The organism is Azobacteroides sp. (SeqCode) (assembly GCF_055395615.1).
In genome coordinates this window covers 1-57,671 of record NZ_AP014701.1, presented here as the reverse complement: position 1 = coordinate 57,671, position 57,671 = coordinate 1, and the positions used below count along the sequence as shown (strand labels likewise).

The 57,671-nt window shown below is 30.9% G+C and carries 62 protein-coding genes and 4 tRNA genes (1 of these 66 running past the window's edge); 56 read left to right on the top strand and 10 right to left on the bottom strand.

Annotated features, from left to right (window positions below; translation table 11 throughout):
- The 32 genes from fusA to ACZ5QM_RS00175 form a co-directional block, all read left to right on the top strand.
- Positions 1-904: the 3' end of an elongation factor G gene (gene fusA, locus ACZ5QM_RS00330; protein ID WP_464182860.1), read on the top strand. Its footprint begins 1,226 nt before the window's first position; 904 of the gene's 2,130 nt are visible here — the last part of the coding sequence; its start codon lies beyond the left edge, outside the window; it ends in the stop codon at positions 902-904.
- Positions 905-1,044: 140 nt separating this feature from the next.
- The gene (gene rpsJ, locus ACZ5QM_RS00325; RefSeq protein WP_464183338.1) at positions 1,045-1,356 is read left to right on the top strand and encodes a 30S ribosomal protein S10; all 312 of its coding nucleotides are present in this window, start codon (positions 1,045-1,047) and stop codon (positions 1,354-1,356) included.
- A gap of 108 nt (positions 1,357-1,464) precedes the next feature.
- The gene (gene rplC, locus ACZ5QM_RS00320) at positions 1,465-2,079 is read left to right on the top strand and encodes a 50S ribosomal protein L3 (protein ID WP_464182858.1); all 615 of its coding nucleotides are present in this window, start codon (positions 1,465-1,467) and stop codon (positions 2,077-2,079) included.
- The gene (rplD, locus tag ACZ5QM_RS00315) at positions 2,079-2,705 is read left to right on the top strand and encodes a 50S ribosomal protein L4 (RefSeq protein ID WP_464182857.1); all 627 of its coding nucleotides are present in this window, start codon (positions 2,079-2,081) and stop codon (positions 2,703-2,705) included. Before rplC ends, rplD begins: the two co-directional genes overlap by 1 nt.
- Before the next feature lie 10 nt (positions 2,706-2,715).
- Positions 2,716-3,015 (top strand): 50S ribosomal protein L23, encoded by a 300-nt coding sequence (rplW, locus tag ACZ5QM_RS00310; protein WP_464182854.1) that lies wholly within the window; start codon positions 2,716-2,718, stop codon positions 3,013-3,015.
- Entirely contained in the window at positions 3,016-3,840 is an 825-nt protein-coding gene (rplB, locus tag ACZ5QM_RS00305) for a 50S ribosomal protein L2 (protein ID WP_464182853.1), read from the top strand.
- A 24-nt stretch (positions 3,841-3,864) separates the two neighbouring features.
- Positions 3,865-4,137: a 30S ribosomal protein S19 gene (gene rpsS / locus ACZ5QM_RS00300; protein WP_464182852.1), complete on the top strand. Its 273-nt coding sequence runs from the start codon at positions 3,865-3,867 to the stop codon at positions 4,135-4,137.
- 9 nt (positions 4,138-4,146) lie between these two features.
- Complete coding sequence (rplV, locus tag ACZ5QM_RS00295) at positions 4,147-4,548, top strand: 50S ribosomal protein L22 (RefSeq protein WP_464182850.1); 402 nt, start codon at positions 4,147-4,149, stop codon at positions 4,546-4,548.
- 2 nt (positions 4,549-4,550) lie between these two features.
- Complete coding sequence (gene rpsC, locus ACZ5QM_RS00290; RefSeq protein ID WP_464182849.1) at positions 4,551-5,303, top strand: 30S ribosomal protein S3; 753 nt, start codon at positions 4,551-4,553, stop codon at positions 5,301-5,303.
- An 85-nt stretch (positions 5,304-5,388) separates the two neighbouring features.
- Positions 5,389-5,817, top strand: coding sequence for a 50S ribosomal protein L16 (gene rplP, locus ACZ5QM_RS00285; protein WP_464182848.1), 429 nt, complete (start codon positions 5,389-5,391; stop codon positions 5,815-5,817).
- Between the two features lie 16 nt (positions 5,818-5,833).
- Entirely contained in the window at positions 5,834-6,022 is a 189-nt protein-coding gene (locus ACZ5QM_RS00280; RefSeq protein ID WP_464182846.1) for a large ribosomal subunit protein uL29, read from the top strand.
- Positions 6,023-6,029: 7 nt separating this feature from the next.
- A complete protein-coding gene (gene rpsQ, locus ACZ5QM_RS00275; RefSeq protein ID WP_464182845.1) occupies positions 6,030-6,287 on the top strand; it encodes a 30S ribosomal protein S17 in 258 nt (85 codons plus the stop codon).
- A gap of 2 nt (positions 6,288-6,289) precedes the next feature.
- Positions 6,290-6,655 carry a 50S ribosomal protein L14 gene (gene rplN / locus ACZ5QM_RS00270; protein WP_464182844.1) on the top strand — a complete coding sequence of 122 codons (366 nt, stop codon included), beginning with the start codon at positions 6,290-6,292 and terminating at the stop codon, positions 6,653-6,655.
- Positions 6,656-6,668: 13 nt separating this feature from the next.
- Positions 6,669-6,989, top strand: a complete 321-nt coding sequence (gene rplX, locus ACZ5QM_RS00265) for a 50S ribosomal protein L24 (protein WP_464182842.1) — start codon at positions 6,669-6,671, stop codon at positions 6,987-6,989.
- Positions 6,989-7,549 carry a 50S ribosomal protein L5 gene (gene rplE, locus ACZ5QM_RS00260; protein ID WP_464182841.1) on the top strand — a complete coding sequence of 187 codons (561 nt, stop codon included), beginning with the start codon at positions 6,989-6,991 and terminating at the stop codon, positions 7,547-7,549. Before rplX ends, rplE begins: the two co-directional genes overlap by 1 nt.
- Positions 7,550-7,560: 11 nt before the next feature.
- Positions 7,561-7,830, top strand: coding sequence for a 30S ribosomal protein S14 (gene rpsN / locus ACZ5QM_RS00255; RefSeq protein WP_464182840.1), 270 nt, complete (start codon positions 7,561-7,563; stop codon positions 7,828-7,830).
- 110 nt (positions 7,831-7,940) lie between these two features.
- Entirely contained in the window at positions 7,941-8,342 is a 402-nt protein-coding gene (gene rpsH, locus ACZ5QM_RS00250) for a 30S ribosomal protein S8 (protein ID WP_464182839.1), read from the top strand.
- A 36-nt stretch (positions 8,343-8,378) separates the two neighbouring features.
- A complete protein-coding gene (gene rplF, locus ACZ5QM_RS00245; RefSeq protein WP_464182838.1) occupies positions 8,379-8,930 on the top strand; it encodes a 50S ribosomal protein L6 in 552 nt (183 codons plus the stop codon).
- 17 nt (positions 8,931-8,947) lie between these two features.
- On the top strand, positions 8,948-9,292 hold the full coding sequence (gene rplR / locus ACZ5QM_RS00240) for a 50S ribosomal protein L18 (protein WP_464182836.1): 345 nt from the start codon (positions 8,948-8,950) through the stop codon (positions 9,290-9,292).
- A gap of 8 nt (positions 9,293-9,300) precedes the next feature.
- Positions 9,301-9,816: a 30S ribosomal protein S5 gene (gene rpsE, locus ACZ5QM_RS00235; RefSeq protein ID WP_464182834.1), complete on the top strand. Its 516-nt coding sequence runs from the start codon at positions 9,301-9,303 to the stop codon at positions 9,814-9,816.
- Positions 9,817-9,834: 18 nt separating this feature from the next.
- Complete coding sequence (gene rpmD / locus ACZ5QM_RS00230; protein WP_464182833.1) at positions 9,835-10,011, top strand: 50S ribosomal protein L30; 177 nt, start codon at positions 9,835-9,837, stop codon at positions 10,009-10,011.
- A gap of 35 nt (positions 10,012-10,046) precedes the next feature.
- The gene (gene rplO, locus ACZ5QM_RS00225; protein WP_464182831.1) at positions 10,047-10,493 is read left to right on the top strand and encodes a 50S ribosomal protein L15; all 447 of its coding nucleotides are present in this window, start codon (positions 10,047-10,049) and stop codon (positions 10,491-10,493) included.
- 4 nt (positions 10,494-10,497) lie between these two features.
- The gene (secY, locus tag ACZ5QM_RS00220) at positions 10,498-11,844 is read left to right on the top strand and encodes a preprotein translocase subunit SecY (RefSeq protein WP_464182830.1); all 1,347 of its coding nucleotides are present in this window, start codon (positions 10,498-10,500) and stop codon (positions 11,842-11,844) included.
- 26 nt (positions 11,845-11,870) lie between these two features.
- Positions 11,871-12,647: a type I methionyl aminopeptidase gene (gene map / locus ACZ5QM_RS00215; protein WP_464182829.1), complete on the top strand. Its 777-nt coding sequence runs from the start codon at positions 11,871-11,873 to the stop codon at positions 12,645-12,647.
- A gap of 38 nt (positions 12,648-12,685) precedes the next feature.
- Entirely contained in the window at positions 12,686-12,904 is a 219-nt protein-coding gene (gene infA, locus ACZ5QM_RS00210) for a translation initiation factor IF-1 (RefSeq protein ID WP_464182827.1), read from the top strand.
- 14 nt (positions 12,905-12,918) lie between these two features.
- Complete coding sequence (rpmJ, locus tag ACZ5QM_RS00205) at positions 12,919-13,035, top strand: 50S ribosomal protein L36 (protein WP_464182826.1); 117 nt, start codon at positions 12,919-12,921, stop codon at positions 13,033-13,035.
- 27 nt (positions 13,036-13,062) lie between these two features.
- Positions 13,063-13,443, top strand: a complete 381-nt coding sequence (gene rpsM, locus ACZ5QM_RS00200) for a 30S ribosomal protein S13 (RefSeq protein ID WP_464182825.1) — start codon at positions 13,063-13,065, stop codon at positions 13,441-13,443.
- 25 nt (positions 13,444-13,468) lie between these two features.
- Positions 13,469-13,858, top strand: a complete 390-nt coding sequence (rpsK, locus tag ACZ5QM_RS00195; protein ID WP_464182824.1) for a 30S ribosomal protein S11 — start codon at positions 13,469-13,471, stop codon at positions 13,856-13,858.
- A gap of 21 nt (positions 13,859-13,879) precedes the next feature.
- Entirely contained in the window at positions 13,880-14,467 is a 588-nt protein-coding gene (gene rpsD, locus ACZ5QM_RS00190; RefSeq protein WP_464182823.1) for a 30S ribosomal protein S4, read from the top strand.
- Positions 14,468-14,476: 9 nt separating this feature from the next.
- Positions 14,477-15,475: a DNA-directed RNA polymerase subunit alpha gene (locus tag ACZ5QM_RS00185; RefSeq protein WP_464182821.1), complete on the top strand. Its 999-nt coding sequence runs from the start codon at positions 14,477-14,479 to the stop codon at positions 15,473-15,475.
- Positions 15,465-15,974, top strand: a complete 510-nt coding sequence (rplQ, locus tag ACZ5QM_RS00180; RefSeq protein WP_464182820.1) for a 50S ribosomal protein L17 — start codon at positions 15,465-15,467, stop codon at positions 15,972-15,974. The genes ACZ5QM_RS00185 and rplQ overlap by 11 nt, the downstream gene beginning before the upstream one ends.
- Positions 15,975-16,081: 107 nt before the next feature.
- The gene (locus ACZ5QM_RS00175; RefSeq protein WP_464182818.1) at positions 16,082-18,376 is read left to right on the top strand and encodes a transglycosylase domain-containing protein; all 2,295 of its coding nucleotides are present in this window, start codon (positions 16,082-16,084) and stop codon (positions 18,374-18,376) included.
- 63 nt (positions 18,377-18,439) lie between these two features.
- Here the strand turns inward: ACZ5QM_RS00175 and cdaA are convergent, their stop codons facing one another.
- The gene (gene cdaA, locus ACZ5QM_RS00170; protein ID WP_464182817.1) at positions 18,440-19,195 is read right to left on the bottom strand and encodes a diadenylate cyclase CdaA; all 756 of its coding nucleotides are present in this window, start codon (positions 19,193-19,195) and stop codon (positions 18,440-18,442) included.
- Positions 19,188-20,009 (bottom strand): dihydropteroate synthase, encoded by an 822-nt coding sequence (folP, locus tag ACZ5QM_RS00165; RefSeq protein ID WP_464182816.1) that lies wholly within the window; start codon positions 20,007-20,009, stop codon positions 19,188-19,190. Before folP ends, cdaA begins: the two co-directional genes overlap by 8 nt.
- Before the next feature lie 183 nt (positions 20,010-20,192).
- Here folP and ACZ5QM_RS00160 point away from each other — a divergent pair, with 183 nt between their 5' ends.
- From ACZ5QM_RS00160 to ACZ5QM_RS00115, 10 genes are all read left to right on the top strand, one after another.
- A complete protein-coding gene (locus tag ACZ5QM_RS00160) occupies positions 20,193-21,488 on the top strand; it encodes a UDP-N-acetylmuramoyl-tripeptide--D-alanyl-D-alanine ligase (RefSeq protein ID WP_464182814.1) in 1,296 nt (431 codons plus the stop codon).
- A gap of 329 nt (positions 21,489-21,817) precedes the next feature.
- Positions 21,818-22,105, top strand: coding sequence for a preprotein translocase subunit SecG (gene secG, locus ACZ5QM_RS00155; RefSeq protein ID WP_464182812.1), 288 nt, complete (start codon positions 21,818-21,820; stop codon positions 22,103-22,105).
- Between the two features lie 147 nt (positions 22,106-22,252).
- Positions 22,253-23,542: an MFS transporter gene (locus ACZ5QM_RS00150; protein ID WP_464182811.1), complete on the top strand. Its 1,290-nt coding sequence runs from the start codon at positions 22,253-22,255 to the stop codon at positions 23,540-23,542.
- A 474-nt stretch (positions 23,543-24,016) separates the two neighbouring features.
- Positions 24,017-25,927: an NADH-quinone oxidoreductase subunit L gene (gene nuoL / locus ACZ5QM_RS00145; RefSeq protein WP_464203016.1), complete on the top strand. Its 1,911-nt coding sequence runs from the start codon at positions 24,017-24,019 to the stop codon at positions 25,925-25,927.
- Positions 25,928-26,662: 735 nt separating this feature from the next.
- Positions 26,663-27,730, top strand: a complete 1,068-nt coding sequence (gene nuoH / locus ACZ5QM_RS00140) for an NADH-quinone oxidoreductase subunit NuoH (RefSeq protein WP_464182808.1) — start codon at positions 26,663-26,665, stop codon at positions 27,728-27,730.
- Positions 27,727-28,185, top strand: a complete 459-nt coding sequence (locus ACZ5QM_RS00135) for a 4Fe-4S dicluster domain-containing protein (RefSeq protein WP_464203015.1) — start codon at positions 27,727-27,729, stop codon at positions 28,183-28,185. Before nuoH ends, ACZ5QM_RS00135 begins: the two co-directional genes overlap by 4 nt.
- A 4-nt stretch (positions 28,186-28,189) precedes the next feature.
- Positions 28,190-28,708: an NADH-quinone oxidoreductase subunit J family protein gene (locus ACZ5QM_RS00130; protein ID WP_464182806.1), complete on the top strand. Its 519-nt coding sequence runs from the start codon at positions 28,190-28,192 to the stop codon at positions 28,706-28,708.
- Between the two features lie 603 nt (positions 28,709-29,311).
- Entirely contained in the window at positions 29,312-29,617 is a 306-nt protein-coding gene (nuoK, locus tag ACZ5QM_RS00125) for an NADH-quinone oxidoreductase subunit NuoK (protein ID WP_464182805.1), read from the top strand.
- 391 nt (positions 29,618-30,008) lie between these two features.
- Positions 30,009-31,301: a tyrosine--tRNA ligase gene (gene tyrS, locus ACZ5QM_RS00120; protein ID WP_464183337.1), complete on the top strand. Its 1,293-nt coding sequence runs from the start codon at positions 30,009-30,011 to the stop codon at positions 31,299-31,301.
- A gap of 81 nt (positions 31,302-31,382) precedes the next feature.
- Positions 31,383-31,453 (top strand) — tRNA-Gln (locus tag ACZ5QM_RS00115).
- Positions 31,454-32,956: 1,503 nt separating this feature from the next.
- Here ACZ5QM_RS00115 and ACZ5QM_RS00110 read toward each other — a convergent pair.
- The 6 genes from ACZ5QM_RS00110 to ACZ5QM_RS00085 all read right to left on the bottom strand — a co-directional run bounded on the left by ACZ5QM_RS00110 (position 32,957) and on the right by ACZ5QM_RS00085 (position 37,488).
- The gene (locus tag ACZ5QM_RS00110) at positions 32,957-34,072 is read right to left on the bottom strand and encodes an N-acetylmuramoyl-L-alanine amidase family protein (RefSeq protein ID WP_464182804.1); all 1,116 of its coding nucleotides are present in this window, start codon (positions 34,070-34,072) and stop codon (positions 32,957-32,959) included.
- Positions 34,073-34,258: 186 nt separating this feature from the next.
- Positions 34,259-34,663 (bottom strand): 2-amino-4-hydroxy-6-hydroxymethyldihydropteridine diphosphokinase, encoded by a 405-nt coding sequence (folK, locus tag ACZ5QM_RS00105; RefSeq protein ID WP_464182802.1) that lies wholly within the window; start codon positions 34,661-34,663, stop codon positions 34,259-34,261.
- The gene (gene queA, locus ACZ5QM_RS00100) at positions 34,663-35,727 is read right to left on the bottom strand and encodes a tRNA preQ1(34) S-adenosylmethionine ribosyltransferase-isomerase QueA (RefSeq protein WP_464182801.1); all 1,065 of its coding nucleotides are present in this window, start codon (positions 35,725-35,727) and stop codon (positions 34,663-34,665) included. The genes folK and queA overlap by 1 nt, the downstream gene beginning before the upstream one ends.
- A gap of 9 nt (positions 35,728-35,736) precedes the next feature.
- Positions 35,737-36,417 (bottom strand): tRNA pseudouridine(55) synthase TruB, encoded by a 681-nt coding sequence (gene truB, locus ACZ5QM_RS00095; RefSeq protein WP_464182799.1) that lies wholly within the window; start codon positions 36,415-36,417, stop codon positions 35,737-35,739.
- Between the two features lie 16 nt (positions 36,418-36,433).
- Positions 36,434-36,658, bottom strand: a complete 225-nt coding sequence (locus tag ACZ5QM_RS00090; protein WP_464182797.1) for a DUF3098 domain-containing protein — start codon at positions 36,656-36,658, stop codon at positions 36,434-36,436.
- On the bottom strand, positions 36,655-37,488 hold the full coding sequence (locus ACZ5QM_RS00085) for a cell division protein FtsX (protein WP_464203014.1): 834 nt from the start codon (positions 37,486-37,488) through the stop codon (positions 36,655-36,657). Before ACZ5QM_RS00085 ends, ACZ5QM_RS00090 begins: the two co-directional genes overlap by 4 nt.
- A gap of 222 nt (positions 37,489-37,710) precedes the next feature.
- On the opposite strand from ACZ5QM_RS00085, the gene ACZ5QM_RS00080 reads away from it, so the two are divergent.
- From ACZ5QM_RS00080 to rho, 14 genes are all read left to right on the top strand, one after another.
- Positions 37,711-37,795: transfer RNA gene (locus ACZ5QM_RS00080), tRNA-Leu, on the top strand.
- A gap of 476 nt (positions 37,796-38,271) precedes the next feature.
- Positions 38,272-38,343 (top strand) — tRNA-Thr (locus tag ACZ5QM_RS00075).
- Positions 38,344-38,392: 49 nt separating this feature from the next.
- The gene (gene tuf / locus ACZ5QM_RS00070; RefSeq protein WP_464182795.1) at positions 38,393-39,580 is read left to right on the top strand and encodes an elongation factor Tu; all 1,188 of its coding nucleotides are present in this window, start codon (positions 38,393-38,395) and stop codon (positions 39,578-39,580) included.
- 85 nt (positions 39,581-39,665) lie between these two features.
- Positions 39,666-39,738: transfer RNA gene (locus ACZ5QM_RS00065), tRNA-Trp, on the top strand.
- 24 nt (positions 39,739-39,762) lie between these two features.
- On the top strand, positions 39,763-39,969 hold the full coding sequence (gene secE, locus ACZ5QM_RS00060) for a preprotein translocase subunit SecE (RefSeq protein WP_464182794.1): 207 nt from the start codon (positions 39,763-39,765) through the stop codon (positions 39,967-39,969).
- A 45-nt stretch (positions 39,970-40,014) separates the two neighbouring features.
- Entirely contained in the window at positions 40,015-40,557 is a 543-nt protein-coding gene (nusG, locus tag ACZ5QM_RS00055; protein WP_464183336.1) for a transcription termination/antitermination protein NusG, read from the top strand.
- A gap of 128 nt (positions 40,558-40,685) precedes the next feature.
- On the top strand, positions 40,686-41,120 hold the full coding sequence (gene rplK / locus ACZ5QM_RS00050; protein ID WP_464182793.1) for a 50S ribosomal protein L11: 435 nt from the start codon (positions 40,686-40,688) through the stop codon (positions 41,118-41,120).
- 21 nt (positions 41,121-41,141) lie between these two features.
- Complete coding sequence (gene rplA / locus ACZ5QM_RS00045) at positions 41,142-41,867, top strand: 50S ribosomal protein L1 (protein ID WP_464182792.1); 726 nt, start codon at positions 41,142-41,144, stop codon at positions 41,865-41,867.
- Positions 41,851-42,366 carry a 50S ribosomal protein L10 gene (gene rplJ, locus ACZ5QM_RS00040; RefSeq protein ID WP_464203013.1) on the top strand — a complete coding sequence of 172 codons (516 nt, stop codon included), beginning with the start codon at positions 41,851-41,853 and terminating at the stop codon, positions 42,364-42,366. Before rplA ends, rplJ begins: the two co-directional genes overlap by 17 nt.
- Before the next feature lie 47 nt (positions 42,367-42,413).
- Positions 42,414-42,791, top strand: coding sequence for a 50S ribosomal protein L7/L12 (gene rplL / locus ACZ5QM_RS00035; RefSeq protein WP_464182790.1), 378 nt, complete (start codon positions 42,414-42,416; stop codon positions 42,789-42,791).
- 70 nt (positions 42,792-42,861) lie between these two features.
- Positions 42,862-46,665: a DNA-directed RNA polymerase subunit beta gene (gene rpoB / locus ACZ5QM_RS00030; RefSeq protein WP_464182789.1), complete on the top strand. Its 3,804-nt coding sequence runs from the start codon at positions 42,862-42,864 to the stop codon at positions 46,663-46,665.
- A gap of 60 nt (positions 46,666-46,725) precedes the next feature.
- Positions 46,726-50,961, top strand: coding sequence for a DNA-directed RNA polymerase subunit beta' (gene rpoC / locus ACZ5QM_RS00025; protein ID WP_464182787.1), 4,236 nt, complete (start codon positions 46,726-46,728; stop codon positions 50,959-50,961).
- A gap of 14 nt (positions 50,962-50,975) precedes the next feature.
- Entirely contained in the window at positions 50,976-52,313 is a 1,338-nt protein-coding gene (gene tilS / locus ACZ5QM_RS00020; protein ID WP_464182786.1) for a tRNA lysidine(34) synthetase TilS, read from the top strand.
- A gap of 95 nt (positions 52,314-52,408) precedes the next feature.
- On the top strand, positions 52,409-54,121 hold the full coding sequence (gene rho / locus ACZ5QM_RS00015) for a transcription termination factor Rho (protein WP_464182785.1): 1,713 nt from the start codon (positions 52,409-52,411) through the stop codon (positions 54,119-54,121).
- Positions 54,122-54,171: 50 nt separating this feature from the next.
- Here the strand turns inward: rho and argS are convergent, their stop codons facing one another.
- Positions 54,172-55,950 carry an arginine--tRNA ligase gene (gene argS / locus ACZ5QM_RS00010; protein ID WP_464182783.1) on the bottom strand — a complete coding sequence of 593 codons (1,779 nt, stop codon included), beginning with the start codon at positions 55,948-55,950 and terminating at the stop codon, positions 54,172-54,174.
- 350 nt (positions 55,951-56,300) lie between these two features.
- The gene (gene dnaA / locus ACZ5QM_RS00005) at positions 56,301-57,671 is read right to left on the bottom strand and encodes a chromosomal replication initiator protein DnaA (protein WP_464182781.1); all 1,371 of its coding nucleotides are present in this window, start codon (positions 57,669-57,671) and stop codon (positions 56,301-56,303) included.

Sequence of the window (57,671 nt, the reverse complement as noted above, 5' to 3'; positions counted from 1 at the left end):
GGATTTTCCAGAGCCTGTAATTAGCATTGCAGTTGAACCTAAAACACAAAAGGATCTAGATAAGTTGGGATTAGGACTTGCTAAATTAGCGGAAGAAGACCCAACGTTTACTGTTAAAACAGATGAAGAAACAGGACAAACGGTTATTTCAGGTATGGGGGAGCTTCATTTAGAAATAATCATTGACAGATTAAAACGAGAATTTAAGGTAGATTGTAATCAAGGTTCTCCTCGGGTTTCTTATAAAGAAGCTATCACTAAAGCAGTAGAATGGAGAGAAATATATAAAAAACAAACGGGTGGTCGTGGTAAATTCGCTGATATAATTATTCGTATTGAGCCAGTTGATTTGAATTTTGAAGGGGATTTACAATTTATAAATGAAGTAAAAGGTGGTAATATTCCAAAAGAATATATTCCTTCTATCCAAAAGGGTTTTTTTAGAGCAATGAAGAATGGTGTTTTGGCTGGTTATGCGCTAGATAAATTAAAAGTGACGGTTATTGATGGTTCTTTTCACTCTGTGGATTCTGATCAGTTGTCTTTTGAAATATGTGCTATCCAGGCATTTAAAAATGCTAGTGAAAAGGCTGACCCGATTTTAAAGGAACCGATTATGAAAATTGAAATAATTACTCCAGAAGAGAGTATAGGAGATGTAATTAGCGATTTGAATAAACGTCGAGGAAGAATAGAATCTATGGATACCAATCGTATTGGAGTAAGAGTTATAAAAGTATGCGCTCCTTTGTCAGAGATGTTTGGTTATGTAACAGCTTTGCGTACTATTACTTCAGGTCGTGCTACGAGTACTATGTCTTTTTCGCATTACGAAGAAATACCTATTTCTATTGCAGAAACAATATTAAAAAAAATGAACGGTAGAATAGATCTAGTCAAGTAGGATTTTGGTTTTTTATTATATATGAAGAACCAGATTTTAAATAGAAATATCTTATCTTTGTAAAGAGATATTTGTTTTCTAGCATAAAAATAGGGAAGAATATTTTATTAGATTGCTTAGTTGTTAATGATTTGAAAGTAATGAGTGAGAGCCATAAAATTAGAATTAGATTAAAGTCTTACGATTATAATCTAGTAGATAAATCCGCTGAGAAAATTGTGAGGGCTGTAAAAAGTATAGCTGATAATGTGAGTGGACCTATTCCGCTCCCTACTCATAGACGTATTTTTACAGTAAATCGTGCAACTTTTGTAAATAAAAGGTCTCGTGAACAGTTCGAGTTATCTTCGTATAAACGATTAATTGATATTTATGCATCTAATACCAAAGTAGTAGATGCACTGATGAAGTTAGATTTGTCTAGTGGTGTAGAGGTTGAAATAAAAGTATAAATTTAAATTTGAAGATTTGAGTAAGATTGTGTAATATTTTAAAAATCGTTTAGGCTAAGTATGTTACTTATAAAAAGTAGGAAATAGATTAATTAATGTTTAAGTAAAATGCCAGGATTAATTGGGAAAAAAATTGGAATGATGTCTGTTTTTAGTACTGAGGGGAAAAGTCTCCCATGTACTCTTATAGAGGTTGGGCCGTGTGTTGTTACTCAAGTGAAAACTGTCAAAAAAGATGGGTATGAATCTGTTCAGTTGGGATTTGGAGATAAGAAAGAGAAGCATACTACAAAACCAGAACAAGGGCATTTTAGAAAAGCGGGAGTATCTTTTAAAAGATATTTGGTTGAATTTGAAGGACAAGGAGAGTATAAATGTGGGGATATTATAACTGTTGATTTTTTTTGTAAGGGGATTTATGTAGATGTAGTTAGTGTATCGAAAGGTAAAGGATTTCAAGGAGTTGTGAAACGTTATGGTTTTAGAGGAGTTGGAGAAACAACTTTAGGACAAAGTGATCGTCAAAGACATCCAGGTTCTATCGGGGCATGTTCCTATCCTGCAAAAGTATTTAAGGGAACGCGTATGGCAGGGCAAATGGGGAATCAAAGGGTAACTGTAAAAAATCTCGAAATAATAGAGTTAATACCTGAACATAATTTATTGTTAATAAAAGGTTCAGTTCCAGGCTCAAAAGGTTCAATTTTGATAATCGAGAAGTAATGGAAGTAGATATTTTTAATATTAGAGGTAAAAAAACAGGAAGAAAAGTAACATTGAAAGATAGCGTTTTTGGAATTGAACCAAATGACCATGTTGTTTATTTAGATGTGAAACGATATTTGGCGAATAAACGTCAAGGTACATCTAAATCTAAAGAAAGAAGCGAAATGTCAGGTAGCACTCGTAAGTTAGGGCGTCAAAAAGGTAGTGGTAGAGCTCGTAGAGGAGATATTAATTCTCCTATTTTAGTGGGAGGAGCTAGAATATTTGGACCTAGACCTAGAGATTATAGTTTTAAACTAAATAAAAAGGAAAAAAGTTTAGCTCGTAAATCTGTTTTGTCTTATAAAATGCGTGATAGGTCTATTACTGTAATTGAAGATTTCTGTTTTGAAGTGCCAAAAACTAAGGACTTTTTGTCTTTGGTTAAAGATTTGAAAATAAAAATAGCAGACGAAAAATTGCTTATTGTTTTGCCTTGGAAAAATGATAATATTTTTTTATCTGCGAGAAATATATCAAAGGCGAAGGTAATAACTGCTTCTGATTTAAATACTTATAAAGTTTTAGATGCAGTACATTTAGTAATCCTGGAAAGTTCAGTAGCTATTATAAATAATTTTTAACAAAATAATAATGGGAATAATTATTAAACCTGTCGTAACAGAGAAACAAACTCAAATTACAAACAAGAAAACAAATCGTGTTGGGTTGTGTATTTCTCCGGGTTTTAATAAATTGGAGATAAAGGTTGCAGTGAGTGAACTTTATAATGTTTCTGTTATAAAGATAAATACGATGAATTATGATGGAAAGAAGAAATCGAGATCTACTAAGTCAAAAGTTTTTAAAGGGAAAAAGAGTTCTTTTAAAAAAGTAATTGTAACATTGAAAGAGGGGGAGACAATAGATTTTTTCAGTAATATTGATAAATAAATGGGGATTCGTAAGTTGAAGCCGACAACGCCGGGACAAAGGCATAAAATTATTGCTACATTTAGCGAAATTACAGTTGCTAATTCTGAGAAATCTCTTGTTTTTGGTAAATGTAAGTCAGGGGGACGTAATGATGAAGGTCATAGAACAATATGTCATGTTGGAGGAGGGCATAAACGTAAATTTCGTTTAATAGATTTTAAGAGAAATAAAGATGGTGTTCCTGCGACGGTAAAATCTATAGAATATGATCCTAATCGTTCTGCCCGTATTGCCTTGTTGTGTTATGCTGATGGAGAAAAAACGTATATTATCGCTCCAGATAAATTAAAAGTAAATCAAATGGTAGTTTCTGGAAAAAAAGTTGTTCCAGAAGTTGGTAATTCGCTCCCATTATCTGATATTCCTTTAGGTACATTAATCCATAATGTTGAGTTGTATCCTGGACAGGGTGCTAAACTGATTCGTTCTGCCGGAGTGTTTGCTCAGATTATTTCTAGAGAAGCTAATTATGTAATTATTAAAATGCCTTCGGGAGAAATTCGGAAGATATTTGACTTATGTAGGGCTACTATTGGTAGTGTGAGTAATTCTGATCATGCCTTAGAAAAATCAGGAAAAGCTGGAAGAATAAGATGGTTAGGTTGGCGTCCACACGTTCGTGGTGTAGCAATGAATCCTGTTGACCATCCAATGGGTGGTGGGGAAGGACGTGCTTCTGGTGGGCACCCAAGATCTAGTAAAGGTTTGTACACTAAGGGATTTAAAACGAGAAATTTGAAAAAATATTCTTCTAAATATATTATTGAAAGGAAGAAAAAATAACCTAGTATTAGTTTAAAAAAAAATATGAGTCGTTCGTTAAAAAAAGGTCCTTATATCAATGTTAAATTAGAAAAGAAAATTCTATTAATGGGGGAGTCGGGTAGGAGAAAATCTGTTGTAAAAACTTGGGTAAGGGCTTCGATGATTTCTCCTGATTTTGTTGGATATACTATTGCAGTTCACAATGGAAATAAGTTTATTCCTGTTTATATTACAGAAAATATGGTTGGACACAAATTAGGAGAGTTTTCTCCTACACGCCAGTTTCGTGGCCATGCAGGTAATAAGAAAAAGTAAACAAGTCTTATGGATATTAGGAAAAGAATGTTAGTAGAAAAGAGGAGAGAAAATAGTAAAACGATGTATTTTGCTAAGCTGAATGATGTACCAACTTCTCCTCGTAAAATGCGTCTTGTAGTAGATATGATTCGTGGAATGGAAGTTTTTAAGGCTTTGGGCGTTTTGAGATTTTCTAATAAAAAATCCTCTGTAAGAATAGAGAAATTGCTTAAGTCGGCTATTTCTAATTGGGAGCAAAAAACTGGAAGACAAGCATCGAATGGAGAATTGTTTGTAACAAAAATTAATGTAGATTCAGCTACTATGTTGAAAAGAATGCGTCCAGCTCCTCAAGGCAGATCCTACCATGTACGTAAGCGTTCTAATCATGTAGTTTTGTTTGTAAATGAAAAAAAAATAATTTCCTAAAAATGGGACAAAAAGTAAATCCGATAAGTAATCGCTTGGGGATCGTTCGTGGATGGGATTCTAATTGGTATGGGGGTAATAATTATGGGGATAGCTTATATGAAGACAGTAGAATTCGTAAATACTTAAATACCCGTCTTCTTAAAGCAAGTATATCTCGTATTATTATTGGTCGTACATTAAAATTGGTCACTATAACTGTATGTACTGCACGTCCTGGTGTTATTATTGGTAAGGGAGGGCAAGAGGTGGATAAATTGAAGGAAGAATTAAAGAGAATTACTACTAATAAAGAGGTTCAAATAAATATTTTTGAAATAAAAAAGCCAGAATTAGATGCCGTAATTGTAGCCTGTAATATTACACGCCAAGTGGCGAATAAAATAGCTTATCGTCATGCTATAAAGACAGCTATTGCTTCTGCTATGCGAATGGGGGCAGAAGGGATTAAAGTGCAAATTTCTGGACGTTTGAATGGCGTTGAAATAGCTCGTACAGAAATGTACAAAGAAGGAAGAACTCCGTTGCATACATTACGTGCGGATATTGATTATGCTTTGAGTGAAGTTTCAACCAAAGTTGGGTTATTAGGTGTAAAAGTTTGGATTTGTCGTGGAGAAATATATGGTAAACGGGATTTTATTTCCAGGTTTGATAATCAAAAAGAATCAAAGCGTTTTTTTAATAAAATAGGGAATAGAAATGAAAAAAGTAGAGGAGATGAAGGTGTTAAAAATAGAAAAAAGGAATATTAATAATAATTATTAGTGAAAAAGTAAAATTATGGGTAGTATTATAGCAAAAAGGTAATAGTTCATAGTTTATACAAGAGAAAACAAAATGTTACAACCTAAGAAAACAAAGTTTAGAAGAACACAAAAAGGACGAATGAAAGGTAATGCACAGCGAGGAAATCGATTATCTTTTGGTTCTTTTGGTATAAAAACATTGCAAGCAAAATGGATTACGGGAAAGCAAATAGAAGCTGCACGTGTTGCCGTGACACGTCATATGCAGCGTCAAGGCCAAGTTTGGGTTAGAATTTTTCCAGATAAGCCAATCACAAAAAAACCAGCAGAAGTACGTATGGGTAAAGGTAAGGGTGCTCCTGAAGGGTTTGTTGTTCCAGTTACACCAGGAAGGATTCTTTTTGAAGTTGAAGGAGTATCATTTGATGTTGCAAGAGAGGCTTTGAGATTAGCTGCTCAAAAGCTTCCAGTCATAACAAGATTTATTGTGAGACATGATTATGATTTTTTTTTAAATTAAAAATACGTGCTTATATATGGAAATTAAAGATTTGACAATTACTGATTTAAAAGAAAAATTAAGAGTTAAAATAAAAATATACGAACAAAGGAAAATTAGTCATATGGTTTCTCCATTAAATAATCCGGCAATAATTACTCGGTCTCGTAGAGAGATTGCACGTATAAAAACTGAAATACGTCAAAGGGAGATAAGTAATAAATGAAAAATGAATGGAAAGTAGAAATTTAAGAAAAGAGAGGGTAGGAGTTGTTTGTAGCGATAGAATGGATAAATCTATTACTGTTGCTGTAAAATGGAAAGAAAGACATCCTATATACGGAAAGTTTATAAATAGAATGAAAAAGTTTCATGTTCATGATGAAAAAAATGAGTGTAGGGTGGGTGATATTGTAAAAGTTATGGAAACTCGTCCTATAAGTAAAATTAAGAGATGGAGGTTAGTTGAAGTAGTTAAAAAAGTTAACTAATTATGATACAGCAAGAATCTAGGCTTAGAGTAGCTGATAATTCTGGAGCAAAAGAGGCACTTTGTATTCGAGTTTTAGGAGGGACAAGAAGGCGCTATGCTTCTGTTGGAGACGTGGTTGTCGTAACAATTAAAAATGTTGTACCTTCCAGTGATATTAAAAAAGGTACAGTATTCAAAGCAGTTGTTGTGCGCGTAAAAAAAGAAATCCGTCGTGAGGATGGTTCTTATATTCGTTTTGATGATAATGCCTGTGTGCTCCTGAATAATACAGGAGAGATACGGGGTAGTCGTGTTTTTGGCCCTGTTGCTCGTGAGCTTCGAACTATGAATATGAAAATTGTATCCTTAGCTCCAGAGGTACTATAATTGTTTTAAAAAAATGAGTAAATTACATATTAAAAAAGGTGATACAGTTTATGTGAATGCTGGCGATGATAAGGGTAAAACGGGGCGTGTACTAAGAGTGTTTGTGGATAAACAACGTGCTTTAGTAGAAGGTATTAATATCGTTTGTAAGGGTATCAAGCCAAGTGCAAAGAAACCTCAGGGAGGATTTGAAAAGAAAGAAGCTCCTGTTCATATTTCAAATTTAAATATTTTAGATTCTAAAAGTGGAAAACCTTTACGTATTAGTCGAAAAACAAATAAAAAAGGGGTATTAGTTCGTTTTTCTAGAAAATCTGGGGAGGAAATTAGATAATGAGTACCAATGTGATTAATTTGAAGAGGGAATATCGGGAAAAAATTATACCAATTTTAACTAAAGAGTTTAATTATTCTTCTACAATGCAAGTTCCTGTATTGAAAAAAATAGTAATTAATCAGGGTTTGGGTGGTGCTGTGTCTGATAAAAAACTTATTGATGTTTCTATTCAGGAATTGACAGCTATTACAGGGCAAAAAGCAGTAGCAACTATTTCAAAGAAAGATATATCTAATTTCAAACTTCGTAAGAAAATGCTTATTGGGGCAAAAGTTACTTTGCGTAATGAGCGAATGTATGAATTTCTTGAACGTTTGGTACGTGTAGTTTTGCCTCGTATTCGTGATTTTAAAGGGATAGAAGATAAATTTGATGGAAGAGGAAATTATACTCTTGGAGTTCGAGAACAAATTATTTTTCCTGAAATAAATATTGATAGTATTGTAAAAATAATGGGAATGAATATTACCTTTGTTACTTCTGCAACAAAGGATACGGAAGGTTACGCATTGTTGCGAGAGTTCGGAGTGCCATTTAGGAATATGAAGAGAATTTAGGGAAAAGTATTATGGCTAAAGAGTCAATGAAAGCTCGTGAAATAAAACGACTGAGGTTAGTTGCTAAATATAGCGATAAAAGAATTCAATTGAAAAAAGAGGGGAACTATGATGCTTTGCAGGCTTTGCCCAAAAATTCATCTCCTGTACGATTGCATAATCGATGCAAAATTACAGGGCGTCCTAAGGGATATGTTCGTCAATTTGGTGTTTCGCGTATTCAATTGCGAGAGATAGCTTCTATGGGGTTGATACCTGGTGTGAAAAAAGCAAGTTGGTAAATAGTTATGTTTTTTTTAATTAAGATTATGTTTAAAAAACATATCTCAAATATACGGTTTATTAACATTAGTAATGTTCTGATTAGAATGAAATTAATTCAATTGTTTTTATGACAGATCCGATTGCAGATTATTTAACAAGATTACGGAATGCTATTGAGGCCAAACATAAGATAGTAGAAGTTCCTGCTTCAAATTTAAAAAAAAAGATTACGGAAATTCTTTGTAGTAAGGGTTATATTTTGAGTTATAAATTTCTAGAAGATAGTCGGTTGCATCAAGGTACGATCAAAATTACTATGAAATATGACAATATGAGCAAGGTGAATGCAATTAAAGTGTTAAAACGAGTTTCTAGTCCTGGTTTGCGTATATATACGAATTGTAGGAAAATGCCTCGTGTGTTAAATGGTTTAGGTATAGCTATACTTTCTACCTCGAAAGGAGTAATGACGGATAAAGAAGCACTTGATTTTAAAATTGGTGGTGAAGTTTTGTGTTACGTTTACTAAAGATGCTATACTTACTACCGTATAGAAAACAACAATATGTCTAGAATAGGGAAACTACCAATAATAATACCGGAGAGTGTAACTGTAACTCAAAATGGGAATATAATCTCAGTAAAGGGACCGAGGGCAGAGTTATATCAAGAGGTGAGTTCAATTATCAAAGTTAGAATAGAAGAAAATAAGATAATACTACATAGACTAGATAATGGAAGGAAAAGTTGTGCTTTGCATGGATTGTATCGTTCTTTGATTAAGAATATGGTTGTTGGTGTTTCAAAAGGTTATAGAAAAGAATTAGAATTAGTGGGAGTAGGATATCGTGTTACGAACACTGGGAATTTATTAGATTTTGTATTGGGATATACACATAATATTTATTTGCAATTACCTCCAGAAATTAAAGTTGAAACTAAAAATGAACGTAATAAAAATTCACTTATTGTTTTAGAATCAGCTGATAAACAATTACTTGGACAAGTATGTGCAAAAATACGCTCTTTTCGTAGGGTGGAACCTTATAAAGGTAAGGGTATTCGTTTTGTAGATGAAGTAGTTCGTAGAAAATCTGGGAAATCAGCTAGTAAATAAAATTTCATAGATTGGTGATGATTATAAGAAAATTAAGAAGAATTAAAATAAAACGACGTATTCGTAAATGTATTTCTGGTACTGATAAATGTCCACGTTTGTCAGTATTTAGAAGCAATAAGCAGATTTATTCTCAGCTGATTGATGATTTAACTGGTAATACTTTAGCGATGGCTTCTTCTCTTGGAATTACAGAAAAAGTTTCTAAAAAACAAATTGCTTGTAGAGTAGGTATATTAATAGCTCAAAAGGCTAAAGAGATAGGTATTCGGTCAGTGGTCTTTGATAGAAATGGATATTTATATCATGGTAGAGTGAAGGAACTAGCAGATGCCGCTCGTGAAGGAGGACTTAAATTTTAATTAGAAAAATGGCAATAAATAACAGAGTAAAAACGATAGAAGATTTGGAACTAAAAGAACGGCTAGTTACTATTAAACGTGTAACTAAAGTTACTAAAGGAGGGCGTACATTTAGTTTCGCAGCTATTGTTGTAGTAGGAAATGAAAATGGGGTTGTTGGTTGGGGATTAGGTAAAGCAAGTGAGGTAGCTACTGCAGTTGCTAAAGGTGTAGCAGTAGCAAAGAAGAACTTGATTAAAATACCTATTTATAAAGGTACAATTCCGCATGAGCAATTATCTAAATTTGGTGGTGCTCGGGTTTTAATTAAACCTGCTACTCATGGAACAGGTGTGAAGGCTGGAGGAGCAATGCGTGCAGTATTAGAAAGTGTTGGGATAACTGATGTATTAGCAAAATCTAAAGGTTCATCTAATCCTCATAATATGGTTAAAGCAACAATAGTTGCTTTAAGTGAATTGAGAGATCCAGCTATGGTTGCTCAAAATAGAGGTATATCCACAAAAAGAGTATTTAATGGATAATTTGAAAATTATAAAAGTATGGCAATGATAAGAATTAAACAGGTTATGAGTCGGATTGGATGTCCAAAAAGTCAGAAAAGAACTTTAGATGCTTTGGGATTAAAAAAAAGGGGTTATATAGTAGAACGTAATGATAATTTAGCTATACGAGGGATGGTTAAAAAAGTGAGACATCTAGTTAACTTGGAAAAGTAATTTTATTTGGGAAACAGATAACAATCAATTCTAAAATGAATTTATCTAATTTAAAATCGGCTAAAGGTTCTATAAAAGTTCGTAAAAGAGTCGGTAGAGGGCAAGGTTCAGGTCTTGGAGGAACTTCTACAAGGGGGCATAAAGGGCAAAAGTCTAGATCTGGCTATTCCAAGAAAATAGGATTCGAAGGAGGTCAAATGCCTATCCAGAGACGTCTACCTAAGTTTGGCTTCAAAAATATTAATCATATAAAATACAAAGCAGTTAATCTTAATGTTATACAGACATTAGTAGATGTTCATAATTTAACTAAAGTTAGTATTCAAGATTTGATAGATGCAGGTATTGTCTCTTCAAATCAATTAGTAAAAATTCTTGCTAATGGAATTATTGTTTCTGCAGTTGAAATTACTGCAAACGCTTTTTCTAAGATGGCAGAAAAAGCGATTACAAAAGTAGGTGGGACAGTGGTAAAGCTTTAAAACAATGAGAATAATTGAGATAATAAAAGATGTTTGGAAAATAGAAGATCTAAAAGATCGTATTCTTGTAACTTTTTTTTTGGTTGTAGTATATCGTTTTCTATCTGTTATTACGCTCCCTGGTATTGATCCAACTTTATTAAGTGGATTGAGAGCTCAGACACAAGGAGGATTAATGAGTTTGTTAGATATGTTTTCAGGAGGAGCCTTTTCCAATGCTTCTATTGTGGCTCTAGGAATTATGCCTTATATATCAGCCTCAATTGTAATCCAATTATTAATGATTGTAGTGCCTTTTTTCCAAAAACTTCAACTGGAAGGAGAAAGCGGAAGACAAAAAATAAATCAATATACTCGTTATTTGACATTGTTAGTTTTGATATTACAAGCACCTACGTATCTTATTAATTTGAATGTACAAATGAAATCTGTAGGTTCTGTTGTTCCATATGACGTGTGGTTTACTTTTTCTTCCACTGTTATACTTGCTGCGGGTTCTATGTTTGTATTGTGGATAGGTGAGAAAATTACTGATAAAGGGATAGGGAATGGTATTTCTTTTATTATTATGATTGGTATTATTGCTCGTTTGCCACAGGCTTTAACTCAAGAAGTTATATCAAGAATTAGTGAAACATCTGGAGGATTAGTGATGTTTTTACTTGAAATTATTATTTTATTAGTCGTCATTGCAGGAGCTATTCTTTTGGTTCAGGGTACAAGAAAAATACCAGTTCAGTATGCGAAACAAATAATAGGTAATCGTCAATATGGTGGAGTGAGGCAGTACATTCCTCTAAAAGTAAATGCTGCAAATGTTATGCCAATTATTTTTTCCCAAGCTATTATGTTTATTCCTATTTCTTTGATTGGATTTAGTTCAAGTAAAAATACAAATAATTGGTTTGTAAAAATATTTATTCCTTTGACTAATATGAATGGTTTTTGGTATAATTTTATCGATGTAATATTGATTATCATATTTACTTGGCTTTACACTGCTATTACAATTAATCCTAAACAAATAGCTGAAGATTTGAAGCGTAACAATGGGTTTATACCGGGTGTTAAACCAGGGAAGAAAACAGCAGAATATATTGATAATATTATGTCAAAATTGACTTTTCCAGGTTCTTTGTTTCTTGCTTTAGTAGCAATCATGCCAGCTTTTGCAAAAATGTTTGGAATACAACAGAGATTTGCTTCTTTTTTTGGAGGAACTTCTTTATTGATTTTAGTAGGTGTAGTATTAGATACATTACAACAAATGGAAAGTTATTTATTAAGTCGTCATTATGATGGTTTATTGCGATCGGAAAGAATCAAAAGGCGTTCTAATAGATTTTATTAAATTATTTGTTTTGTGAACAGTGAAAGATGGTTTATCTAAAGACAAACGAAGAAATTGAGTTAATGAGAATAGCTAATCGATTAGTGAGTTTAGTGCTTGCTGAAGTGGCTAAGAATATTACTCCTGGGATTAGTACGTTTCAGTTGGATAAAATAGCTGATGAATTTATTCTTGATAATGGAGCGATACCTTTGTTTAAAGGATATAAAGGATTCTCTAATGCACTATGTGTTTCAGTGAATGAAAATGTAGTTCATGGAATTCCAGGAGATTATTTGTTAAGGGATGGAGATATTGTTTCGGTTGATTGTGGAGTAAAATTGAATGGTTATTGCGGTGATTCAGCTTATACTTTTGAGGTAGGAGAAGTGAATCAAAGCTTAAAGAAGTTATTACAAGTAACTAAGGAATCTTTATATATTGGTATCAATAACGCTATTAGTGGGAAAAGATTAGGAGATATTGGAAATGCAATTCAGACACATTGTGAAAAGGCTGGATATAGTATTGTTAGAGAACTAGTAGGGCATGGAATAGGAAAAGATATGCATGAATCGCCAGAGGTTCCTAATTTTGGAGAAAAAGGTCAAGGTTATTTATTAAAATCAGGAATGTGCATTGCAATAGAACCAATGGTTAATTTTGGGAGGGGAAATGTGAAAATTGAAAAAGATGGTTGGACTGTTCGTACGGTAGATCGTAAACCTTCAGCTCATTTTGAGCATACAATAGCTATTCGGAAAGGGGAAGCGGATATTTTGTCTACATTTGATTTTGTAGAAAAGATATTAAGGGAAAAATAGAAAATTTATATCTATATTTGGAATTTAAAATTTGATGTATGGCTAAACAATCGGCAATAGAACATGATGGGATTGTGAGAGAGGCATTGTCTAATGCAATATTTCGTGTTGAGTTGAAAAATGGACATGAAATCTCGGCACATATTTCTGGAAAAATGCGTATGCATTATATTAAGATATTGCCAGGAGATAAAGTAAAAATAGAGATGTCTCCTTATGATTTATCCAAAGGACGAATTTCATTTAGATATAAATAAAATAGAAAGATATTATGAAAGTAAAGGTTTCGATTAAAAAGCGTGGTCTTAACTCCAAGATTGTTCGTAGAAAAGGGTGTTTGTATGTAATAGACAAAAAAAATCCTAATTTTAAGCAGCGTCAGGGGTAGTTTTTAATTTTTCAGGTTTTTAAACGAATGGCAATAAGAATAGTAGGGGTAGACTTACCTCAAAATAAAAGAGGAGAAGTAGCATTGACTTATATCTATGGTATAGGACGTAGTTTGGCTAATAGAATTCTGACAAAGGCTGGGATTAATAGAGATGTTAAAGTCAAAGATTGGGGAGATGTTCAAGTAGCAGCAATACGTGATATCATTGATCGTGATTTTAAAGTAGAAGGGGAGCTTCGTTCTGAAATTCAATTAAATATTAAACGTTTAATTGATATAGGTTGTTACCGTGGAATACGTCATCGTATAGGATTGCCTGTAAGGGGGCAGAGTACTAAAAATAATGCTCGTACTCGTAAAGGTAGAAGGAAAACCGTTGCTAATAAGAAGAAGGTAACGAAATAAATAATTAATTTGAAAAAAGTAAGAGATGGTAAAAAAAATAGTTGGATCAAAAAAAAAAATAGTGAAAGTGGATGTTGATGGTCAATTACATGTTCATTCTTCATTTAATAATATTATTATTACGATTACAAATAGAGAGGGACAAGTTATTTCGTGGTCTTCTGCTGGTAAGATGGGCTTTAGGAGTTCTAAAAAAAATACTCCCTATGCAGCTCAAATGGCAGCGCGAGATTGTGCTAAAATAGCTTATGATTTAGGATTAAGGAAGGTAAAAGCTTATGTAAAAGGGCCTGGTAATGGGCGTGAGTCTGCTATTCGGACAATACATAGTACTGGAATTGAGGTGACTGAAATTATAGATGTTACTCCTCTTCCACATAATGGATGTCGTTCTCCTAAGGGAAGAAGAATTTAAAAAAAAATATTATTCAGGATAATGGCAAGGTATATTGGACCAAAAACAAAAATTGCACGTAAATTTGGTGAACTTATTTTCGGATCAGATAAAGCTTTTAATAGAAAAAACAGTTCGAATAGAAAAAAGAAAAAAATATCTGAATATGCTGTTCAACTACGTGAAAAACAAAAGGCGAAGCATATTTATGGTTTGTTGGAAAAGCAATTTCGTAACTTGTTTAAAAAAGCGTCTTGTTCAAAAGGTATTACAGGTGAGATTCTTCTTCAATTGTTGGAGTCTCGTTTGGATAATTTAGTTTATCGCATAGGATTTGCAAAAACGAGAACGGGAGCGCGTCAATTAGTTTCTCACAAGCATATTGTAGTTGATAATAAAATAGTGAATATATCTTCATATTTAGTAAAGCCAGGGCAAATTGTAAGAATACGTGAAAAAGCTAAATTGTTTGAAGTTATTCTGAATAGTATAGAGGAAAATCATAGTAAATATTCATGGATTGAATATGATAAATCTTCTATGAGTGCGAGATATTTACATATTCCTGAAAGAACAGATATTCCTGAGAATATCAAAGAACAGTTGATAGTAGAGTTGTATTCTAAATAATAATTTTTCATGGCAATATTAGTATTTCAAAAACCTGATAGAGTAGTAGAGATAGAATCTAGTGATAAGTACGGAAAATTTGAGTTTCACCCATTAGAGTCTGGGTATGGGATTACTATTGGTAATTCTCTTCGTCGCGTTCTTTTGTCATCTCTGGAAGGTTATGCCATCACTTCAATTAAAATTGAGGGTGTAAGTAATGAATTCGCTGTCGTACCAGGTGTTGTGGAGGATGTTACAAACATAATTCTTGGACTTAAACAGGTTAGGTTTAGGCAAAAAAATAAGGGCATTGAATATGAAAAAGTAGTTTTTACTGTTTTAGGAGTAAAGGAATTTAAGGCAAGTGATATTGATAAGTATTTGAATGGATTTGAAATAGTTAACTCCAATTTTGTGATTGCTCATTTAGAGAAAAATGCTAGTCTTAGTGTAGAATTGACAATTAGAAAAGGTAGAGGGTATATTCCAGCAGAAGAAAATCATTTAGAGAGTAATGATGTAAATCAAATAGCTATTGATTCTATTTTTACACCAATAGTAAACGTAAAATATAATGTTGAACCCTTTCGTGTAGAGCAAAAAACAGATTATGAGAAACTAACAATTGAACTTATGACTGATGGTTCTATTTATCCTAAAGATGCTCTAAAAGCAGCAGCTGATATTTTAATTCAGCATTTAGAGTTATTTTCTGAAGGAAAAATTCGATTAGAAAAAGATGAAAATGAAACAGTTGAAGATTTTGATGAAGATATTTTACGAATGCATCAATTATTAAAATCTAAGTTATCGGATATGGATCTATCTGTTCGTGCCCTTAATTGTTTGAGGGTAGAAGAAATAGAAACGATAGAAGATCTTGTGAAGTGTCAAAAAAGTGAATTAATGAAATTTCGTAATTTTGGAAAAAAGTCACTAATTGAATTAGATGAACTGTTAACAAAATTGAATTTAACATTTGGTATGGATGTAAGAAAGTATAATTTAGGCAACAATGAGGCATAGTAAGCGAATTAACCATTTGGGTCGTATTTATTCTCATCGGATAGCGATGCTTTCTAATATGTCTGTTTCATTAATTAAACAAAAGAGGATTTTTACGACTCTTGCTAAAGCAAAGGAACTTCGCAAATACGTAGAGCCAATATTAACAAAATCTAAAAGCGATACGACTCATTCTAGACGATTGGTTTTTAAAAAGTTGCGTGACAAATATGCTGTGACGGAATTGTTTAGAGAAATAGTTAAAAAACTAGAGAATAGACGTGGAGGTTATACTCGTATTATTAAAACAGGTAATCGTTTAGGAGACAATGCTTCTATGTGTTTTATTGAACTAGTAGATTATAATGAGTTGATGTTGAAAAATTCCAATAAGGGAGTAATTAAAGTACGTCGTTCCAGAAAAAAAAGTCATAAGAATGAGAATAGTAATAGTATAAATATAAATAACGAAAAAGAAGAGTTATTTAAAAATCATAATGTTATAAATAAAAATGACTGAGCCAATAGAAAAAAATAAAGTAGAATAATTCAATTAAATTTATGTTATGGAAGGTTTGTAAATATCATTTGCAAGCCTTTTTGTGAATTTAAATAGTTTGAATTATAATGAATAAAAGAAGTAGTAGTGATAAAGTTAAGAAAACCATTAAGTGGTTTTGGATGGTATTTGGAGTTCTGATTGTTTCTATTGTCTTTTTTTTTCTATCGATTGTCAATGGATGGATAGGATATATGTCTTCAGTGAAAAATTTAGAAAATCCTATTAATAAATATGCTTCCCAGGTTATTTCATCTGATATGCAGATCATGGGGACTTATGCTCAAGACAAAGAAAATAGAATTTATATGGATTATAAAAATATTTCACCTGCTTTAATTCAAGCTCTGATTGCTACAGAAGATGTTCGTTTTATGAAACATTCAGGTATTGATTTTTATGCGCTGTTGAGATCTGTAATAAAACGAGGGGTTTTTTTTCAAAAAAATAGTGGAGGTGGTAGTACTATCACTCAACAATTAGCAAAACAACTTTATTCTGAACATGCAAAAAATTTCTTTAAGCGTCTTTTTCAAAAGCCAATTGAATGGGTAATTGCTGTTCAATTAGAACGTTTTTACACAAAGGAAGAAATAATTAATATGTATCTTAATAAATTTGATTTTCTCTATAATGCTGTTGGTATTCAAATGGCTTGCTATGTTTATTTTGGGAAATTACCAGAAAATATTTCTACAGAAGAAGCTGCCACTTTGATAGGGATGTGTAAAAATCCTTCTTATTTTAATCCTTTAAGATATAGAGAAAAAGCGCAAGGGAGACGTAATGTTATTTTAGATTTGATGCGAAAAAATAATTATATCTCGCTAGAAAAATGTGATTCATTGAAGAAATTGCCTTTAGTTATTGATTTTCGTAGAATAAATTACAAAGAAATGATTGCTCCTTATTTTAGAGAACACTTACGTTTATTGATGACAGCAAAAAGACCAGAAAGGAAGGATTATAATCTTGGTAACACTTATAAATATGTGAATGATTCAATAACATGGGAAACTAATCCATTATATGGATGGTGTAAAAAAAATAGAAAATTGGATGGTTCTCCTTATGACCTTTATACCGATGGTTTGAAAATATATACTACATTAGATTCTCGTATGCAAACTTATGCAGAGCAAGCTGTTAGTGAACATATAGGGAATTTTTTGCAACCCATTTTTTTAAAAGAAAAAATGAATAATATAAGAACACCTTATTCTTTTTTGTTAAATGGAAAGATGAATATTTTTTTGGAATATGCTATGAAGCGGACAGATAGGTATCGAATATTAAAAAAAGAAAATATATCGGAAAAAGAAATTAAGATTATTTTTGATAAGCCAATAAAAATGCAAGTTTTTTCTTGGAAAGGTATAAAAGATACAATTATGTCTCCAATGGATTCTGTTCTTTATATGAAATTTTTTCTTCGTACAGGGTTTATGGCAATGGATGCTCATACAGGAGCTATAAAGGCTTATGTAGGTGGAATTGATTATAAATATTTTCAATATGATATGGTGAGTGTAGGTAAAAGGCAAATTGGTTCAACTATTAAACCTTATTTGTATTCGTTAGCAATGGAAAGTGGATTTACTCCTTGTGACGAAATGAGTCATGAACCACAAGAGTTAATTTCAGAGACAGGAGAAATATGGTCACCAAGAAATACTAATAATTTAATGAAGGGAGAAAAAGTTAGTCTCCGTTGGGGATTACAACATTCTGATAATTGGGTTTCTGCTTATTTAATGAAGCAATTATCTCCTTACTCATTTAAGGTAATATTACTTTCTTATGGTCTTTCTGAACCTATTGATGCAGTAGTTTCTTTATGTTTGGGAACTTGTGAGGCTTCTGTAGAACAAATGGTGTCAGGATATTCTGTTTTTGTTAATGGTGGAGTTCGTGTTGAACCAATGTTTATTACTCGTATTGAAGATAGAAATGGGAATGTAATATCTACTTTTAATCCAAGGTTTCACGAAGTAATTAGTGAACAGGCAAGTTATAAGATGTTGAATATGTTAAAGAGTGTAATAGATGGAGGTACAGGTGGGGGGATGCGTAGGTATACCGTAGCCCCTATGGGTGGAAAAACAGGAACCACTCAAAATAATTCAGATTGTTGGTTTATAGGATTTACACCGTCTTTGATAGGAGGATGTTGGGTAGGAGGCGAGGAACGTTCTATTCATTTTAATAAAATAAGCGAAGGGCAAGGTTCGAGAGCAGCTCTACCTATTATGGGTATTTTTCTTAAAAAAGTCTTTGCTGACAAGACATTAGGTTATTCTCAATTTGAAACATTTGTTGTTCCTCAACAATTTACTGATCCTTGTATGTATAAAAATGAATAGAATAATGGTTCTACAATTGTTTATTTATTACTGTAAAATTACAATAGTAGATGATATTATTAATTAATGGTTTATTAGTTTTTTTTGTAATTCCTCTTTAGTATATAGAGGATATAAATGTCCTTTGTAGGCTAAAGAAATTTCTCCTGTTTCTTCAGAAATAACAATAATTTTAGAATCAGTTTGTTCGCTTAGTCCTAGTGCTGAACGATGGCGTAGGCCGTATAAAGAAGGAATATCTTCTCTTTGAGAGAGAGGTAAGATGCACGATGCAGAAATGATCTTTTCTCCTACGATGATTATTGCTCCATCGTGTAAAGGGCTATTTTTAAAAAATATGTTTTCTATTAATCGAGTATTAATGTTAGCGTTTATATTTTCTCCTGTTTTAATAAAACAGTCTAATGATATGTCTTGTTGAATAGCGATTAAAGCTCCTTCTTTTCTTTTTGCCAAATTGAATGAAGCTATTACAATTGATTTGATGTACAAAATATCATTTTGTACATTTGTAGATTTAAATAGTTTTACTATTTTTTTTATACCTTCATCGGATCCCAAATTTTGAAGAAATTCTCGAATTTCTTTTTGAAAAACAATAGTTAATAGAATAACTCCAACATTAATGAATTTGTCTAAAATACTGCCCATAAAGTGCATTTGTAATATTTGAGATATCAATATCCAAAGGATAACAAAAGCTAACACTCCTGTGAAAATAGGAGTTGCTCCTGTTTTTTTTATTAAACGACAAATTTTGTAAATAAAAAAAATAACCAAAATGATATCGATTATATCTTTAATATTGAAATTAATCATATAGTTTTATTTGATTGTATAACTGAATTGTTTGAACTGCCTCTTTTACATCATGAACCCGGAGAATGCTAGCTCCTTGCATTAATGCAAACATGTTTAACGCTGTCGTTCCGTTTAGTGAATTTTCCGTTGTAACTCCTGCTATTTCTCGTATCATTGTTTTGCGCGAAAGACCTACTACAACAGGTAGATTAAAAATATTAAATTGAGCTAATTGGCTTAGAATTTCATAATTTTGATTGGTTGTTTTACTAAAACCAAAACCTGGATCTATCCAAATATCATGTATCCCAATTTGATGCATATAGTTAATTTTTTCTTCGAAATAAAATAAAATTTCTGGCAATAGGTAATTATACTGAGTATGCTTTAACATAGTTTGTGGAGTTCCTCTCATATGCATAATAAGGTAGGTAATCTGTAATTCAGCTATGATATCAAGCATTTTTGTATCCAATTCACCTGCTGTGATATCATTTACAATAGAAATTCCGAAATTTTCCACACATTTTCTTACTACTTTTGAACGAAAGGTATCAATTGAAACTAAAGCATTAGGTATCTCTTTAAAAAGAATATTTAAACCAAACTGTAAACGTTTTATTTCTTCTTCTTCTTTAACAAATACAGCATTAGGGCGAGAAGAATATCCTCCCACATCAATAATAGATGCTCCTTCTTCCAAAATTTGAATTGCTCTTTCTACTATTTCTTTTTCAGTTTGTTTTCTACTTCTAATAAAAAAGGAATCAGGTGTGATATTTAAAATACCCATAACTTTTTTGTCAGTTAGTTGTTCACTATTTGATTTCATAGTACAAAAATAAAATTTTGTATGATTTCGCAATAACTAATGCTTACCTTTGTAGGGTAAATGTTTGTGTTTTTAGAACAAGTCAATATTTGGGATAAAAATTATCTTATAGCTTAAAAAATTATCTTATAGCTTATAATAATAAACTAATTTGAATTCGATTTTTATATTTAAAAATGAGTAATGAATATAGAATTATTGTATCAAATATTTAGACGATATCCTATTATTACAACAAATAGTCAAATTTGTACGATTAATTCCCTTTTTTTTGCACTAAAAGGTGAAAAATTCGATGGTAATGATTATGTTATGCAAGCTCTTACATCTGGGGCAATTTATGCAATAGGGGATAGAAGTGATTTGCCAGAAAGTAACCAAATTATTAAAGTAAAAAATGTACTTCAAACTTTACAGTCTTTGGCAAATTATCATCGTAAACAGATGAATGCAAAAATAATTGCTGTGACTGGAACAAATGGAAAAACGACTACTAAAGAATTAGTAGCAATAGCTTTGTCCTCTAAATATAAGACTCTTTCTACACAGAAAAATCTAAATAATCATATTGGAATTCCTTTAACTTTATTACAATTGAAACCAGATCATCAATTTGCAGTTATTGAAATGGGAGCAAATCATCTGAATGAAATACAAATGCTTTGTAAGATTGTAGAGCCTGATTATGGTATAATTACCAATGTAGGTAAAGCTCATTTGGAAGGTTTTGGTTCTTTTGATGGAGTTGTAAAAACGAAAACAGAACTATACGATTTTATTCGTAAGAATAAAGGGGTGATTTTTGGTAATTCAGATAATTTAATATTGAAAGAGTGGCATAATTCTTTGCCTGTAATTTATTATGGTACTAATTCTTCTAAATCTTTTGTTTACGGACGAATGGTTGCATTTGATCCTACTCTAGTTTTAGAATGGAGTAAAAACAATAAAAACAATAAAGTTGTTACTCAATTGGTAGGTTGGTACAATTTTGAGAATGTATTGGCATCTATTTGTATTGCCAGTTATTTTGGGGTGGAAGATGATATGGTTAATGCTGCTATAGCTAATTATGTCCCGATCAACAATCGTTCTCAGAATTGTAAAACTAAAAAAAATAATCTATTTATAGATACTTATAATGCTAATCCTGATAGTATGCAAGTTGCGTTAGATAATTTTTCTAAATTGTGTGTTTCACCTAAAATGGTTATTCTGGGTGAAATGAAAGAGCTTGGCAAATATAGCAAAGAAGAGCACAAAAAAATAGTAGATAGCCTTTTTAAGAAGAAAATAGATAAAGTGTTTTTAATAGGGAGTAACTTCGAAGAATGTCTATTTCCTTGTTTTAAATGGAAATTGTTTTCTCAAACAGAAAATTGTTTAAAATATTTACAAGTAACACCCATAGAAGGATATCATATTTTGATTAAAGGATCAAGAAAAAATCAATTGGAAAAAATTTTACCTTATTTGTAATTTTAAAAAAATTATGTAATTTATAAAAACTATTATGAAAAGAATGATTTTGTCTTTACGATTATAAAAAATAAACTAAGTGCCTGAATAATAATAAGAAATAAAAAAATAGTCGGATTATTTGTTTTATGTTTATTAGATTGATTTATTAAAAGAATAAAAACTCATTGCTTTGATATGAAAGAATAAAATTATTAGATAATGAGTCCTTTCTTTTTAATATTTTGATATAACTTCAAAGTTGTAATTATTGTTTGGAATAAATCCTTACTCTGTAAATTGAATTTGATTTTTTGAAAAGGTAATATACTCATATATAAAAAGTAAATATGTATACTTTCTTTATAATTTTTGTCATAGTTATCGCCATTTTTTTAATACTTGTGATTGTTGTGCAAAATTCTAAAGGTGGAGGATTAACTTCTGGGTTTACTTCAACTAATCAAATAATTGGAGTTCGTAAAACTGCGGACTTTTTTGAAAAAATTACATGGTGGCTTGCAGGACTATTGGTTGTGTTGTGTATTTTTGCATCACTGTTTAGACATAGTGCTCATAGTACTTTAGAAAATTCTGTCCTCAAAGATGATATTATGGAAACTATTCCTCAACAATAAAGAATGAAATAAAATACACTCCAATTAATATCTGACAAATTTTCAAGTGAGAAAGGAATAAATGAGTGATAAGTCTTGGTATAAAATTTTCGTTTTTTATTTGTATACTATACACTATTAGTATTAATTTTTAATCTAAATTTTATTATGACAACGGGGAAAAGGAAAAACAATGTAATAGCTATTATTATGATGATAGCTATTTTGGGGATGATTGGCTTTGTAACTAATTTGGCAGCTCCAGTAGGAACCATTTGGAAAAACCAATACAAAGATTCTAATTTTTTAGGTATGCTAGGGAATCTTATGAATTTTGCTGCTTATGGGTTTATGGGTATTCCAGCTGGGAAATTTTTAGAAAAAATTGGTTATAAAAAAACGGCTCTTTGTGCTATCATAGTTGGATTTTTTGGTATAGGTGTTCAATTTATTTCTGGTATAATTAGTGGAAATTTGGGATTTGTTATTTATTTGCTTGGAGCATTTATAGCTGGGTTCTCTGTATGTATGTTGAATACTGTTGCTAATCCGATGTTAAATGAAATAGGAGGAGGTGGGAAAAAGGGAGGTACTCTTCTCCAGGCAGGTGGAGTTTGCAATTCTTTACTAGGAACGCTTGCTCCAATATTGGTTGGATCCTTGATTGGAGAAATAACTAAAGATACTACATTTTCTAATGTAAACCCTGTTTTATTTATTGGTATGGGCGTTTTTGCATTAGTAGGTGTTATTTTATATGTTGTTGACATTCCTGAACCTGCCATTATCGAAAAATTAATAGATATATCTTCCAAATATAGTGCGTTGTCATTCCGCCATTTTGTGCTTGGAGCAGTAGGAATATTTATATATGTAGGTGTTGAAGTTGGAATACCTGGTACTATGAAATTTTTCTTAGAAGAAAAAGGGGTGCTGCCTGCTGCAGCGGGGACAGTTGCTGGCACTTATTGGTTTTTAATGCTAATTGGGCGTTTATTGGGAACAGGTATTGCTAGTAAAGTTTCTAGTAAAGAATTACTAGCGTATGCTTCAGGTATTGCTATTCTTTTAGTTTTGACAGCCATTTGTGTCTCTACTTCAGAAAAGATAAAAATGCCTGTTTTTACTGGTTCTACTTTTGGTTTAGAAAGCGTACCTATCAATGCATTATTTCTCGTATTAGTAGGTCTCTTTACTTCAGTAATGTGGGGAGGCATTTTCAATCTGGCTATTGAAGGGTTAGGCAAATATGTTACTACAGCTTCTGGTATTTATATGATGATGGTAATGGGTGGGGGTATTATTCCATTAATACAAAATGGAATTGTGGATATTACAAAATTATTTGGAGAAAAGAGCTATATGGTTTCTTATTGGTTACCTCTTATTGGTCTTTTATATTTGTTTTATTACGCACTTTTTGGTAGTAAAAATATAAATAAAGATATACCAATTTAAAAAATTGGTACTCAGAGTATAATTGAATAAGAAAATTAAAATGGTAAAAAGTGAGATGATGAGAAAATAGGATAAAGAGCTCACATTAGTAGATTATACTAATTTTATTTCTTCACCAATCTTTCGAAATTTTTAAAAAATTTGCTTTTACAAAAGATATTACTAAAAAGTAATACAATATTACAGATTAGTAACAATTACAGAATATACTCAACCACTTGATGATTTACTAATTAGGTTAGAGGTATGATGTTTTGTGTATTTTTTTTAAAATTTTAAATGAAATGTTTGTGATATTTCTTTAGTCTATGCATAACATAGTTTCCCCTTACTAAGGGGGAAAGAGTAAAATTTTATAAAAAAAGTCTAGTTTCCTATTATAGGTTGCAGAAAACTATGGGATTGTAGATATTGATTTAAATTAATATTGATATAGTGAAATGTAAATTTTAATTTGCTCTTAAAAAAGAAATCATGTGCAGTTTATTAATCATAATAATTCCTTTAGTTCTTTTTCTTTTATTGGGATTATTTGGAATGAAATTAAGGCCGAATATATCTGGAATTATTGGAACTGGAGGTTTGGGGATATGTACTTTTATGGCCTATACAGTAGCTTATCAGTATTTTTTTAAGACAGGTAAAATAAATGGTGTATGGGGAAAATTTATTCCATTAAATTTTCAATGGATCCATTTTACAGAAAAATTACATATTGATTTAGGAATTTTATTGGATTCTATTTCAGTAATGATGTTGGTAGTAATTACAACTATATCATTGATGGTACATATTTATAGTTTAGGATACATGAAAGGTGAAATTGGATTTCAGAGGTATTATGCTTTTCTTTCATTATTTAGTTTTTCTATGTTAGGTTTAGTAGTAGCTACTAATATTTTTCAAATGTATATTTTTTGGGAATTAGTAGGGGTGAGTTCCTATTTGTTGATAGGATTTTATTATACTAAACTGTCAGCGGTAGCCGCAAGTAAAAAAGCATTTATTGTTACTCGTTTTGCTGATTTGGGATTTTTAATAGGCATACTGGTTCTGTCTTATTATACAGGAACGTTTGATTTTGAAAGATTAACGATTAATAATGCTATATTAGTAGTCACTTCTATGTCAGGTAAAACATTTCTGGGATTATCTATTTCAGCTTGGGTTTTGACTTTGATTTTTATAGGTGGGGCAGGTAAATCAGCAATGTTTCCTCTGCATATTTGGTTACCTGATGCAATGGAAGGACCAACTCCTGTTTCAGCTTTGATTCATGCAGCAACAATGGTAATAGCAGGTGTTTATTTAGTTGCAAGATTATTTCCAATTTATTTTTTTGCTAATTCTAATATATTAGAGATGATAGCTTTTACAGGAGCTTTTACAGCTTTATTTGCGGCAGTTATTGCTGTTACTCAAACTGATATAAAACGTGTATTAGCATTTTCAACTATTTCACAGGTTGCTTATATGATGGTTGCTCTAGGGGTGTCGGAATATGGTGGACATGAAGGTTTGGGGTATATGGCTTCTATGTTTCATCTTTTTACTCACGCCTTTTTCAAAGCCTTGTTATTTTTGGGAGCTGGTTCAGTAATTCATGCGGTGCATAGTAACGAAATGGATAATATGGGTGGTTTGCATAAATATATGCCTATAACTAATATTACTTTTTTAATAGCATGTTTGTCTATTTCAGGTATTCCTCCTTTTTCTGGTTTTTATAGTAAAGATGAAATATTAGTTGCAGCATTTCATCATCAATTGATTGTCTTCTGGATATTATTGATTGTTTCTGGATTAACAGCATTTTATATGTTTCGTTTATATTTCTGTATTTTTTGGAATGGTGGTAGAAAATGCGATGTATATCATGTACCACATGAATCACCAATAACAATGACATCCCCGTTAATTATATTAAGTATTTTTTCTATGCTTAGTGGGTTAATACCATTTGCTAATTTTATTAGTAGTAATAAAATTTCTTTTCATACATATATTGATTGGACTGTTGCTTCTATGAGTCTTATTATGGCTATAATTGGTATTGGAGTAGCAATATTTTTATATTTAAAAGATACTGGTAATCCTATTAAAATTATTCATTTTTTTGGTTTTTTTTATAAAATGATACTACACAAATTTTATTTGGATGAAATTTGGATGTGGATAACAAAGACAGTTATTTTACAATTTATTTGTGAGCCTATTAGATGGTTTGACTATCATATTATTGATGGAAGTATTAATGGATTAGCACGGGTAACGCAAAAAATTTCACTATCTATAAAAGGATTACAATCTGGACAGGTGCAATTTTATGTTTGGGTATTTGTTACAGGTTTAATAGTGATGACAATATTAGTTTTCTTTTTGTAAAAATTACTATAGTAGAAAACTTATGAGTTTGTAGAGTATATCTTAAGAAGTAGGAAATTTCAAAATGGAACTTCCTACTTGTGTATGTAAAAAAAGCAAAGTAGGAATGAGTAAATTTTAAAAATAATAATGTTATGAAAAGACATTACAATATTATTTATTTTTTTATATTTTTTAGTGGAGAATACATTCTATCCAAATTATATTGAGATAGTTTTTAATATTTCATATTAATCAGAATGAAAAAGGATGGTTCTATCTTTTTTATCTAATATGACAAAATTATTCTCTTCAAAAAAAACATCATAGTATGTATAGTGTGTTTTAAGGTTTATTAATAAAAAGAGGGATTTGTTATATAATTAAGTTGAATGTTATTTGAGTTTATCCGTTCAAATTTTGAATTCACAAAAGGTGGGTTAATTTATTTACATATACTACATGAAATTTAGTAGGAGAGGGATTCAGATGAGAGAGAAATGTTTTGTAAATATAAAAAATACAGGGAAAAGTTTATAAGTATAAGTTTTTTGATATGTTTGAAAATTGAAAGACTAGGAATTAATATAGAAAATGTTGGATATAAATTTATTTTCGATATAAAATTTTCTTTACTTTGGTTAAAATCTTGAAAAAAATTATAGAATAGTTATTTTAAAAGAGGATTAATATCTCGTTTCCATTCTTGGATGGAAATATTTTATATATCAGTCAGGAAGACAATAAATAAAAATTATGTTTCATTTGGATGTCGTAACAAATTGGGTGGATAAGTTTCTTCGATCGTGCTTAATAGATAGTATTGTATTGTTTGTTGAGTTTTTTTTAATAGGTCTTGTTGTTTTGACATTTTATGCAACGTTAGCACTCTTGCTTATTTTTTTAGAACGAAAAATTTGTGCATTTTTTCAATGTCGCCTAGGACCTACACGTGTAGGATGTTTTGGAATTCTTCAATCAGTAGCTGATATGATCAAAATATTGCTGAAAGAGTTAATCAAAATAGATAAAGTTGATGTTTTTTTATTTCGTTTGTCTACTTATGTAGTAATTGTTGCTTCTATATGTACATTTGGGGCTATTCCATTTGATAAGGGGTTGCATGTAGTTGATTTTAATATGGGAGTATTTTATTTGTTGTCAGTTTCTTCAATAGGGGTTATCGGAATTTTGTTGGCTGGTTGGGCTTCTAACAATAAATATACAATAATTGGTGCTATCCGATCGGGAGCACAGTTAATTTCTTATGAGTTATCTTGTGGTTTATCAGTGATAACTATTGTTATGCTTTCGGGTTCTTTGAAACTATCCACTATTGTGGAACAACAATCTTATACATGGAATATATTTAGGGGAGGCATCCCTGCAATTATTGCTTTTATTATTTATTTGATAGCAGGACATGCTGAGACTAATCGTGGACCCTTTGATTTACCGGAAGCTGAATCTGAACTAACAGCTGGCTATCATACTGAGTATTCTGGTATTCGGTTTGGATTTTTTTATTTAGCTGAATATTTGAATATGTTTATTATTGCAGCTATTGCAACTACTTTATTTTTAGGAGGTTGGATGCCATTACATATTCCTTGTTGGAATATGTTTAATGAAATTATGGATTGTATCCCATCGATAATATGGTTTTTTTCAAAAACCTTTATTTGTATATTTTTAGCATTATGGGTACGATGGACGATGCCTCGTTTAAGAATAGATCAACTCTTGAATTTAGAATGGAAAGTTCTAATGCCTGTTAGTTTAATCAATATTATATTAATGGCTTTTTGGATAATATATTTATGACTCATACTAAAAATATAATCAAAGGTATATGGTATTTGATTCAGGGATTGTGTATTACAATGCTTAATTTTTTTCGTAAAAAAGTGACGGAGCAATATCCTGAAAACAGAGGAAAGATATTTTCTCACGATCGAGTGAGAGGGCAATTATTGATGTTTCACAATGAAAAAAATCAACATAAATGTACGGCTTGTGGTATTTGTCAGGTAAATTGTCCAAATGGAACCATTCAGATAATCACAAAAAAAATATTAGATGAATTTACTGGAAAAGAAAAAAAAGTTTTAGATGAATATCTATATGACATTGGAAGTTGTACATTTTGTTCTATTTGTACTATTTCGTGCCGACAAAGTGCAATTATATGGACAACTAATTTTGAACATGCATCCTTTACCCGTTGCAAATTATATAAAAGATTGAATAAAAAAGATTCTTCGCTAATTAAAAAATAAAAGTATGAGTCCGATTGTTAATTTGGTAGTATTTATTTGTTTAGGAATAACAAGTTTTTTATTGTCCATATTAGTAGTATTATCTAAAAATTTATTACGCTCTGCTATTTATCTACTATTAGTTTTACTATGTACAGCAGGTTTTTATCTGTTTTTAAATTATCATTTTCTTGCTGCTGTTCAGGTATCAGTTTATGCAGGTGGAGTTGTAATATTATTCGTATTTGCTATTTTTCTTACTAATAAAAATGATTTTTTTGAGAAAAAATGGTGGCGAAGACATGCAATGGGAGGATTAGTTATGTTAGGTGGAATTGCTATTACTACATTTGCTTTATTGAAAAATAAATTTTATTATATAAATAATTACACGATAAAAGGTGACAGAGAAATTAATATGCAACTGATCGGTAAGGCTTTGATAGGAGTAGGAAAATATCAATATCTTTTACCTTTCGAAGTATTGAGTTTGCTCTTACTGGTCTGTATTATTGGAGGGATATTGATAGCGAGAAAAAGATAAAATTAGATAAAAATCGTATAGTTAGATAAAATATTGAAAAGGATTAGACGAATTATTTATAGAGATTACAAGGTGTAGATTACTGGATGGAGAATAGAATATTTTATAGAATTAAAGAATAAAAATTCTAACTGTCGTATTGAAATCTTTGATATTATAAAAATCGTTTCGATTTTTATAAATTTAGAGTAATTTAGCTCTCTAAAGAGAGCTAAATTTACTTGTGGTTAGTTTAGTAGTGAGTAGATTTATTTTTAATAAAATTCATAATAAACCCTGATAAGGAATTTATGCTATTTTAATTTATTTCAGAGTTTTATTAAACTACCATATATTAGTTTAGAGGATTAAAATTATAGCAGGTAAATTATTTAGAGAATATCACCTACAAACTAATTATCTTAACATAATTAGTTTGTAGGTGATATTAGAATCAAATTTGGTGGATATTCCTATTATTTTGAATCGATATTGTAAAAGAAATCGGCGAAACAAATTTTATGCTTATTCAAAATGAAAAAGAAATGGTCAATTTAATATAGATTGAAGTAACTTCTGATTTTTGCTACTGAAGTTTAAGAATGTATAAAATAATAATTTTTTATGATTAAAATAGAGTATTACTTGGTAATTAGTACGTTGATGTTTTTTATTGGAATTTATGGATTTATTTCTCGAAAAAATATGATTGCTATTCTTATTTCATTAGAGTTGATATTGAATGCAGTCGAAATAAATTTTGCTGTATTTAATAGGTATTTATACCCGAAACAATTTGAAGGGATGTTTTTTACTCTTTTTGGAATAGTCATTACGGCTTCTGAGACGGCAATAGCTTTGGCAATAATTGTAAATGCTTACCGTACAATTGGTAATATTGAAATTGAAAATTTGAATAAAATGAAGTAATAAAGTAAGAATAAATAGAAATAAGAAACTGTAAAATATGGACGAAAAAAGGAATATATTATCGTTTAATTGATATTGAAATAGAATATACTTTGTCTTTTAAAATTAATTAGAAAAATAATAAAAAAAGTGGAGATAAATTTTGTATTCTAGCAGGTTGTTGAATGTATCAAAGTTACTGTGTAAATTACAGTAACAACTAATGAGAATAAAAATATTCTCATTATACTAATAAATAATTTAGGATACTTAAAATTATCACTTTTAAGTAAGTAAACAACTTAGCTTAAGTATCTCTTGGATAACAATTTGAAATAAAAAACAATTCGTAGTAAATTGATGCTGAATTTTATTCTTTTTGATTAAAGCTAGGGTACAAGTGGATTACATGATGAATTTTATAGAAGAATTGAAATGGCGTGGTATGATTTATCATATAACGCCAGGCACAGAAGAGCAATTACAAAAAGAGATGACTGTAGCTTATATAGGGATAGATCCAACTGCTGATTCTTTACATATTGGTCATTTAGTAGGACTGATGATGTTAAAACATTTTCAATTAGCAGGTCACCGTCCCATTGTCTTAATAGGAGGAGCTACTGGAATGATTGGAGATCCGTCTATGAAATCACAAGAGCGTAATTTGTTAGATAAAGACACTTTGATAAAAAATCAAAATGGAATAAAAATTCAATTAGCTAAATTTCTTGAATTTGATTCCAGTGCTACTAATGCTGCTATATTAGTTAATAATTATAATTGGATAAAAGATTATTCTTTTTTAGATTTTATTCGTGAAATTGGAAAATATATTACGGTAAATTATATGATGTCAAAAGATTCTGTAAAAAAACGATTGCTCACAAATTCAAAAATTGGAATGTCATTTACAGAATTTTCTTATCAATTGCTTCAGGGCTATGACTATTTTTTTTTATATAAAAATTATAATTGTCGATTGCAAATGGGTGGCTCCGATCAATGGGGAAATATTACTACAGGAGTAGAATTAATTAGGAAAAAAGTAGGAGGTGAAGTTTTTGCTCTGACTTGTCCTTTGATTACAAAAGCTGATGGTAGTAAATTCGGTAAAACAGAATTTGGTAATATCTGGTTAGACAAACGATATACTTCTCCTTATAAATTTTATCAATTTTGGTTAAATGTAAGCGATGCTGATGCGGAAAAGTATATTAAAATTTTCACAACTTTATCCAATGGAAAAATAAATAATATAATTTCAAAACATAAAATAACTCCTCATCTTCGCTCTTTGCAGAAATGCTTAGCAAAAGAAATGACTGTTATAGTTCATTCGCAAGAAGATTATGAAATGGCAGTGAAAGCGTCGGCAACTCTTTTTGGAAATATTACTTCTAATTTTTTAAAACAGTTAGATATAGATATCTTACAAGATATTTTCATAGGTATTCCTCAGTTTAAAATATCAAAAAAGGTATTATCAGTAGGTATAAAGGCAGTTGATTTGTTAGTAGATAGTACACATATTTTTTTATCTAAAGGAGAGATGCGTAAATTGGTTAAAGGAGGTGGAGTAAGTGTTAATAAAGAAAAATTATCTATACCTGATCATTTGATTGATTGTTCTTTTTTGTTAGGAGGCAAATTCATATTAATTCAAAAAGGAAAGAAAAACCATTTTTTACTAAAAATAGAATGATATTGCAGGGAGTTGTTTTGAGATATTCGTGAAGAAAAAAAATTACTTTTGAGTAAATTTAAATAGTTGGGGGTATGTGTTTGTCCCATGGTGTAATGGTAGCACATCTGATTTTGATTCAGCCAGCCTAGGTTCGAATCCTAGTGGGACAACAAGTTTTAAATGTTCGATTGTTTAGTTTTTTTTGTGAAAAATTCACTAGAAAACTGTAAGGTATGTTTGACAGAACGTACAGAATTTTGTATATAAAATTATATACGGAGACAATGGAATCCAATTACCAATAAGCAGCAGTTAATAATATTTATAAATATTGTTCACAACAATTAGGATAAAAAAGTTTATCTACAATAAATTATCGTAATAAAGACTCTTACGAGAGATAAGAGTTATTTTGGAAAATTTTAACAATATGACTCAAATATTAATATCAGAATACTAATATTTCTGATACAGAGAAAAATCATATAAATAAAAATATTTAAGTAGTGAAAGGAGGGGGATATTCATTGTGGAGTACAGAACAATTGGTTGATCCGAAGTTAAGGTCAACGCATGGAACTTTTATAATCGAACAATTTTCCAATTTTTAATAAAAGCATATTAGCCTGGGTTATAATTTAGTGGTTAATAGAGAGAATAATTATAAATTTATAAGTAATGTAAAGGCTTTACGTACCTAGGACATGAATTCGCTTCCTTGAAAATTATTAGTTTATTGATTTTAAAAAAAAATGACAAGGAATGTATAAAAATGCAAAGATATGAGTAAAACATTTTTTTTAAACAAAGTAATAAAAAAGGTAGAGGAGATTGAAAAGTGTTTAATAAATCAAAGGAATTAATTGCCAAGTAGGAAAAATACTTACGGGGAATTTATTTAATCTTATGAGAGATTCATGAGATTAAATAAATAAATGATCGACATGACTTGCGTACCATTCTAGTAATTAGGAAAATATTAGTGATTAAATAAGTAAAAGAAGACATGTTATAAATAAAACATGATAGATAAAAATCTAAATTTGACCTCATTCGCTTAATCATAAGCGAATGAAAGTTTTACTGGTTGATGACTATAAAATGGCTGTAATATGTCTTTTTGGAATCGTTCAATGAGTCGACGTAGAAAGAGGAAATTATTGTATTGGATATTCGGCGAACATTAATTATGGATAATGAAACATTTGAAATAAAAACTTGGTAATAACTGTTTATTTTATGTTTCTTATGGAATTTCTCCTTTTTTCAGTTCTACAATATTCATAAATCGGAATTTACTTTGGCCTTTTAATTTGACTTTATTTTTTCTTAATTTCAATTAAAACTAGAAACTCAGTACTTATCTAATTAATTTTTATTTTATTAAAAAATTGTCGTAATTGTCCAAATACTCATGTTTGGTTTGCAGTTTTTTTAATACTATTCCAGTTTTGATGAGAATTTTAATTTCCCTTTTTAGCATCATTACTTGTTCTTTTTCCCATCTCATTCATTATCGTAAAGAATATTTGTGTTATTGAAAGTGCAAATCAAATATATAGTAAAGTTGGTATGCAATAAAATAAAACACAACTCACTAAAATGAAATAAGTTCAGATATGTTTTACTTTATAATCTCAAATTGTAATTACTGTTGATATAATTTTTTTACATTATTTTCCCGTTTTTATAGGTTTTTTAACTTTTACATTATTTTCGAAGCAAACAATAAAAGCTTTTTTAAATACATTCAATAGATTTTTTTGAATTTGCAAGATTTCATTGAAATTAAGAGATGCTCCGTAGGTATATTTATATAAATTATCTTCTTCATAGTAATCTACTTTGTAACCTTTGAATTGAGGATCATTTTGTGATAGTTTTTTTAGTGAAGTAAAAATTTGCACTTTATATATTTTGTCGTTTGAAGCTTCATTTTTTATTAATGTATCTTTTAAAGATGAAATATTATTTGTAGTCTTTTCATTGGTATATTTTTTTATTGTAGTATTCTTATGATCATAATTTATTTTATATTCTGTAAAAGCAGCACAAATGGCTTTTGCGTATTTTTGTTTCCCTTCTTCACTTAGTAAATACATTTCGGCTTCTGAATTGGTCATAAAATCAAGTTCTATTAGAATTCTTGGCATACTCGTTTTTCTTAAGACTAAATACTCAGCCTGTTTTATTCCACGATCTGCCCATGGAACACAAGATTTCAATCTTGCTTGTACAATAGATGCAAAATCAAGACTTTGATAAACGAAGTTATTTTGCATAAACTCAAAAATAATATAAGATTCAGAGATACTTGGATCAAAATTTTCGTATTTTTCTTTGTAGTTATTCTCTAAATAAATAACAGAGTTCTCCCTTTTTGCTACGTTTAAATTTTCTTTGGTTTTTGAAATTCCAAAAGCGTAAACTTCTGAACCGCGGGTATTAATGTTAATTGATGCATTGGCATGAATAGATATGAATAAATCTGCCTTAATTTTATTAGCTATATCTGCTCGTTTCCATAAATCGACAAACTCATCTTTGTCTCGTGTATATATAACTTTCACATTAGAGTTTTTCTCTACTATATATTTACCTGTAAGTAGAGCAACAGACAGCGTAATATCCTTTTCTTTTCCTTTTTTACCAATTGCTCCAGGATCATGCCCACCGTGCCCTGGGTCAATGACTAATACAAAATCCCCCTTGTTGTTGGAAAAAGAAGAAACAGAAATTGAAAGAGTCAAAAGTGACAACAATATGCGAAGCGATTGTTTTAAAGGCATTGATAACAGTCAATGATTTCAGAACCAAAGTTACAAAAAATGTTTTAAGTAAGAAAAATTCTTTTACTGATATAACTTCAAGTTTTTTAGAAGTTATGAGATATAAATAATATTTAGAAAAACTGATTGTATTTGAAAATATATCTTTAAAAAACTGAAACGAAGATTAACAAACTAAAGAGTTGTTCACTGTATATTTCGCATAACTTCTTGTAAAGGTCTAATTACAAAATTTCTTTCTTTGTAATTAGGATGAGGAATAGTTAGTTCTTCAGATTTATAGACGATGTTTTCGTATAGTATAATATCAATATCAATTATTCTGTCTTGATAATCTTGTTGTTTTATTCTTCCCATTTTTTTTTCTATTTTTTGTGAAATTTTCAGTAGTTCAATGGGTTTAAGATTTGTTTCTACTCTTACAACCATATTTAGAAATAAATTAGTAGATTGAAATCCAAATGGTTGAGTTTCGTAGACAGAAGAAATAGCCGAAAGACTGCCTATTTTTTTAGCTATAAGAGCAATCACTTTCAACAAATTTACTGCTTTGTTTCCCAAATTAGTTCCTAATGATAGATAAGTGGTCATTATATTATTAACATAGCGTCACCATAAGCTCCAAAACGATATTTTGCTTCAATAGCTTGTTTGTATACATCCATAATTAAATCGAATCCTACGAATGCTGCCACTTGTAGTAACATAGAAGAAAGTGGTAAATGAAAATTCGTAACTAGACTTGTTGAAATAGAAAAATTGTAAGGAGGAAAAATAAATTTATTTGTCCAACCAATGAAAGGTCTTAAATGTCCTTGAGAAGTTACTATATTTTCTTTATCTTCAATTGTTCGGAGTACAGATGTTCCAATTGCACAGATTTGTTTGTGATTTTGTATAGCTCTGTTGACTTTATTTACTGCTTCTGTACTGATTACGACCTGTTCAGATTCCGATTTGTGTTTAAATAAATCTTCTACATCAATACCTCGAAAATTTCCAAGCCCGGAATGGACAGTAATAAAAGTAAGCTCGCATCCTTTAAGTTCTAAACGTTTCATCAATTCGCGGCTGAAGTGTAACCCTGCTGCTGGAGCTACAACAGCTCCTTCATTCCTTGCATAAATTGTTTGATACCTCTCACGATCTTCTATAGTTGCTTTTCTTCCTAAATAATTAGGAATAGGCATTTCTCCCAAATTATATAATATTTTTTTGAATACTTTATAAGAACCATTTTGTAAGAAGCGCATAGTTCTCCCCCGAGATGTCGTGTTATCAATTATTTCTGATACAATCGAATCATTATTTTCATTTTTAAAATACAATTTATTTCCAATACGAATTTTACGAGCAGGGTCTACTAGAACATCCCAGATACGTTGTTTATCATCTAATTCCCTCAGTAAAAATACTTCTACTTTTGCTCCTGTTTTTTCTTTATTCCCATATAAACGTGCAGGAATAACAAAGGTGTCATTAAAAATGAAAGTATCTTTATTGTCAAAATATTGAATAATATTTTTAAAAGTTGTGTGTTCTATTTTTCCAGTTTTATGGTATACAATCATCAATTTTGATTCGTCTCTATTAGTTGTAGGAGATAAAGCAATCAATTCTTGAGGAAGATGAAATTTAAATTTTGAAAGTTTCATTTTGAGTTGTTAAGATACAAATATATTATCTAAATTTTCTATTTTCAGACAATCAAGTAGTGTTATATCACCTATTTTTGTTCGTATAAGTTTTGTTAAGTATGCACCAGAATGTACTGCAATCCCAATATCTCGAGTCAAAGCTCGTATATAGGTTCCCTTACTACAAACTATACGTATTTGTATTTCTCTCTGTTGATATGAGAGTAATTCTATTTTATTAATAATAATTGGTTTAGGTTTCAATTCTATTTTTTGATTTTTTCTTGCTAATTTGTACGCTCTGTTTCCATTAATCTTACATGATGAAAAGTTCGGTGGAACTTGTTCTATATTTCCAAGAAATTTTGTTAGTGTTTGTTCTACTAATTTTTTTGTAATATGAGATGTTTTGTAGGTTTTGTCTATCGGTGTTTCTAAATCAAAAGAAGGTGTTGTTGCTCCTACATGAATTATAGCGAAATATTCCTTAGTTTGATGTTGAAATTCTTCAATTTTTTTGGTTGCTTTCCCTGTACAAATAATCATTACTCCCGTTGCGAGTGGATCTAACGTTCCTGCATGTCCAACTTTTATTTTTTTTATTTTTAAAAATTTAGAGATTGCATATCTGACTTTATTTACTAAATCAAAAGATGTCCAATATGGAGGCTTATCTAAATATAGAGTTTCTCCTTTTTGAAAATTCATTATCGAAAAAATGTGTTTATTTTGGTTTTTTAAGAATAGCATAAATTATCAATCCATAGCCTGATATAATTATGATGGGAGCTATCAGAATTCTCCTTGAATTAAATATACTTGGATCAAATCCTGTTTTTTCTGAAGATTTTCCCCATGTACATATAATAAATCCGATCATTATTATTATTACGGAAATGGATATAAGTATAAAATTTTCTTTTCCAAATACTAATCGTTTTTTATTCATTTTATTATCTTACGAAGATTGTTTACACCAATGTCTATATATTTATTCACAGAAAAATAAGTAGTAATGAAAGAAATAAGGATTCCGAATATAAATACACTTCCAAATGTAATTAGCAAAGAATTTAAATTTAATCTATCTATGTATAGAAAATTACTTATTACATAATAAATTAAACAATATAGCAATCCGCATGCTATAGCTGATGCAATCATTCCAATAAAAATACTTGATATTATAAATGGTTTGTAAATATTTCTTCTTTTCACTCCAATTAGTTGCATGGTACGAATGAGAAATCGCTTGGAATATACTGTCAATCGGATAGTGTTATTGATGAGAGTAAAAGAAATAAGGAATAATACAACGGTGACACTTAAAAGAATAAATCCTATTTTAGAAATGTTATTAGTCATTTTTTTTAATGTTTCTTCTCGATATTCTATTGTTTTAATGTTATTGGAATATTTTTTAAGATAATTTTTTATAACTTGCAAACTATCAAGATTAGCATATTGTCGTTTTAAACGAATAACAATTAAATCAGGTAATGGATTAAACCCCAAAAAATCCTCAGGATTTTCTTCTAATTCTGCTGCTAATTGTTTAATTGCTTTTTCTTTTGACAAAAAAATAGACGACTTAACAAAAAGAGATTTATCCAATGCGTCTTGTACGTATTGGATTTCTTTTTTATTTGTGTTGTCTTGTAAAACAATATCAAAAGACAAGCTTTCTTTTATAGAATTGGATATATTATCTGTAAATAAAGATAAAAAAACAACTAAGCCTAATAAAAAAAGTACTAATGACACACTGATTGTAGTCATAACTTTAGAATTTATAAATACGCTAGATTTATTACTTTTTCTCATTTGTAAATTTTATTCTTGAACGGTATAAATACTTGCATTGAAATTTCAACCGTGAATATAAAGATTATTTGTAAAAATTTTGAATTGTTTTGATTTTTTGATTAGAAGTTTATTTATATTTTTTTTGATTTTAAAGTCAAAAAAGATACATTTGATATCTTAAATATTCTTAAAATTGCCCGAGTGGTGAAATTGGTAGACACGCCACTTTGAGGGGGTGGTGCCTATTGTTGGTGTATGGGTTCAAATCCCGTCTCGGGTACTTTCTGTTTACTGAGGTTGCTAAAGTTAATGTCAAAATATTTATGCTGTTGCATCTAAAAATGTTACCTTGTCTAATATATGATGGTGTATTGAATAGTGATTCTTGAGAAATGCGTCATAGTTGGTATAACCATAAATTTTGGACTCATGAGGTTTATTCTTAATTTAAACATGAAATTGAATTCACTGTTAATTTTGAGTTATGTTAAATATGTCAAATAATGGTGATGTTTTGTAAAATACTTTATAAAAAGATAATTTAAAATATGGAAAATATATACTAAATAGAGTATCATAATTATAATTTTTCCTGGTTAAAATACAAGAGTTATTTTGTTAATTTGTGATTTAAGGGGTATCTCAAGGTTGATTTTATTAGAGATATCTTGTATATTCAGAAATATATTGCTAAATTTGATCATGGCGAAAAAGTTAGGAGCTAAGAATAGTTTGTAATACTTAATTTTTAACTTTGCCCGTGTAGCTCAGTGGTAGAGCACTTCCTTGGTAAGGAAGAGGTCCCGGGTTCAAGTCTCGGCACTGGCTCGAGATAGTGGTGTTTTTTGTATTATTAGAATAATGTAACAGTTGAATTATGGCAAAAGAAAAATTTAATCGGTCAAAACCACATGTTAATATTGGAACAATTGGTCATGTAGATCATGGTAAAACAACTTTAACCGCTGCTATTACTGCGGTTTTGGCAAAAAAAGGTCTGTCAGAATTAAAATCGTTTGATCAAATTGATAATGCTCCTGAAGAAAAGGAAAGGGGTATTACCATTAATACTGCTCATGTAGAATATGAGACAGAGACTCGTCATTATGCCCATGTAGATTGTCCTGGTCATGCCGACTATGTTAAAAACATGGTAACGGGGGCAGCTCAAATGGATGGTGCCATCATTGTAGTTGCTGCAACAGATGGTCCTATGCCTCAAACTCGTGAACACATTCTTTTAGCTCGTCAAGTAAATGTTCCGAAGTTAGTTGTTTTTATGAATAAAGTGGATATTGTGGATGATCCTGAAATGTTAGAACTGGTCGAAATGGAAATGCGAGAATTACTTGATTTTTATCAATTTGATGGAACGAATACTCCGATAGTACAGGGTTCTGCTTTGGGTGGATTAAATGGAGATCCAAAATGGGAAGCAAAAATTATGGAATTGATGGATGCTGTAGATAATTGGATACCATTACCTCTGCGTGATATTGATAAGCCGTTTCTTATGCCAATTGAGGATGTATTTTCTATTACAGGTCGTGGTACCGTTGCTACAGGTCGTATTGAAACGGGTGTTATTAGGACAGGAGAGGAAGTTCAAATTATTGGTTTGGGTGCTAATGGAAAAAAGTCGGTAGTTACAGGAGTGGAAATGTTTCGTAAAATTTTAGATGAAGGTCAAGCAGGAGATAATGTAGGGTTATTACTTCGTGGCGTAGATAAGGATGAGGTAAAGCGAGGTATGGTTATTACTCATCCAAATAAAGTAACCCCTCATACTAAAGTAAAAGCTGAAGTATATATTTTGAAAAAAGAAGAAGGTGGGCGTCATACCCCATTTCATAATAAGTATCGTCCTCAATTTTATATTCGTACCTTAGATGTAACAGGCGAAATTACCCTTCCGGAAGATACTGAAATGGTAATGCCTGGAGATAATGTTACAATAGTTATCGAACTAATTTATCCTGTAGCGTGTAACGAAGGACTTCGATTTGCTATCCGTGAGGGAGGTCATACTGTAGGTGCAGGGCAGATTATTGAAATTATAGAGTAAAACAAAAAAGCTGTAAATTGTTCATTAATAACCTCACTTAAATAAATTTGTATTTCTGTATTTTTTTCTTATAATTTAAGATGATACGGGGCTAGCTCAGTTGGTAGAGCATCGGTCTCCAAAACCGATTGTCGGGAGTTCGAATCTCTCGTCCCGTGCCTTCGTGAATCCAATGAGGTGGTATGAAAAAGATAATTTATAGCATAGTTAGTAATATGAGAGAGGGTTATGGAGATCTTATATATAAAGTTTCCTGGCCTACAAAGCAAGAGTTATCAAATAATGTGGTTGTTGTTATAATTGTTTCTCTGGTTATGGCATTAATAGTTTTTGTAATTGATTTTAGCTTTGAGAGTGTTGTAACGTTTTTTTATAATACAATGAAATAGTGAGTTGATTGTCGTTGTTGTACAAGTTGAAAGGTAGGTGAAATGATGTCAGAAATAGAGAAGAAGTTCTATGTTTTACGAGCTATTGGTGGTAAGGAGAATAAGGTAAAGGAGTATCTTGAAGCAGAAATTAGAAAAGATAATAATTTAAAAAATCATATTTCGCGAGTTATTGTCCCTACAGAAAAAGTAGTTCGAAGCATTCGTGGAAAAAATTGTAAGAAAGAGCGTATGTTTCTTCCTGGATATGTTGTTATTGAAGCTGTGTTGGAGAATGAAATAATACACCTTATAAAAAATATTAATTTTGTATCTGGGCTTCTGGGAGGAGATAATCCTATACCTTTGCGTCCTACTGAAGTAGATAGAATCTTGGGACAAATAGACAAAATGCAACACCAAACAGAAGAGTTTGAAGTGAATTATGTTATAGGAGAAACTGTTAAAATTACTTTTGGTCCTTTTACTGGTTTCTATGGTGAAATAGAGGAGATTTATTCTGAAAAGAAAAGACTCAAAGTGATGGTTAAGATTTTTGGACGAAAAAATCCTATCGAATTGGGATATTTGCAAGTAGAAAAGGGGTAGTTTCTGTTTTTTTGAATCTAAGGAGATTATAATCATGTTAGTTTGGCATATCTTAAAAGATTTTAAAATTATTTGATTTATATGTTTAATAGTATTTTAATTCTAAGTTGTTGTAATAATGTTGGAAAATGGCAAAAGAAGTTGCTGGAAAATTAAGATTGCAAATTAAAGGAGGGGCAGCGAATCCTTCTCCTCCAATTGGGCCTTCGTTAGGATCCAAAGGTATTAATATTATGGAATTTTGTAAACAGTTTAACGCAAAAACTCAAGATAAAATAGGGAAAGTATTGCCTGTTATCGTTACTTACTATGTTGATAAATCTTTTGATTTTATCATAAAAAATCCTCCGGTCACCATTCAGTTATTAGATGTAATTAATTTAAAAAATGGTTCTGCAGAGCCGAACCGTAAGAAAATAGGCGAAATTACTTGGGATCAAGTAAAAGTTATTGCAAAAAATAAAATGGCAGATTTAAATTGTTTTTCTGTTGAATCTGCTATAAAAATGGTTATAGGTACAGCAAGGAGTATGGGTATAATTGTGATAAGGGACTCTGAGTAATTAAATTTCAATAGAAATTTTATGGGTAGACTTACAAAAAATCAGAAATTAATTTTAAGTAAAATTGAATTAGAGAAAGTGTACACTCTTAAAGAAGCATCTGTTGTCATTAAGGAAATCACTACTACAATATTTGATGCTTCTGTAGATATGGATATTTGTTTAGGTATTGATCCTCGTAAAGCTAGTCAGATAGTAAGGGGTGCTGTTTCATTACCGTATGGTACAGGAAAACAAATTAAAGTTCTTGCTTTAGTTACTCCTGATCAAGAAATTTTTGCAAAAAATGCAGGAGCCGATTATGTTGGGCTTGATAAATATATCGAAAAGATTAAAAATGGATGGACAGATGTTGACGTAATTATTACTCATCCTTCTGTTATGGGAAGGATCGGCCTTTTAGGTAAGATATTGGGTCCACGAGGTTTAATGCCTAATCCTAGAAGTGGTACAGTTTCCACTGATGTAGGTACTGCTGTGAAAGAAGTGAAACAAGGGAAAATTAATTTTAAGATAGATAAAGGAGGTGTTGTCCATACTTCTATTGGTAAAGTGTCGTTTACTTCTGATCAAATTTATGGCAATGCTAAAGAATTAGTGTTTGCTTTGATCAAAGCAAAACCTGCTACTGTAAAGGGTGTTTATATTAAAAGCATTTATCTTTCAAGTACGATGAGTCCAAGTCTTAAAATTGATCTTAAATCAGTAGATGAGAAATTAAAAATGGATTATGAGAAAGGAAGATAAAGTTACCGTTATTAAACAAATAACTACTTTCATAGGTGAGTATACGAATTTTTATTTAACCAACGTTGCTATGTTGAATGCATTAGCTACAAATAATTTAAGGAGGGATTGCAATAAACAAGAAATTAAACTGATTGTTGTAAAAAATACTTTGCTTAGGAAAGCATTGGAACAAATAAAAGGAGATTTTTCTGAATTAAGTATTGTATTGAAAGGAAGTACAGCAATTATGTTTTCTAATAGTGACAATAAGCCTGCAAAATTGATAAAAAAATTTTCTGATGGAGAAAGTCTTAAGTTGAAAGCAGCTTATGTTCAGGAAAAATTCTATTTTGGAACTAAACACTTAGATTTACTTGTTTGTATCAAAAGTAAAAATGAGCTTATTGGTGATATTGTTTCCCTATTGCAGTCGTCTGGTAAAAAAATTGTTTCAACTCTTAATTTCGGAGAACAAACTATTCATGGAATTTTGAAAGCTCTTTTGAAAAAATTATAAGAGTAATTCTTAAATATTTTAAATAAAAAAATTAAAAATTATATATTATGGCAGATTTGAAAGCTTTTGCTGAACAATTAGTAAATTTGACTATAAAAGAAGTAAATGAACTTGCTGAAATTCTTAAAACTCAGTATGGTATTGAGCCAACTACATCTATTGCAGTTTCTTCGGGTGTACCGTCTTCTGGTAATGTTGAGATAAAAGAGGAAAAAAAATCTTTTGATTTAATTCTTAAGAAAGCTGGAGCTAGTAAGTTGGCAATTGTTAAGTTAGTTAAAGAATTGACAGGACTTGGGTTGAAGGAAGCAAAAGATATTGTTGATAGTGCACCTGCTCCATTGAAAGAGGGTATTGCAAAAGAAGAAGCTGAATCATTAAAAAAATCTTTAGAAGAAGCTGGAGCAGAAGTTGATATTAAATAACAAACCAGCTATTTTTTTTTTGAATTATCAAAATAACTATCATTTTACTGTTTATTATTACTTTCTGTAAATGAAAAATAATCAAAGAATTAGTTTTAGTTCGATAAAAAATCCTGCTGAGTATCCAGATTTTTTAGAAATACAATTAAAGTCATTTCAAGATTTCCTCCAATTAGATACTCCTTTGGAAAAAAGGAAAAATGAAGGATTGTACAAAGTGTTTAAAGAAAATTTTCCTATCACGGATGTTCGTAATAGTTTTGTACTTGATTTTTTAGATTATTATGTTGATTCTCCTCGTTATTCTGTTGAAGAATGTATAGAGAAAGGTGTGACTTATAGTGTTCCTTTAAAAGCTCGATTGAAGCTGTATTGTATGGATAGTGATCATGAGGATTTTGATACTGTTATTCAAGATGTTTATTTAGGTGCAATCCCTTATATGACTAGAAAAGGAACTTTTGTTATTAATGGAGCAGAACGTGTTGTAGTTTCTCAATTACATCGTTCTTCTGGTGTATTCTTCGGACAAAGCTTACACTCTAATGGAACAAAATTATACTCAGCACGTATTATTCCTGCTAAAGGTTCATGGATTGAATTCGCAACTGACATAAATAATGTAATGTACGCTTATATTGATCGTAGAAAAAAATTACCTATCACAACACTTTTAAGAGCTATTGGCTTTGGAAGTGATAAAGATATACTAAATATATTTGGTATAGCAGAAGAAATCACTGCAGATGTAGATAACTTGAAGAAAGTGATTGGGAGGAAATTAGCTGCTCGTGTTTTAAAAGTATGGGTGGAAGATTTTGTAGATGAGGAAACAGGGGAAGTAGTCTCTATCGAACGAAATGAAGTTATTTTAGACCGTGAGATGATATTAGAAAGAAACCATATAGATAAAGTTATAGAATGCGGAACTAAGGTTATTTTGTTGCATCGTGAAGAAAAAAATCTTTCTGACCATACGATAGTATATAATACTTTATTAAAAGATCCGAGTAATTCAGAACAGGATGCTATAATGTATATTTATCGCCAACTTCGTAATATGGATCCTACTGATGATATTAGTGCTAGAGAAACAATTCAAAACTTATTTTTTTCAAATAAAAGGTATGATCTAGGTGAAGTAGGACGCTATTGTATTAATAAAAAATTAAATTTATCAGTTCCTGTAAATGTAAAAGTTCTTACAAAAGAAGATATTAGCGAAATTGTTAAGTATTTAATTGAGCTAGCTAATTCAAAAGCTGATGTGGATGATATTGATCATTTGAGTAATAGACGTGTTCGTACTGTTGGTGAGCAATTGTCCAATCAATTTAGTATTGCTTTGAGTCGTATGGCTCGTACTGTTCGTGAACGTATGAATGTACGAGATAATGAAGTATTTACTCCGATTGATTTAATTAATTCGAAAACTATTTTTTCTGTTATAAATACATTTTTTGGAACAAATGCTTTATCACAATTTATGGATCAAACCAATACATTAGCAGAAATTACACATAAACGACGTATGTCAGCTTTAGGTCCTGGTGGTTTGTCTCGTGAACGTGCTGGGTTTGAAGTGCGAGATGTGCATTATACGCATTATGGGCGTTTGTGCCCGATTGAAACCCCAGAGGGTCCAAATATTGGGTTAATTTCTTCTCTTTGTGTGTATGCGAAAATTGGGAATATGGGTTTTATTGAAACTCCTTATCGTAAGGTGAATAATTCAAAGGTTGATCTTTCCCCTAAAGGGGTTGTTTATTTAGCAGCGGAAGAAGAGGAGGGGAAAATTATTGCACAGGGAAATGATTTAGTAAATGATGATGGAACATTTATTAATGATCGCATCAAGGCTCGTAAAGATGCAGATTACCCAATAGTAGTTCCAAGAGAGGTTGAATTAATGGATATATCTCCGACACAAATTGCTTCTATTGCAGCTGCTTTGATTCCTTTTTTAGAACATAATGATGCTAATCGTGCATTAATGGGTTCCAATATGATGAGACAGGCAGTTCCATTACTAACTTCTGAAGTTCCGATTGTAGGAACGGGGTTAGAAGGGAGAGTGTTAAGTGACTCCCGTACGCAAATTGTTGCTAAAAATGCAGGAGAGGTAATATTTGTTGATGCAACAAGAATTGATATTAGATATGATCGAACAGAGGAAGAAGAATTTGTTAGTTTTGAATCAGCAGTGAAAGCTTATTCTATTCCTAAATTTAGAAAGACAAATCAAAATACTTCAATGGATTTACGTCCTATTGTTAGAAAAGGTGATAGAGTAGAAAAGGGGCAAATTTTGACTGAAGGCTATGCTAGCGAAAACGGAGAACTGGCATTAGGAAAGAATTTGAAGGTAGCATTTATGCCTTGGAAGGGATATAATTTTGAGGATGCTATAGTAATTAGTGAAAGAGTGGTACGTGAAGATATTTTTACTTCTATCCATATAGATGAATATACACTAGAAGTACGTGAAACTAAGCGTGGGGCAGAAGAATTAACCGGTGATATTCCTAACGTAGGAGAAGAAGCAATGAGAAACTTGGATGAGAATGGCATTATTCGTGTAGGTGCAAAAGTAGAACCAGGTGATATATTGATTGGTAAGGTTACTCCTAAGGGGGAATCTGACCCTTCACCGGAAGAAAAACTTCTTCGAGCTATCTTTGGAGAAAAGGCAGGAGATGTAAAGGATGCTTCGTTAAAAGCTCCTTCCTCATTAAATGGGGTTGTCATTGAAACACATCTTTTTTCTAAAGCTCTTAAAAGAGGTAAATCAAGAAAAGATACTAAATCGGCTCTCATTCAACTGAATGAAGAATACAAGATAAAAATAAACGAACTTAAATCTGTTTTAGTTAAAAGGCTTTTGTATTTAATTGGGGATAAAATCTCACAGGGAGTGAAAGATTCTATGGGAGTAGAACTGATTTCGAAAGGTACTAAATTTTCTGAAGAAAAATTAAAAAAAATTGATTATACTTCTGTTCAAATTTCTAAATGGACAGTTGATTATCAAAGAAATAATGTAATTAGTAACTTAATTATTAATTATGTAAAAAAGTATAAGAAACTTGATGCCGAATTGAAACGGAAAGAATTTAATTATGTAATTGGTGATGAATTACCTTCTGGGGTTCTTCAGATGGCAAAAGTATATATTGCTAAAAAACGCAAGTTACAAGTTGGCGATAAAATGGCTGGTCGTCATGGAAATAAGGGAATTGTTTCTCGTATTGTGCGAGATGAAGATATGCCTTTTTTAGAGGATGGAACAGTTGTTGATATCGTTTTAAATCCATTGGGTGTTCCTTCTCGTATGAATTTAGGTCAAATTTTTGAAACTGTATTAGGCTGGTCTGGTGAAAAATTGAATATAAGATTTGCAACACCTATTTTTGATGGTGCTTCATTGAAGGATTTAAATAAATGGACAGACAAGGCTGGGCTTCCTCCTTATGGTAAAACGTATCTTTACGATGGAGGAACAGGAGAATGTTTCGATCAACCGGCAACTGTTGGAGTTATTTATATGCTAAAATTAGGACATATGGTAGATGACAAAATGCATGCTCGTTCTGTTGGTCCGTATTCTTTAATTACTCAACAACCTTTGGGTGGAAAGGCACAATTGGGTGGACAGCGTTTCGGAGAGATGGAAGTTTGGGCACTTGAGGCATTTGGGGCTTCTTTTATTTTGCAAGAAATACTCACTATTAAATCTGATGATGTGATGGGGCGCGAAAAGGCCTATGAGGCAATTGTAAAAGGTACTCCTATACCAACTCCTGGTATTCCTGAATCGTTGAATGTGTTACTGTATGAGATGCGAGGGCTAGCATTAAATATTACTTTAGGATGAGTTGAGTTTTGATTTTTCCAAAGAAAAATTTGTTTGTCTTTACTTTTTTATAAAATACATATGGCTTTGAGAAAAGAGAATAAGGTGAAAGGTTTTACTAAAATATCTATTAGTTTGGCATCTTCTGACGATATATTAGCACAATCTAGTGGTGAAGTGTTGAAGTCAGAAACCATTAATTATCGTACCTATAAACCTGAACGTGACGGACTGTTCTGCGAACGTATTTTTGGTCCAGTAAAAGATTATGAATGTCATTGCGGTAAATATAAACGTATTCGCTATAAAGGTGTTGTATGTGACCGTTGTGGAGTAGAAATAACCGAAAAAAAAGTGCGTCGAGAACGAATGGGACATATTCAATTAGTTGTTCCTGTGGTTCACGTTTGGTATTTTCGTTCATTACCAAATAAAATAGGTTATTTGCTAGGATTGCCTTCTAAGAAATTGGATACAATCATTTACTATGAACGTTTTGTAGTAATCCAGCCGGGGATTACAGATAAGAAAATTTATGATTTGCTTTCTGAGGAGGAATATCTAGAAATTTTAGATAGTCTTCCACCAGGAAATCAGCGATTAGATAATAGTGATTCAGATAAATTTATTGCTAAAATGGGAGGAGAGGCTGTTTATGACCTTTTGTCTCGTTTAGAGTTGGATTCTCTTTCTTATGAATTGCGACATAAAGCTGATAATGATACATCACAGCAAAGGAAAGCCGATGCGTTAAAACGTTTACAAGTAGTTGAATCTTTTCGTTCTTCTAAAAAGAAGAATCGTCCGGAATGGATGGTTATAAAAGTAATCCCAGTAATTCCGCCTGAATTGCGACCTTTAATTCCATTAGATGGAGGGCGTTTTGCTGCTTCTGATGTAAATGATCTATATCGTAGAGTAATTATTCGTAACAACCGTTTGAAACGGTTAATTGATATCAAAGCCCCTGATGTTATTTTAAGAAATGAAAAACGTATGTTGCAAGAAGCAGTAGATTCATTATTCGATAATTCACGTAAATCAAGTGCAGTTAAAACTGATGCCAATCGTTTATTAAAGTCATTATCTGATAGTTTGAAGGGTAAGCAAGGGCGTTTTCGCCAAAATTTACTAGGTAAGCGTGTGGATTATTCTGCTCGTTCAGTAATTGTTGTTGGCCCTGAATTAAAAATGCATGAATGTGGATTACCTAAAGGTATAGCTTCTGAACTTTATAAACCATTTATTATCCGTAAATTGATGGATCGTGGTACTGTTAAAACAGTAAAATCTGCAAAAAAACTTGTAGATAGAGGAGATCCAATTATTTGGGACATATTAGAGTATGTAATGAAAGGGCATCCTGTGCTATTAAATCGTGCTCCGACTTTACATCGTTTGGGTATTCAGGCATTTCAACCTAAATTAATAGAAGGTAAAGCTATTCAATTGCATCCGCTTGCTTGTACAGCTTTCAATGCCGATTTTGATGGAGATCAGATGGCTGTCCATCTCCCTTTGGGAAATGAAGCCATTTTAGAGGCACAAATGTTAATGTTGGCCTCTCATAATATATTAAATCCAGCTAATGGTGCTCCTATTACCATTCCTTCCCAGGATATGGTTTTGGGGTTATTTTATATTACAAAAATATGTAAAGGTGTTAAGGGAGAAGGTTTGAAGTTCTACGGGACAGAAGAGGCAATAATTGCTTATAATGAACGAAAAGTAGATATTCATGCTTTTGTTAAAGTTCGTGTAGATGATGTAGATGAAAAAGGAAATTTTATTAATCATATAGTTGATACTTCTGTAGGTCGCGTAATAGTGAATGAGTTTGTACCAAAAAATGTAGGCTTTGTCAATGAAGAATTATCTAAAAAATCCCTAAAAAATGTTATTGGTAATGTAATTAAAGTTTGTGGTGTGGCTCGTACTGCTCAATTCCTTGATGATATTAAAAATTTGGGGTATACAATGGCTTTTAAAGGATGTTTATCTTTTAATTTAGATAACATTATTGTTCCAAAAGAAAAAGAAATATTTGTACAGAAGGGTTATGAAGAAATAGAGGAAATTTTGACTAACTACAATATGGGGATAATTACTTATAATGAACGTTATAATCAAATTATTGATACGTGGACACATGTTAATTCCCGATTATCTGATGCTTTAATAAAGCAATTACAAGAAGATGGCCAGGGATTTAATCCTGTCTTTATGATGTTAGAATCTGGAGCTCGTGGTAGTAAAGAACAAATTCGTCAATTATCTGGCATGCGTGGTTTGATGGCAAAGCCACAAAAAAGTGGGACAGAAGGTGGTCAGATTATTGAAAATCCAATTCTCTCTAATTTTAAAGAGGGATTATCTGTGTTGGAGTATTTTATCTCTACTCATGGAGCACGTAAAGGTTTAGCAGATACGGCTTTGAAAACAGCAGATGCAGGATATTTGACTCGTCGTTTGGTAGATGTATCTCATAATGTAACCATTACTGAAGAAGATTGTGGGACATTGAGAGGTTTGATTACAACTGAATTGAAAAAAAATGAAGATGTAATAGTTTCTCTTTATGAACGTATTTTGGGTCGTGTTTCTGTGCATGATATTCAACATCCGGTGACTGAGGAAATAATCGTTTATGCAGGGGAACAAATAACAGAGGACAGAGCATTAACTATTCAAAATTCAGCTATAGAATATGTTGAAATACGTTCTGTTTTAACTTGTGAGTCTAAAATAGGCGTTTGTTCGAAATGCTACGGACGTAATTTAGCTACTGGTCGTATGGTTCAAATTGGAGAAGCAGTAGGAGTTATTGCTGCTCAATCCATTGGAGAACCTGGTACACAATTAACTTTACGTACATTCCATGTGGGTGGTATTGCATCCAATGTTGTTACAGAAAGCAGTGTAATTACTAAATACGATGGAATTGTAGAGATAGATGAACTTCGTACAGTAGAAATTGTTGACGAGATGACTAACAATTATTTCATAGTTGTTAGTCGTCTCGCTGAAATGCGCATTGTTGATATTCGAACGAAGGTTATTTTAGCGACATATAATATTCCTTATGCTGCTAAATTATTTTTCAAAGATAAAGATGAGGTTAGAAAAGGAGATTTACTTTTTGAATGGGATGCTTTCAATGCAAGTATTATATCAGAGGTAGCTGGTAGATTTCATTTGGAAAACGTAAGTGAAAATATTACATATAGTAATGAATATGATGAACAGACTGGGTTAAAGGAAAAAGTTATTATAGAGTCTCGTGACAAAATGAAAATTCCCGTTGCTCATATTTTAAATGAAAATGGTGAGATAAAAAAAACATATAATTTACCTTTGGGAGCCCATATCACGAAAGAGGAAGGAGATATAATACAAGTAGGAGAAGTGGTCGTTAAGATTCCTCGTATTGTTGGTAAAACAGGCGATATTACGGGAGGACTTCCTCGTGTGACAGAGTTATTTGAAGCCCGCAATCCGTCCAGTCCTGCTGTTGTGTCTGAAATTGATGGTGAGATTTCCTTTGGAAAAATTAAACGAGGAAATCGTGAGGTAATAGTAACTTCTAAAAGTGGGGATTCTAGAACTTATCTTGTTTCATTGTCCAAGCAAATTCTTGTTCAAGAAAGTGATTATATTCGTGCCGGAATGCGATTGTCTGATGGAATTATTGCTCCATCGGATATTTTGTCAATTAATGGGCTAACAGCTGTACAGGAATATATTGTAAATGAAATTCAAGATGTATATCGTCTGCAAGGGGTAAAAATTAATGATAAACATTTTGAAGTAATAGTTCGTCAAATGATGCGTAAAGTTGAAGTTATAGAAGCTGGTGATACACAATTTGTAACCAAGCAATTAGTGGATAAAGATGAAGTAAGTGAAGAAAATGATCGTATTTGGAATAAAAAAGTTGTTACAGATGTAGGAGACTCTTCTACTGTAGAATTGGGACAGATAATAACAGTTCGTAAGCTTCGTGATGAAAATTCTATTTTAAAGAGGAGAGACCTAAAATTAGTAGAAACGCGAGATACTGTCCCAGCTACAGTGATGCAGATTTTACAAGGAATTACACGAGCTTCTTTGCAAACATCTAGTTTTGTTTCAGCTGCTTCTTTTCAAGAAACAGCTAAAGTACTAAATGAAGCTGCCATTAAGGGTAAAGTAGATAAATTGATAGGTATGAAAGAAAATGTAATTTGTGGTCGGCTAGTTCCTGCAGGTACTGGATTAAAGGAGTATAATAGAATTGTAGTAGAAGAAAAGACTACGAAAGAACTTGAAAGAATGTAATTTTCTGTTTCGATTTGAGAGATGTATTAATAGAAAAGATTGATCGATATATTCATAAAAATGATTTATTGCCGCAATATTCAACAAAGATTATTGTAGGAGTAAGTGGAGGTGTCGATTCTTCTGTTTTGCTTTATATTTTGTGTCAATTGGGCTATGATTGCCAAGTAGCTCATTGTAATTTTCATTTAAGAGGTAAGGAATCATTGAGGGATGAAAGATATGCTGCTTCATTGGCTTCTTCTATGAATGTAGTTTTTTTAAAAAAAGACTTTAATACGCAATGTATCGCTAAACAAAGCAATATTTCTATAGAAATGGCAGCACGATACTTGCGTTATGAATGGTTCGAGTATTTGAGACAAGAACAAAATGCTGAAGTTATTGCTGTAGGTCATCATAGGGGAGATAATATAGAAACTTTATTTTTGAATTTGATACGTGGAACCGGTATTAGAGGATTGAGTGGTATTAGATCAAAAAATGGAAAGATAATTCGTCCATTATTGGATATTAAAAAGCAAGAGTTATTGCAATTTGCTAAGAAAAATCAAATAATTTATGTAACTGATTCAAGTAATTTAGAAGAAAACCATACACGAAATAAAATCCGTTTCAAATTGTTTCCATTATTACGAACACTAAATCCATCTATTGAACAAGTATTACTTCGTACAATAGAAAATTTGTCAGAAGTTGTAAAAATTTATGATGCTCATGTTGAAAAAATGAAAAATAAAGTATTTAATTCAAACGTAGGAATAATAAATATTCCTTCTCTGAAGGAATCCCCTTCTCCAGAATCAATATTATTTGAAATTTTAAAAACTTATGGATTCAATCGTAATGTTATATGCAATGTTGCACGTGCAGTGAAAGGTTTATCTGGCAAAAAATTTTGTGCATCGCAATATACATTAATAAAAGACAGAAAGCAGTTTTTGCTTATTCCCAGTAAAGAAAATAAAGAAAATAAAATTTATGAAATAGCTGAAAGTGCTCTAAAAATAACGGAACCATTATCAATAAGAATATCTTATGAAGATACAAGGAATAATTTTCAAATAAAATGTGATTCTAATACTGCTTTTTTTGATAAAAAAAAATTAAGATTCCCCTTACAATTGAGAAAATGGGAAAAAGGAGATAGATTTATTCCTTTTGGAATGCAAAATTTTCAAAAGGTAAGTGATTATTTTAATAATAACAAAATTGGTAAATTAGAAAAGAAAAAAATATGGTTACTTTGTTCAGGAAATGATATAATTTGGATTGTTGGTAAACGAGTAGATAATCGTTTTAAGATAAATCCTTCAACTAGAAGAGCAATTATTTTTGAATATTTGGGATAGTAATCATAAAAAACCAATGGGACGATTTATATTTTAATGTTAGGTAAATAACATATTATATATGTTGTATACTTACATATTTCATAATTACTTTTATGCAGTATTATAATATTTTGCAGCTTCAGGAAATGGATCGAGACAATTTACTTCTCTTAGCAAGAGAACTTGGGTTAAAGAAAATTAATAAATTAGAGGAAAGTGAACTTATTTATCAAATTTTAGATCAGCAAGCTCTTATAGCAGCGAAGAAAACCAATTCATCCGAGAAAAAGCGAGGACGTCCGAGAAAATTTCAAGCTGAAGTGGTAGAAGATGTTGAATCGAAACAATCAAAAAATAATACGACAATAAATAAGCTAGAATTAGTGGATATAAACAATGAACAAAAAGAATTTAATAAGAACTCTTCTGATATAAAGTCTAATTCTAGATTAGACTCAAAAAATGAAAATACGTCAATAATTGTACCAAAACGAGGAAAAGAAAGGCAATTTGGAAAGAGGCAAGAGCAACACATCCAAAAGGCATATGAAAATAAGAAAGAAAACAAAAAAAATGAAATAAAACAGGTTTTATCTTGTTTAGAAAAAAATCATCTACCTATAAAGGACAATCTAACCCAAGTTCAGATACAAAATGCTAATGTTAATCAGATCAATAATAATATGTCTTCTGATTTAGAGGGGATACTACAAAGTTCAGGAGTATTAGATGTTAGTCAAGAAGGTTATGGTTTTTTGCGTTCAGCAGATTACAACTATTTTCCATCGCCAGATGATATATACCTTTCATCAGGACAAATTCGGTTATTTGGATTAAAAACAGGAGATATAGTATCAGGGCCTGTTCGTCCACCTAGAGAGGGAGAAAAATTTTTTGCACTGGTTAAAGTAGAATTAATTAATGGGTTATGTCCTGAAAAAGTTCGAGATCGTTTGCCGTTTGACCATCTTGTTCCTTTATTTCCGGAAGAAAAGTTTAATTTGACTCGAAGTTTAAGCCCAAAAATTACAGATAAACTTTCGTCTCGTGTAGTGGATTTGTTTACTCCAATAGGTAAAGGACAGCGTGGGCTTATAGTGGCACAACCTAAAACAGGAAAAACTATTCTTTTAAAAAATATTGCTAATTCCATTGCATGGAACTATCCAGAAGTTTATATGATTGTGTTGTTAATTGATGAACGTCCTGAAGAAGTTACTGATATGCAGCGTAGTGTGGATGCTGAAGTTATTGCTTCTACATTTGATGAGCCAGCAGAACGTCATGTAAGAATTGCAGAAATTATTTTGAATAAAGCTAAAAGAATGGTAGAATGTAGACATGATGTAGTTATTTTGTTAGATTCTATTACTCGTTTAGCACGAGCATATAATACGATACAACCAGCTTCTGGGAAAGTATTATCTGGTGGTGTAGATGCCAATGCTCTGCAAAGGCCTAAACGTTTTTTTGGTGCTGCCCGTAAAATTGAAAATGGCGGTTCGTTAACAATTATTGCTACTGCACTAACAGAAACTGGATCCAAAATGGATGATGTAATTTTTGAGGAGTTTAAAGGAACAGGTAATATGGAATTGCAATTAGATCGTAAACTATCTAATAAACGTATCTATCCTGCAGTAGATATTGTAGCCTCTAGCACTCGCCGTGACGACTTGTTACAAGATAGTGATACCGTCAATCGCATGTGGATTTTGCGTAAATATCTATCAGATATGAATAGCATGGAAGCTATGGAATTTGTAAAAGGAAAAATGGAAAACACATTAAACAACAAAGAATTTTTACATTCTATGAATGAGTAATATAAATATATTATTACAATTTATCTTTTTAGTTTAGATATATTTATTTATCACATTCTTTCAAGTACATTGATTCCTAATAATTTAAGACTCGTCTTAATAATTTTCCCTATATTATAAGACAAAATTAAACGGAATTTTTGTACATCCTCGTTTTTTTCTTTTAGTATTGAGTAATCATGATAAAATTGATTATACTCTTTAGCTATGTAAAAAGTATAATTAGCGATTATAGCTGGATTGAAGTTATCAGAGGCTTCTTGAACGATTGTTGGAAAGTCTAATAGTAATTGAATAATATTTTTTTCTTTTTCATTAAGAGAAATATTTTTCGATACGAGTTTAATATGCTGTATTTTAATACTTGATTTTCTCAAAATAGACTGAATCCGTGCGTAAGTGTATTGAATAAATGGCCCGGTATTACCATTAAAATCTATAGATTCTTTCGGATTAAATATCATGTTTTTATGCGGATCTACTTTTAATATAAAATACTTTAAAGCTCCTAATCCTACAGTTTCGTATACTTCAGGGACTTCTTTACTATTATATTTATCTAATTTTCCTAGTTTATTAGAGATTTTTTTTGCAGTTTGTATCATTTCTTTAATCAGATCGTCTGCGTCTACAATCGTACCTTCACGAGATTTCATTTTTCCTTCCGGAAGTTCAACCATCCCATAAGAAAAATGTACTAAATTTCTACCAAATTTAAATCCCAATTTTTCTAATAGTAGAGAAAGTACTTGAAAATGATAGTTCTGTTCGTTACCTACCACATAAACCATTTTGTTGATGGCATAATCATCAAATCGTAATTTTGCTGTTCCAATATCTTGAGTTATATAGACAGAGGTTCCATCAGCACGGAGTAATAGTTTTTCGTCTAATCCATTAGAAGTTAAGTCTGCCCATATTGAACCGTCTTCTTTTTTGTAGAAAATACCTTTTTTTAGACCTTCTAATACTTTCCTTTTCCCTTCTATATAGGTTTGAGATTCATAGTAAATTTTATCAAAATAAACACCTAACTTTTTGTAGGTTTCTTCAAATCCAACATATACCCAATTATTCATTGTCTTCCATAAGTGTATCGTCTCCTGATCTTTTATTTCCCATTTTCGTAGCATTTCACGAGCTTCCAGCATTAGCAATGATTTTTTTTCTGCTTCTTTCGAAGTTAATCCGGAAGCTTCCATTGTTAATATTTCTTTTTGATATTCTTGGTTAAATTTAACGTAATAATTTCCAACGAAATGATCACCTTTTTCCCCAGAAGAATTCGGAGTTTTCCCATTTCCCCATTTTTTCCAAGCTAACATAGATTTGCAAATATGAATTCCTCGATCATTGATGATATTTGTTTTTACTACCCGATTACCAGTTGCTTTTAATAGTTTAGAAATGCTATAACCTAGTAAATTATTGCGTATATGGCCTAAGTGAAGCGGTTTGTTAGTATTAGGAGAGGAGTACTCTACCATTACTAATGGAGCGTCAACTGTAATTTCTTTCATACCATAATTTACTATTCTATGGATAGTATTTAACATGTTAATCCAATATATTGATGCAATCGTAAGATTTAAAAATCCTTTGATTGCATTATATTCAGTAATAATAGGTTGATTTTTAAGTAAGTATTCTCCAATTTCTGTAGATGTTTGTTCTATATTTTTTTTTGACGTTTTTAATAAAGGAAAAACAATTAAGGTTAAATTTCCTTTGAATTCTTTTTTTGTTTTTTGTAATTGTATCAAGTATTTTGGAATTCTTGAAGAATATAAACAGCTTAAATCTTTTTGAATTAATTCTTGAATATTCATAATTATAAAAAAATATTTTAACCAAATAGGAAAAATGTCTTGTTTCTTTATTACATGCAGAGTATACAGGGTATAGTTATTTATTTTTAAAATAATTTTGTTATCAGGAGGATAAGGATTATTTAGTAACGCCTAATTAATAAGCGATAGATTATTTGAGTATGTAAGTTTTTTTGTAATTATATGAATTAATTGAAATTTAAAAAATAGATCCTAAATAGTAGAAATAAGTATTATAGTAATAATAGTAATGCAATTACAGAGGTAAAATATATTTTTTTGCTGGAAATTGTCATTATCAGTATTCGTAGTATTTATTAAAGTAAATTTAGAATTTTTAAAGATTTTTTTTAATTCAATAATAAAGCTTCAATATCATTCATTGTTAAATGAAATCGTTTATTACTGTTTAAATTATTTTGAATAACTTTACAAGCATGTAATACTGTAGCAGTATTGCGATTCCCTATTTGTCTACCAATAAGAGAATAAGAAAAATCCGTATGTTTTTTTGACAAAAACATTGCTATTTGACGAACTTGTGCAATCTCACGCCTGCGAGATTTGGATTGGATTTGTTCAATATTTATCTTGAAGTAAGAACTTACTATACCTAGAATTTTTTCCAATGTGATTCGTTTTTTCTTTTTCTGAACAATTTTGTTCATGACTCTTTGGACTGATTGTAAATTTATCTTACAATTATCAGCTAGTGAGTATGCAATGAGCGAAGTAACAATTCCTTCCAAATCCCTTGCATTTTCTGGTGCATTTTCTACAATATAATTAATGATATTTTCAGAAATATCTAACCCGCTTTGTTCTATTCTGTAATCAAGAATTTTTTTTCTTAATTCCAGATCTGGTTTTTGTAATTCTAAAGTTAACCCCCATTTGAGTCGACTAGTAAGACGTTCTTCCAATCCTGTTATCTCCGAAGGAATCTTATCTGCCGTTAAAATAAGTTGCCTTCCTAACTGATGAAGATGATTGAAAATATGAAAATATGATTGTAAAGTTTTTTCTTTACCTGCTAACTCATGAATATCATCCAATATTAAAATATCTATTTTTTGATAAAAATGAATGAATTCATTAGGCTCATGTTTTCGTGTAGCATCTGTAAATTGAATTTGAAATAAATGAGCAGGAATATAAAGTGTTTTCTTTTGAGGAAAGAGTTCTACTGTTCTGTTTCCGATAGCGTGACATAAATGTGTTTTCCCTACTCCCGCTCCTCCGTAAATAAAACAAGGATTAAAATCTTTTCCAGGTTCTTGAACAATTTTTTGTGCAATAGCGTATACTATTTTGTTACTATCACTTTCAAAAAAATTGTGAAATGTTTGACGATCATTTAGATTGGAGTTCCAATCTTTAATTAATATTAATTGCTGTTTTTTTTTTAAAAATGTAGAACAATCACTTGGTAATGATGTGGTGTATTTATCATTTTTTCGATTAAAACTATTATCCAAAACAATTTGGTAATTTAGAATTATTTGTTCCCCTGTTACTTGAAAAAGGGCTTGAAGGATAAGTTTAGCATACTTTTCTTCCAAATATTCATAAAAAAACTGACTTGGAGTTTGAATCGTAAAACGATTATTCTCGTATTTTAACGGAACAATAGGTGAAAACCAAGTGTGAAAAGTATTTTTTGTAATACTATCCTCTATTATCTTCAAACATTGATTCCATATTTTGACATGTAGATTCAT

Excerpts from the sequence above, each read along its gene's own strand:
- tyrS (WP_464183337.1), top strand. The coding sequence starts at position 30,009 with ATGAATTTTATAGAAGAATTGAAATGGCGTGGTATGATTTATCATATA.
- nuoL (WP_464203016.1), top strand. The coding sequence starts at position 24,017 with ATGTGCAGTTTATTAATCATAATAATTCCTTTAGTTCTTTTTCTTTTA.
- folK (WP_464182802.1), bottom strand. The coding sequence starts at position 34,663 with ATGACCACTTATCTATCATTAGGAACTAATTTGGGAAACAAAGCAGTA.
- rplB (WP_464182853.1), top strand. The coding sequence starts at position 3,016 with ATGGGGATTCGTAAGTTGAAGCCGACAACGCCGGGACAAAGGCATAAA.
- ACZ5QM_RS00085 (WP_464203014.1), bottom strand. The coding sequence starts at position 37,488 with ATGACTACAATCAGTGTGTCATTAGTACTTTTTTTATTAGGCTTAGTT.
- queA (WP_464182801.1), bottom strand. The coding sequence starts at position 35,727 with ATGAAACTTTCAAAATTTAAATTTCATCTTCCTCAAGAATTGATTGCT.
- rpsQ (WP_464182845.1), top strand. The coding sequence starts at position 6,030 with ATGGAAAGTAGAAATTTAAGAAAAGAGAGGGTAGGAGTTGTTTGTAGC.
- infA (WP_464182827.1), top strand. The coding sequence starts at position 12,686 with ATGGCTAAACAATCGGCAATAGAACATGATGGGATTGTGAGAGAGGCA.
- rplX (WP_464182842.1), top strand. The coding sequence starts at position 6,669 with ATGAGTAAATTACATATTAAAAAAGGTGATACAGTTTATGTGAATGCT.
- tuf (WP_464182795.1), top strand. The coding sequence starts at position 38,393 with ATGGCAAAAGAAAAATTTAATCGGTCAAAACCACATGTTAATATTGGA.
- argS (WP_464182783.1), bottom strand. The coding sequence starts at position 55,950 with ATGAATATTCAAGAATTAATTCAAAAAGATTTAAGCTGTTTATATTCT.
- rpmD (WP_464182833.1), top strand. The coding sequence starts at position 9,835 with ATGGCAATGATAAGAATTAAACAGGTTATGAGTCGGATTGGATGTCCA.
- ACZ5QM_RS00280 (WP_464182846.1), top strand. The coding sequence starts at position 5,834 with ATGGAAATTAAAGATTTGACAATTACTGATTTAAAAGAAAAATTAAGA.
- rpsE (WP_464182834.1), top strand. The coding sequence starts at position 9,301 with ATGGCAATAAATAACAGAGTAAAAACGATAGAAGATTTGGAACTAAAA.
- rplJ (WP_464203013.1), top strand. The coding sequence starts at position 41,851 with ATGAGAAAGGAAGATAAAGTTACCGTTATTAAACAAATAACTACTTTC.
- dnaA (WP_464182781.1), bottom strand. The coding sequence starts at position 57,671 with ATGAATCTACATGTCAAAATATGGAATCAATGTTTGAAGATAATAGAG.
- rpoC (WP_464182787.1), top strand. The coding sequence starts at position 46,726 with ATGGCTTTGAGAAAAGAGAATAAGGTGAAAGGTTTTACTAAAATATCT.
- rplR (WP_464182836.1), top strand. The coding sequence starts at position 8,948 with ATGATTATAAGAAAATTAAGAAGAATTAAAATAAAACGACGTATTCGT.
- secE (WP_464182794.1), top strand. The coding sequence starts at position 39,763 with ATGAAAAAGATAATTTATAGCATAGTTAGTAATATGAGAGAGGGTTAT.
- rho (WP_464182785.1), top strand. The coding sequence starts at position 52,409 with ATGCAGTATTATAATATTTTGCAGCTTCAGGAAATGGATCGAGACAAT.
- rplE (WP_464182841.1), top strand. The coding sequence starts at position 6,989 with ATGAGTACCAATGTGATTAATTTGAAGAGGGAATATCGGGAAAAAATT.
- rpsM (WP_464182825.1), top strand. The coding sequence starts at position 13,063 with ATGGCAATAAGAATAGTAGGGGTAGACTTACCTCAAAATAAAAGAGGA.
- map (WP_464182829.1), top strand. The coding sequence starts at position 11,871 with ATGGTTTATCTAAAGACAAACGAAGAAATTGAGTTAATGAGAATAGCT.
- rplV (WP_464182850.1), top strand. The coding sequence starts at position 4,147 with ATGGATATTAGGAAAAGAATGTTAGTAGAAAAGAGGAGAGAAAATAGT.
- rplC (WP_464182858.1), top strand. The coding sequence starts at position 1,465 with ATGCCAGGATTAATTGGGAAAAAAATTGGAATGATGTCTGTTTTTAGT.
- ACZ5QM_RS00090 (WP_464182797.1), bottom strand. The coding sequence starts at position 36,658 with ATGAATAAAAAACGATTAGTATTTGGAAAAGAAAATTTTATACTTATA.
- rplA (WP_464182792.1), top strand. The coding sequence starts at position 41,142 with ATGGGTAGACTTACAAAAAATCAGAAATTAATTTTAAGTAAAATTGAA.
- rplO (WP_464182831.1), top strand. The coding sequence starts at position 10,047 with ATGAATTTATCTAATTTAAAATCGGCTAAAGGTTCTATAAAAGTTCGT.
- rpmJ (WP_464182826.1), top strand. The coding sequence starts at position 12,919 with ATGAAAGTAAAGGTTTCGATTAAAAAGCGTGGTCTTAACTCCAAGATT.
- rplW (WP_464182854.1), top strand. The coding sequence starts at position 2,716 with ATGGGAATAATTATTAAACCTGTCGTAACAGAGAAACAAACTCAAATT.
- nuoH (WP_464182808.1), top strand. The coding sequence starts at position 26,663 with ATGTTTCATTTGGATGTCGTAACAAATTGGGTGGATAAGTTTCTTCGA.
- ACZ5QM_RS00175 (WP_464182818.1), top strand. The coding sequence starts at position 16,082 with ATGAATAAAAGAAGTAGTAGTGATAAAGTTAAGAAAACCATTAAGTGG.
- cdaA (WP_464182817.1), bottom strand. The coding sequence starts at position 19,195 with ATGATTAATTTCAATATTAAAGATATAATCGATATCATTTTGGTTATT.
- ACZ5QM_RS00160 (WP_464182814.1), top strand. The coding sequence starts at position 20,193 with ATGAATATAGAATTATTGTATCAAATATTTAGACGATATCCTATTATT.
- secG (WP_464182812.1), top strand. The coding sequence starts at position 21,818 with ATGTATACTTTCTTTATAATTTTTGTCATAGTTATCGCCATTTTTTTA.
- rplQ (WP_464182820.1), top strand. The coding sequence starts at position 15,465 with ATGAGGCATAGTAAGCGAATTAACCATTTGGGTCGTATTTATTCTCAT.
- rplL (WP_464182790.1), top strand. The coding sequence starts at position 42,414 with ATGGCAGATTTGAAAGCTTTTGCTGAACAATTAGTAAATTTGACTATA.
- rpsN (WP_464182840.1), top strand. The coding sequence starts at position 7,561 with ATGGCTAAAGAGTCAATGAAAGCTCGTGAAATAAAACGACTGAGGTTA.
- nusG (WP_464183336.1), top strand. The coding sequence starts at position 40,015 with ATGTCAGAAATAGAGAAGAAGTTCTATGTTTTACGAGCTATTGGTGGT.
- secY (WP_464182830.1), top strand. The coding sequence starts at position 10,498 with ATGAGAATAATTGAGATAATAAAAGATGTTTGGAAAATAGAAGATCTA.
- folP (WP_464182816.1), bottom strand. The coding sequence starts at position 20,009 with ATGAAATCAAATAGTGAACAACTAACTGACAAAAAAGTTATGGGTATT.
- rplP (WP_464182848.1), top strand. The coding sequence starts at position 5,389 with ATGTTACAACCTAAGAAAACAAAGTTTAGAAGAACACAAAAAGGACGA.
- nuoK (WP_464182805.1), top strand. The coding sequence starts at position 29,312 with ATGATTAAAATAGAGTATTACTTGGTAATTAGTACGTTGATGTTTTTT.
- ACZ5QM_RS00150 (WP_464182811.1), top strand. The coding sequence starts at position 22,253 with ATGACAACGGGGAAAAGGAAAAACAATGTAATAGCTATTATTATGATG.
- rpsK (WP_464182824.1), top strand. The coding sequence starts at position 13,469 with ATGGTAAAAAAAATAGTTGGATCAAAAAAAAAAATAGTGAAAGTGGAT.
- ACZ5QM_RS00185 (WP_464182821.1), top strand. The coding sequence starts at position 14,477 with ATGGCAATATTAGTATTTCAAAAACCTGATAGAGTAGTAGAGATAGAA.
- rpsS (WP_464182852.1), top strand. The coding sequence starts at position 3,865 with ATGAGTCGTTCGTTAAAAAAAGGTCCTTATATCAATGTTAAATTAGAA.
- ACZ5QM_RS00110 (WP_464182804.1), bottom strand. The coding sequence starts at position 34,072 with ATGCCTTTAAAACAATCGCTTCGCATATTGTTGTCACTTTTGACTCTT.
- rpsH (WP_464182839.1), top strand. The coding sequence starts at position 7,941 with ATGACAGATCCGATTGCAGATTATTTAACAAGATTACGGAATGCTATT.
- rpsJ (WP_464183338.1), top strand. The coding sequence starts at position 1,045 with ATGAGTGAGAGCCATAAAATTAGAATTAGATTAAAGTCTTACGATTAT.
- rpsC (WP_464182849.1), top strand. The coding sequence starts at position 4,551 with ATGGGACAAAAAGTAAATCCGATAAGTAATCGCTTGGGGATCGTTCGT.
- rpsD (WP_464182823.1), top strand. The coding sequence starts at position 13,880 with ATGGCAAGGTATATTGGACCAAAAACAAAAATTGCACGTAAATTTGGT.
- ACZ5QM_RS00135 (WP_464203015.1), top strand. The coding sequence starts at position 27,727 with ATGACTCATACTAAAAATATAATCAAAGGTATATGGTATTTGATTCAG.
- rplK (WP_464182793.1), top strand. The coding sequence starts at position 40,686 with ATGGCAAAAGAAGTTGCTGGAAAATTAAGATTGCAAATTAAAGGAGGG.
- truB (WP_464182799.1), bottom strand. The coding sequence starts at position 36,417 with ATGAATTTTCAAAAAGGAGAAACTCTATATTTAGATAAGCCTCCATAT.
- rplF (WP_464182838.1), top strand. The coding sequence starts at position 8,379 with ATGTCTAGAATAGGGAAACTACCAATAATAATACCGGAGAGTGTAACT.
- ACZ5QM_RS00130 (WP_464182806.1), top strand. The coding sequence starts at position 28,190 with ATGAGTCCGATTGTTAATTTGGTAGTATTTATTTGTTTAGGAATAACA.
- rplN (WP_464182844.1), top strand. The coding sequence starts at position 6,290 with ATGATACAGCAAGAATCTAGGCTTAGAGTAGCTGATAATTCTGGAGCA.
- rpoB (WP_464182789.1), top strand. The coding sequence starts at position 42,862 with ATGAAAAATAATCAAAGAATTAGTTTTAGTTCGATAAAAAATCCTGCT.
- rplD (WP_464182857.1), top strand. The coding sequence starts at position 2,079 with ATGGAAGTAGATATTTTTAATATTAGAGGTAAAAAAACAGGAAGAAAA.